Genomic DNA, 56928 nt, shown 5'->3' with positions numbered 1-56928 from the left:
CGACCACCCTGCTGCTGCGCCGCCGTCTTGCCGCCAAGGCCTATGCGCGCACCGCCGCCTATGATGCTGCGATCTCCAACTGGTTCGCCGCCACCATCCAGAACGACGCGCCCGACTACCGCGCCTTCGGCGGCAAGCTGATCCAGTCGCTGCGCTATGGCGAGAACCCGCACCAGCATGCGGCGTTCTACGCGCTGCCCGGCCGCCGTCCCGGCGTCGCCACCGCGCGCCAACTGCAGGGTAAGGAGCTGTCCTACAACAACATCAACGACACCGATGCGGCCTATGAGTGCATCGCCGAGTTCGACCCGGCGCGCACCGCGGCCTGCGTCATCGTCAAGCACGCCAATCCCTGCGGCGTCGCCGAAGGCCCCGATCTCGTCACCGCCTATCAGAAGGCGCTGGCCTGCGACTCGACCTCGGCGTTCGGCGGCATCATCGCGATGAACCGCAAGCTCGACGCCGCCACCGCGCGCGCCATCACCGGCATCTTCACCGAGGTGATCATCGCGCCCGACGCCACCGACGAGGCGATCTCGATCATCGCAGCGCGCAAGAACCTGCGGCTGCTGCTCGCCGGCGCCCTGCCCGATCCGCGCGAAGCCGGCCTCACCGCCAAGACCGTGGCCGGCGGCCTGCTGGTGCAGAGCCGCGACAATGCCGTCGTCGATGACATGGAGCTGAAGGTGGTGACCAAGCGCGCCCCCACCGACGCCGAGCTGCGCGACCTGCGCTTCGCCTTCCGCGTCGCCAAGCATGTCAAGTCGAACACGATCGTCTACGCCAAGGATTCGGCGACCGTCGGCATCGGCGCCGGACAGATGAGCCGGGTGGATTCGGCGCGCATCGCCGCACGCAAGGCGCTGGATGCGGCCAGCGCGCTCAAGCTCGCCGAGCCGCTGACCAAGGGCTCGGTGGTCGCCTCCGACGCGTTCTTCCCGTTCGCCGACGGCATGCTCGCCTGCATCGAGGCCGGTGCCACCGCCGTGATCCAGCCGGGCGGATCGGTGCGCGACGACGAGGTCATCAAGGCCGCCGACGAGCACGGCATCGCCATGGTGCTCACCGGCGTCCGGCACTTCCGGCACTGAGCGCCTTCACCGTCGTTCCGGGGCGCGCGCAGCGCGACCCCGGAATCCGGAGCCGAGGCGCGAGATTCCGGGTTCGTTGCTGCGCGACGCCCCGGAATGCCCCCGGAGAGAGTTCAGGCAGCCCGCTCCGCAGGACGATCTGAACTCACGCGCGCCAGCAACAGCAATCCGGTCGCGAAGAACAGCACCAGCACCGCCATGCCGGCCTTCTGACTCGCAGTGACCGCGGTGATGGTGCCGATCAGCAATGGCCCGATGAACGACGTCACCTTGCCGGTGAGCGCGAACAGGCCGAAATACTGCGCGACGCGCTCCTTCGGCACCATGCGGATCAGCAGCGAGCGCGAGGCCGCCTGCAGCGGCGCGCCGCAGGCGCCGATGACGCAGCCGAGCAGGAGGTAGGCGCGCTCCGGCAGCGAGGCGAACAGCGGGCCGCCGGGCGCGGCCGGCACGACCGGAATGAACAGAACCGAATCACGGCTCACCATGAGAATCGCGATGATCGCGAGCAGCAGCAAGGTCATGCTGCCGGCGATCACGCGCTTCGGCCCGAGAAAGTCGTCCAGCTTGCCGCCGAGCCAACCGCCGAACGTGCCGGCGGCGGCGAGGATGATGCCGAAGGTGCCGATCTGGATCGTGTTCCAGCCGAACGTTCCGGCGGCATAAATGCCGCCGAACGCGAACAGCGACACCAGGCCATCGGTGTAGATCATGTTGGCAATCAGAAAGAGCGCGATGTCGCGCTGTTGCGGCAGGCTGCGCAGCGTCTGCTTCAGTTGACCGAGCCCCTCGCGCACGGCCGCGCCCAGCCGGTGCCGTGCCGGAAAGTCCGGTGTGAACAGGAACATCGGCAGCACGAACACGATGAACCAGAGCCCCGTGAGCGGACCGGAGATGCGGTCGCCTTCATGGCTCACGGGATCGAGCCCGAACAGCGGCTTGAATCCAAACAGCGTGCGGCCGCTGTCGGGATTGGCGGCGAGAAAGCCGAGCACGATGATGAGCGAGAGGATGCCGCCGACATAACCGGTGGCCCATCCGGTGCCGGATAGCCGGCCGATGCGTTCCGGCGGCACCAGGGTCGGCATCATCGCGTTGTTGAACACGGTGGCGAACTCGACGCCGATGGTGGCGATCACATAGGCCGCGAGCAGCGGCGGGATCAGCTCGGGCGCGCCGGGACGCCCGATCCACATCAGCGAGGCGCCGATCACGAGCAGCGCGCCGAACGCCGCGATCCACGGCTTGCGGCGCCCGGTGGCATCGGCGATGGCGCCGAACACCGGTGACAGCAGCGCGATGACGATGCCGGCCGCGGCGGTCGCAAAGCCCCACAGCGCCTGGCCGCTCGCCGCGTCCGGCGCGACATGCGCCGCGAAATAGGGCGCGAAGACGAAGGTCGTGATCAGCGTGAAATAGGGCTGCGCCGCCCAATCGAACAAGATCCAGCTGACGATGGCCGCGCGCCCGGGATAGATTCGACCGTCGGCAGTGCCAGAGGTCTCGATCGTGATGACGGCCATTCGAAAATCCTCTGCAATCCCAGCGTCGCGTCTCGCGACGATCCCAGCGTCGCATCTTGCGACGATCACGGCGTTGCGTTTTACGCCGGCAACGCGGCCCTATAACATCTGACGATCCCAGGCGGATGTCAGCAACGGCAGAATTGCGATGACCACGTTCACGATTGATCGACGACGACTCCTTGCGGGTTTCATGCTGTTGCTGGCCGGCTGCCTGCCCGCGCGGGCGCTGGATTCGCAAACCTTCGATATCCCGCAGCCACCCGGTATCACCGCGCCGGCGCAGCCGCCCGCCCATGGCATGGTGGTGGCACAGGAGAGGATCGCAGCCGAAGTCGGCCAGCGCATTCTCGCGCTCGGCGGCAACGCGGTCGATGCCGCCGTTGCCACCGGCTTTGCGATGGCCGTCACCTATCCGGTTGCCGGCAACATCGGCGGCGGCGGCTTCATGGTCATCCACATCGCCAAGTCCAACGAGGATATCGCGATCGACTATCGCGAGACCGGTCCCGCCGCGATCACGCGCGACATCTTCCTCGGCGCCGACGGCAAGCCCGACAACGCCAAGTCGCGCGATTCGGCGCTGTCGATCGGCGTCCCCGGATCGGTGGCGGGTCTCGCGCTGGCGCTGGAGAAATACGGCTCGGGCAAATTCACGCTGGCGCAGCTGCTGCAGCCGGCGATCGTGCTGGCACGCGACGGCATCCCCGTCGCCGACGACGTCGCCGTGACGCTGCCGATGATGGCGCCGCGGCTGGCGAAATGGAAATCATCGGCCGCGATCTTCATGCGGCCCGATGGCACCGTGCTGAAGGATGGAGACCGGCTGATCCAGCGCGATCTGGCGGCGACGCTCACCGCCATCGCCGAGCAGGGACCGCGCGGATTTTATGAAGGGCCGGTCGCCAACCAGCTCGCCAAGGCGATCCAGGATGCCGGCGGCATCATGACGGCGGACGATCTCAAATCCTACCAGCCGGTGCTGCGCACGCCGGTGCGCGGCACCTATCGCGGCTATGACATCGTGTCGATGCCGCTGCCGTCGTCGGGCGGCACCGTGCTGGTCGAGATGCTGAACATCCTCGAGGGCTTTCCGCTCGCTGAGCTGAAGCAGGGCTCGCCCGAGTCGCTGCATCTGCTGATCGAGGCGATGAAGCGCGCCTATGCCGACCGCGCGCGCTATCTCGGCGACCCCGCCTTCGTCGACGCGCCGGTGCGCGCGATGCTGTCGAAGGACTATGCCGCGCGCCAGCGCGCCGGCATCGATCCCGCGCACGCCACCAGCGCAGGCGACGTTCTCAACACCAAGCCGCTGCGCGAGGGCAACAACACCACGCATTTTTCGGTGGTCGACAATGACGGAAATGCCGTCAGCAACACCTACACGCTGAACTTCCCCTATGGCGTCGGCCTCGTCGCCGACGGCACCGGCGTGCTGCTCAACAACGAGCTCGACGATTTCACCGCCGCGCCCGGCGCCTCCAACGCCTTCGGACTGGTCGGCTTCGAGGCCAATCTGCCCGGCCCCGGCAAGCGGCCGCTGTCCTCGATGTCGCCGACCATCGTGCTGAAGGACGGCAAGCCCGTGCTGGTCACGGGCTCGCCGGGCGGCAGCCGCATTATCTCGACCGTGCTGCAGGTGATCGTCAACGTGCTGGACTATCGGATGGACGTCCGCCAAGCCGTCGCCGCGCCTCGCCTGCATCACCAATGGATGCCCGACGAGGTTCGGATCGAGAAGGGTTTTGCCGATGACGTGCTCGCCGGTCTGCGCGCCCGAGGCCACAAGCTCGAGGAGCCGATGGGACGGACCTCCGCCAACTCCATCCTCGTGACATCGGATGGATTTGTCGGCGCGCCGGATCCGCGCAGCAAGGGCGCCACCGCAGCCGGGCGCTGAGGCGCCCGGTTCCCGGCCGATAGGAAGTATCGTGGCCCGGATGACGATTTGCCGCCGCCCGGCGGGGCCCTGCACCAGCTTCCCTCCGTTGGCGTGGTGACCGAGGCGCGTTAGAAGCATACCAGGGCGCAGCGAGGCTCGCCCGCGAGACGGCGTCGGACGTTCTGGTGCATTTGCGAAGATTCGTGGTCGGTCTGCTGGTGTTTGCGGCCCTGCTGGTGGCGGGGTGGCTCACCTATCGGCCTGACCGGGCGCTGCGCGTCGCGACCACCGCGGTCGCCGAGATGATCTGCGCCAAGACCTACGTCTCCGGCCTCGATCCGCAGACGGTGTTTGCGGAGACCATGGAACGGCCCGGTCTGCGCCGGTTGCGGGCCGTGATGCGCTACCGGGTGGAGCCGGACATGCGCATGGTGGAGGTGTCGCTGCTCGGCCTGCACGCCACCCGGGCCTCGTATCACGACGGGCTCGGTTGCGTGACGCTTCAGGGCCAGAAGCCGCCTTACGTGCCCCACACCGACGTCGCTGCGCTGCGTGCCGCCGCGTCTGCGCCCGCCTTGCCCGACTTCGCCGAAGACGCTGCGGTGGAGCCCCACGATCCCGCGCTGAGAGCGGCGCTCGATCACGCCTTCGAGGAGCCGGCCACCCCGCCATTCCGCCGCACCAAGGCGATCGTCGTCGTCAAGGACGGTCGCCTGATCGCGGAGCGCTATGCGCCGAACATCGGCGTCGATACGCCGCTCGTCGGCTTCTCGATGACCAAGACGGTCACCAATGCGCTGCTGGGCATCCTCACCCGGCAGGGCAGACTGAGCCCGTCGATCCCGGCGCCGGTCGCGGAATGGCGCGAGCCGAGGGATCCGCGCCACGACATCACCATCGAGCAGTTGATGCGCATGACGTCAGGCCTGGCGCTGGACGAAACCAATTCCGGCTTCGATCCGTCGAGCCAGATGGACATCCACCGCGACATGGCGGCGTTCGCGGTGCATGCGCCGCTGATTGCGCCGCCGGGACAGCGCTGGGCCTATTCGAGCGCGAGCACCCAGATCCTGGCGCGCATCATCCGCGACGCCGCCGGCGGTCCCGAGCAGGCGATCGAATTCGCGTGGCGCGAGCTGTTCCATCCGCTCGGCATGCGCAGCGCGACGCTGCAGTTCGACGGCACCGGCACGCTGCAAGGTTACGGCAACATGCTGGCGAGCGCGCGGGACTGGGCGAAGCTGGGGCTGCTCTATCTCGGCGACGGCGTCGCCGGGGACAAGCGCATCCTGCCCGAGGGCTGGGTGGCGATGTCGGCGACCGCGACGCCGGACACCGACTATGGCGCGGGATTGTGGACCAACCGCAGCCAGCACGTTCACGCGCAGGGACGGGCGCGCGCCGGCATTCCGGCGGATGCATTCTTCGCCTTTGGCCTGCTCGGCCAGCGGCTCGTGATCATGCCGAGCCAGCGCATGGTGGTGGCCAGGCTCGGTGATTCCATCGACCCCGACGGCGACATCAAGGGCGTCGCGCGGCTGGTGCGCGAGGTGATCGCGGCGACGGAAGCCACCGCCGCGCAATCGAAATAGACGCCGGCTTCAGCGGCCGACCTCGTAGGGCCCGCCCTTCTCCAGCGCGATCTTGTAGGCCGGCCGTGCCTCGATGCGGGCGAGGAAATCCATCGCCCGCGGATGGCCCTGCTCCAGACCGCCGCGCGATGCCGCCGCCTGCAGCGGGAAGCTCATCTGGATGTCGGCGGCGGTGAAGGCCTCGCCGGCAAACCACTCGCTCTTCTGCAGCTCGCTTTCCCAGAACGCCATGTGCTGCTTGAGCTGCGGATTGACCAGCGTGGTCAGCGCCTGGTTCGACACCTTGCGCACGATCGGACGCAGCAGCGCCGGCGCGCGCTTCGGCATGATGTTGAACAGCAGCTTCAGCAGCAGCAGCGGCATCGCCGAGCCCTCTGCATAGTGCAGCCAGTACGAATAGCGCAGCCGCTCCGGCGTTTTCGGCGGCGGGATCAGGCGGCCATTGCCATAGGTCTCGATCAGATATTCGACGATCGCGCCGGACTCCGCGACCGTGTTGCCGTTGTCGGTGATCACGGGCGACTTGCCGAGCGGATGAATGGCGCGCAGCTCCTTGGGCGCGCGCATGTCGGGCTGGCGCTCGTAGCGGATGATCTCGTAGGGGACGCCAAGCTCCTCGAGCAGCCAGAGCACGCGTTGCGAGCGGGAATTGTTGAGGTGGTGAACGGTGAGCATGGGGTTCCCAGGGACGGATCGGGTGGCGGGCGCCGTTCCGTAGCAGGACGGCACGGGTTCGGCGAGGCGTCCTCGGCACTGGAGGAGAGCCACAATAATTATCCGGGTAATATTGACTTTAATTTCGCCCGGGTCTTATTAAACGCATCAAAGGGACCAAGCCATGGACACTTTCACCGCATTTGCCGGCCAGACCCGGATCGCCGCCGGGCCCCTGCCCAAGGTGGCGCTGGTGCTGAAACACGCCGCGCCGAACTCCGAGCCGATCGTGATCTTCAACGACCGCACCGGGCAACCGATCGACATCGATCTGCGCGGCAGCGACCGGGATATCCTGGCCCGCCTGCCGGTCGACGCCGGCGTGGTCGCAGACCAGCCGCCGAGCGGGCCGCGCGGCCGCGGCCGGCCAAAGCTCGGGGTCGTGGCCCGCGAGGTCACGTTGCTGCCGCAGCACTGGGAATGGCTCAATGCGCAGCCGGGCGGCGCCTCGGTCGCCCTGCGCAAGCTGGTCCACGAAGCCCGCCGCGCCAACGGCGACAGCGACCGCGCCCGCGAGGCGCGCGACGCGGCCTATCATTTCATGTCGGGGATCGGCAGCAACCTGCCGCAGTTCGAGGAGGCGTCCCGGGCGCTGTTCGCTGGCGATCTCGGCCGCTTCGCCGCGCTGATTGCGGACTGGCCGGCCGACATCCGCGACCATGCAGTGGCGCTCGCACATCGCCACAGGGCCGAGTGAGATCGGCTGATTTCGACAGTCAACGAGAGCGGCCGCTCGCGACGGCTCTCGCTTCCATTCCTCGCAACACGGCCGTGCCTCGAACGAAGGGCGGTCGACGGAGAACCATGCCGTGTCGCCGCCAACCGCCTCGCTGCGCAAGCCGTTCCTGATGTTCGTCGTTCCGATGATGCTGAGCAATATCCTGCAATCGCTGTTCGGCACCATCAACAATGTCTATCTCGGCCAGATGATCGGCGTCGATGCGCTCGCCGCGGTCTCGGTGTTCTTCCCGGCGATGTTCTTCTTCGTCTCCTTCGTCATGGGCCTCGGCTCGGGCGCCGGCGTCCTGATCGGACAGGCCTGGGGCGCCGGCGAGCCGGCCAAGGTGAAGCAGATCGCCGGCACGACCCTGAGCATCGCGCTGCTGCTCGGCGGCCTGATCGCGGTGCTGGGCGGCGTGTTCAGCCGCGAATTGCTGACCGCGCTCGCCACGCCCGCCAACATCCTCGATGCCGCCGCGGGCTATGCCCGCATCATGATGATCACGATGCCGCTGACCTTCGCCTACATCCTGCTGTCCTCGCAGATGCGCGGCGTCGGCGACACCGTGACGCCGCTGGCCTCGCTCGCCGCATCGACCACGCTCGGCCTGGTGCTGACGCCGGTGTTCATCCGCGGATGGCTCGGCGCGCCCGTGCTCGGCGTCGCCAGCGCGGCCTGGGCCTCGGCGATCTCGACCCTGACGACGCTGGCCTGGCTCCATGTCCATCTGCGCCGGCGCAAGCACCCGCTGGCGATCGACGCGGCTTTCCTGCGCGGCATGCTGCCGGATGCGAAGCTGCTGCGGGCGGTGCTGCGGCTCGGCATTCCCGCCGCGATCGGCATGATCGTGATGTCGCTGGCGGAGATGGTGTTGATCGGACTCGTCAACGGCTTCGGCTCGGACGCGACGGCGGCCTATGGCGCGGTCAACCAGGTGCTCGGCTATGTGCAGTTTCCGGCGCTGTCCATCGCGATCTCGGTCTCGATCTTCGGCGCTCAGGCGATCGGCCGCGGCCAGGCCAAGCAGATCGGCGACATCGTGCGGACCGGCATCGAGATGAATGTCGTGCTGACCGGCGGCCTCGTCGCGATCGGCTATCTGTTCTCACGGGTGCTGATGGGCTTCTTCATCACCGACCCAGCCGTCATCGAGGTGGCGCAGCATTCGCTGCACATCGTGCTGTGGAGCTCGGTGCTGTTCGGCATATCCATCACGTTCTCGTCGGCGATGCGCGCGTCCGGAACGGTGTGGATGCCGCTGGCGATCTCGGCGTTTGCGATCGCCGCGATCGAGGTGCCGGCTGCCACCTGGCTCAGCCGCAGCATCGGACTCGACGGCGTCTGGCTCGCCTATCCCATTACATTCGCCGCGATGATGCTGCTGCAGATGAGCTATTATCTCGTGGTCTGGCGCAAGCGGACGGTGCACAGGATGATCTGATGCACTCCCGATGCCTCCCGGCCGCTGGAATATGATGACCGTCATAAAACCCTGGACGGAGCTGCTGCGCTGGACCACAATGTGAAAAACCGAGGAGACCGCCCATGAGCCGTCCAGCGCCAGAATTCATGTTCGACTTCGGCAGTCCCAACGCCTATCTGAGCCACGAGGCGATCCCGGCGATCGTGCAGCGGATCGGCGTCCAGTTCTACTATGTCCCGGTGCTGCTCGGCGGCATCTTCAAGGCGACCAACAACAAGTCGCCCGCCGAGTCGCTCGCCGGCGTCAGGAACAAGCGTGAGTTCCACGAGGTCGAGACGCAGCGTTTCCTCAAGCGCTACCACGTGCAGCCCTGGGTCTGGAATCCATACTTCCCGGTGAATACGCTGAACCTGATGCGCGCGGCCATCGCCGCCCAGCTCGAAGGCGTGTTCGAGGCCTATGTCGACGCGGCGTTCCACCACATGTGGCGCGAGCCGAAGAAGATGGACGATCCCGAGATCGCGATTGCTGCGATCACATCCTCCGGGCTTGACGGAGCCAAGCTGTTCGCGCGCGCCCAGGAGCCCGAGGTCAAGGCGAAGCTCGTGGAGAACACGCGAGCCGCCGTCGAGCGCGGCGCATTCGGTTCGCCCACCTTCTTCGTCGGCAACGAGATGTTCTTCGGCAAGGAGCAGTTGCGCGACGTCGAGGAATATATCCTGGGCAAGTGATCGCCATCATCGCGAGCGAAGCGAAGCGATCTAGGACTGGATCGCTTCGCTCCTCGCAATGAGGCCTCGGGAGAACGGAGAGCAAGCATGCAACAGCGCAACGCCACCGTCGCGGTCGTCGGGGCCGGCGACTACATCGGCGCCGAGATCGTCAAGAAGTTCGCGTCCGAAGGCTTCACGGTGTTCGCCGGCCGCCGCAATGGCGACAAGCTCGCGCCGCTGGTCGCGGAGGTCGAGGCCGCCGGCGGGCGGATCGTGGCGCGCTCGCTCGATGCCCGCAAGGAGGACGAGACCACCGCCTTCCTCAATGACGCCGACAGGCATGCGCCGCTCGAGGTCGTGATCTTCAACGTCGGCGCCAACGTGAACTTCCCGATCCTCGAGACGACGGACCGGGTGTTCCGCAAGGTCTGGGAGATGGCGTGCTGGGCCGGCTTCGTCAGCGGGCGCGAGGCCGCCCGGCTGATGCTGCCCCGCGGCGGCGGCAAGATCTTCTTCACCGGCGCGACGGCGTCGCTGCGCGGCGGCTCCGGCTTCGCGGCCTTCGCTTCGGCCAAGTTCGGACTGCGCGCCGTGGCGCAGGCGATGGCGCGCGAACTGATGCCGCAGAACATCCATGTCGCCCATCTCATCATCGATTCCGGCGTCGATACCGCCTGGGTCCGCGAGCGCCGCGCCCAGCTCTGGGGTCAGGAGGCGCTGGACAATCCGGACCTGCTGATGCCGCCGGCGTCGGTCGCCGGTGCCTATTGGCAGCTCTACCAGCAGCCGAAGAGCGCCTGGACCTTCGAAATGGAGATCCGGCCGTTCGGCGAGAAATGGTAGAGGCGAATGGCGAATAGGGAGTAGCGAATAGGGAATGGAGCCTATTCCCATTCGCTGCTCGCCATTCGTCACTCGCTTCTGCATGATGCGGCCCGCTCACAGAGGGATCCACCCATGCGTATTCTCGTCGTCGGCGCCGGTGCCATCGGCGGCTATTTCGGCGGCCGGCTGCTGCAGTCCGGTGCCGATGTCACCTTCCTGGTCCGCCCGCGCCGCGCGGCTGAGCTCGCCAGTGCCGGCCTCGTGATCCGCAGTCCGACCGGTGACGTCACCTTGCCCAATCCGAAGACGGTGCAGGCGGACGGTTTGAAGCAGCACTTCGACGTCGTACTGCTGAGCTGCAAGGCGTTTGATCTCGACGACGCGATCGACTCGTTTGCACCCGCGGTGGGACCTGACACCGCGATCATTCCGATGCTGAACGGCATGAGGCACCTCGACGTGCTCGACGCCAGGTTCGGTCGCGCGCGCGTGCTCGGCGGGCTCTGCGCCATCGCCGCGACCTTGAACGAGAGCCGCGAGGTGGTGCAGCTGCAGCCGATGCAGTCGCTGAGCTTCGGCGAACGCGACGGCGGATCGTCGGAGCGCGTCCGCGCGATCTTCGAGATTTTCCAGCGCGGCAATTTCAATGCGTCGGCCAGCGAGAACATCATGCAGGACATGTGGGAGAAGTGGGTTTTCCTGTCCTCGCTCGCGGCGTCGACCACCTTGATGCGCGGGCCGGTCGGCGTGATCCTGACCGCGCCGGGCGGCAAGGATTTCCTGCTCGGCATGCTCGATGAATGCAGCGCCACCGCTGCGGCTGCAGGCTACCCTCCGGCCGGCGCCTTCTTCCAGCGCGTTTCCGGCATGCTCACGGCGGAGGGTTCCCCCATGACCGCCTCGATGTTCCGCGATCTGCGCGCCGGCCTGCCGGTCGAGGCCGATCACGTCATCGGCGATCTCGTCGCCCGCGCCGATGCCGCCAAGGTCCCGGTGCCGCGGCTGCGGATTTCATATACTCAGCTGAAGGTGTACGAGGCGCAGCGGGGCAAGTAGTCCCTGACGTTGCGTGGCCTCAAGGGCGGACGCGTAAGTCAGCTCCGGCGCCACCACACACTCCGCCGTCGTCCCGGCCTTGAGCCGGGACCCATACGCCGCGGCCGTGGTGAGGCAGGCGACTGCCAGCGAACTTCCTCGATAGACTCCGCGGTATGGGTCCCGGATCGGCACCCACCGACGCTTCGCGTCGGCGGGCTTGTCCGGGACGACGGCTGTGGGTGGCGCGAGGCCTCCAGTCGATCACCCGTCACTGCACATGCGCGAGATAATGCGCGAGCGCCGTGATCTCCTCCGCGCTCAGCGGATAGGCCACATCCGTCATGGCGGCCTGGCTGCCGCCGACGCGCTGTCCGCTCTTGTAGTCGTGCAGCGCCTTGACGAGATATTCCTGGCGCTGGCCGACGAGCCGCGCCACGCCCTTGGTGCCGGCATAGCTGTCGAGATGGCATGAGGCACAGCGGCGACCGGCGGCGGCTTCGGCGCCCTTCTTCGACAGCTCCGGATTATCGTCGGGCGGTGACTTCGCCGGCTGCAGCGAAGCGAAATAGGCGCCGAGGTTGCGGATGTCCTCGTTGTTCAGCTGATCGATGATCGGCTTCATCGCCTCGTTCTTGCGGGTGCCGGCCCGGAAGAACACCAGCTGCCACTGGATGAACTGGTCCTGCTGGCCGGCCAGCGAAGGAATGTTCTCGGTCTGCGAGATGCCGTTCTCGCCATGGCAGCCGACGCAGAGCTCGGCCTTTGCCTTGCCGGCTTCGACATCAGCCGCCTGCGCGGAGGGGCTCATCAACACCAGCGCCAGCACGCATGCCGCAGCGGCAACTCCATGACGCATGTCAAATCCTCCGAATGCCCGGCTTCGCCTGCGCGGCCGGGATCGCCACGCTCAGATCAACGCGCAGCCCCGAAAATAGTTGGGGCTGCGGCCGCCATAAGGCAGCGCGCAGCCCCGCTTTCACGACGAGATCACTTCTTCTCGTAGCTGATGCGATAGATCGCGCCGGCCCAGTCGTCCGCCACCAGGATCGAACCGTCCTTGGCGAGGATGATGTCGTCGGGACGGCCGAGGTAGCCCTGGTCGCCCTCGATGAAGCCGGAAGCGAACACCTCTTGCTTGGCGTCCTTGCCGTCGGGACCGACGATGACGCGCATGATCCGGGCGCCCTGGTACTTGTGCCGGTTCCAGGAGCCGTGCTCGGCGATCAGGATGTTGTTCTTGTACTCCGCCGGGAACTGGTCGCCGGTATAGAACTTCATGCCCAGGGGCGCGACGTGAGCCCCGAGGTTCAGCACCGGAGGCGTGAACTCCGAGCATTTGTGGCCCATCGCGAACTTCGGATCCGGCAGGTCGCCCTGGTGGCAATAGGGATAGCCGAAATGCTCGCCGAGCTTCGAGATCATGTTGAGTTTGTCGCTCGGCAGATCGTCGCTGACCCAGTCGCGCGCATTCTCCGTGAACCAGTATTTGCCGGTGCGCGGATCGACGTCGCCGCCGACGCTGTTGCGCACGCCGAGCGCATAGATCTCGGCATTGCCGGTGCGCGGATCGACGCGGCGGATCTGCGACACCGATGTCGGCGGAATGCCGATGTTGAAGGGCGGTCCGAAGGGAATATAGAACCAGCCGTCCTTGTCGACCGCGATGTATTTCCAGCCATGCGCCGCATAGGACGGCATGTCGTCATAGACGACCTTGCCCTGGCCGAGATTGTCGAGATTGGCCTCGGCATTCTCATATTTGATCAGCTTGTCGACGGCGATGACGTACAGATTGCCGTCCTGGAAGGCGAGGCCGGTCGGCATGTTCAGGCCCTTGAGGACCGTCTTGACCTCGCGCTTGCCGCCCTTGTCGCTGATCGCATAGACGTTGCCGAGCCCGAACGAGCCGACGAACAGCGTGCCCTTGTCGCCCCAGGCCATCTGCCGCGCGGCAAGCACGCCCGAGGCCCAGACTTCCATCTTGAAGCCGTCGGGCAGCTTCACCTGCTTGACGATCTTGGCGAGCTCGGCATCGGAGGCGCCGGTCGGCGGGCCCGATGGCGGCGCCAACCCCTTCTGCGCCTCGGTCTCGTCGCCGAGGAACCAGTCGTCCGGCGGATGCGTCCAGAATTCCTTGGTGCCCGATTCGTACTTCTTGAGCGGCTTACCCGCGTCGGATTTCTGCTGCGCGCCGGCAATGCTGGTGCCGGCGAGAAGACCGATTGTTGCAAGCGCAAGAATGCTTCGGTGGAAAGCCGATGTCATCGCTTCACTCCCATGAGGCAGCTCGTCTGGCTGCGTCTACTTTTCGGAACGTATCTGAGGACGTCCTTTGGCCGGCCACGTCGAGTGGTCCTGCGCGAAAATGGTAGCACATCCTGAGCGGGTGAGAAGCGGATTGCGGCGAAGTTTGCGTGGCACTCACGAGCCGCCTCTGCACTCAAAGCATGCCAAATGCGCGCTTGATGTGCGCGCTCTTGCAACCCGTCGATCGCTTTTGCGCTGACGGCAAGAACGGCCATGCGCTGTATTCATACGCACTGATCGCAGGCGCGACTGGCGGGCGCATCGCCAGTCGCTACTCTGCGGCAGCACGAGCGGGCGCGGGCCGTGCGAGAACCTCCAAGACTCGTGCCGAACAAAACTCGTGCCAAACAGGATGCCCGATGTCGCGACAGTCCGAACTTCAGACGCCGAAGGCCGGTGCAGGTGTTCTCGAGCTGCTGCGCCGGTTCGCCGCCGACCCGGCCGCGGCGGCGGGCTATGGTGAAGAATGTCTGACGAGGACACGGGCGATCGAGCCGCAGTTGAAGGCGTTCGAATATCTGCCGCGCGACGTCACGGCGAAGGCCGGACCGCTGCGCGGAATTCCCGTCGCCATCAAGGACATCATCGCCACCTCGGACATGCCGACCACCAACGGCTCGCAGATCTATCGCGATCACGTGCCGGAGGCGGACGCCTGGGTGGTCGAGCGGCTGCGCAATCTCGGCGCGACGATCTTCGGCAAGACGGTCTCGACCGAATTCGCCTGGCGTCATCCAGGCCCGACCGTCAACCCATGGAACCCCGAGCACACGCCGGGCGGCTCATCGTCCGGATCAGCCGCGGCGGTTGCGGCAGGCCTGGTGCCGCTGGCGCTGGGCACGCAGACGCTCGGCTCGGTGATCCGGCCGGCGGCGTTCAACGGCGTCGTCGGCTTCAAGCCGAGCTTCGGCGCGATTCCCCGCGTCGGCGTGCATCCGCTCAGCCCGTCGCTCGACCATGTCGGCTTTTTCGCCCGCCGCGTCGACGACGTCGCCTTCGCCCTCTCGCTGCTGGCCGGCAGCAGCGCCGACGATCGCCACGGCCGGCCGCTGCCGGGCTTCACGGTGGATGTTGCGCAGGGCGTCGCGCCGCTCTCCAGGCCGCGGCTCGCGGTGGTACGCTTCGCCAAATGGGAGCGCGCGGAGGCGGACCAGAAGGCGGTGTTCGAGTCGGTCGTCGACACGTTGCGCAGCGCCGGCGCAGCGATCACCGAGATCGAACTGAGAGAGCTCGATACGGTGAACGGGAAGGCGGTCACCACCATCATGCTCAGCGAGGCGACCACGATCTTCTCCGATCTGATCGCGCGCTATCCGGATCGCGTCAGCGCGGTCATGAAGGACCATGTCGAGAGCGGCCGCAGCAAGACCGCCATGGAATATCTCGCCGCCAAGGCGGCCCAGGCCCACCGGCAGAGGGCGCTCGCAACCGAGCTCGACGGGTTCGATGCGGTGCTCACCTTGCCGGCCTTCGGCGAAGCGCCGCGCGGCCTGGATTGGACCGGCGATGCCGAATATTGCGCGCCCTGGACCTTCGTCGGAGCGCCTGCAATCTCCCTGCCGGCGGGGTTCGGCCATGACGGCCTTCCACTCGGCGTGCAGATCACCGGCCCCTATCGCAACGACCTCCACGTGCTCCGCGTCGCGAAATGGGCCGAAGCTGTGCTGGCGTTCGATCCCGGCGTACCGCTGCTGGCGCGCGAATAGCCCTCAAAAAGTGCGAGCGAGGATGCCGCCGCGCCACAAGGTTCACCTGCGACAAGCCCAGTGGCGGGTTTGCGGCCGGCGCTGTAGAACGATCACATGACAGTCACAGACATCGCGAGCAGAACCTATAATCACGGTTGGCGCCTCGATCCGATCGTGCGCAGCCTGCTCGATACCGATTTTTACAAGCTGTTGATGCTGCAGATGATTCGGGAATTCTACCCGAATCAGCAGGTGACGTTCTCGGTCATCAACCGGACGAAGCGTGTACGCCTGGCAGACGTCATCGACGAAGGCGAGTTGCGCGCCCAGCTCGATCACGCCCGCACCATCCGCTTCTCCAAGAAGGAGCTGATCTGGCTGGCCGGCAACACGTTCTACGGCAAGACCCACATGTTCTCGCCGGAGTTCATCGCCTGGCTCGCCAATTTCCGCCTGCCCGAATACGAGCTGCGCAAGTCCGAGGGCCAGTACGAGCTGCATTTCCATGGGCCATGGACGCACACCACGATGTGGGAGATCCCGGCGCTCGCCATCGTCAACGAGCTGCGCTCGCGCCAGGCGATGAAGGGCCAGGGCCGGTTCGCGCTCGACGTACTGTTCGCTCGCGCCAAGGCCAAGCTGTGGGCCAAGGTGGAGCGGCTGCGCAAGCTGGACGGCCTGCGGCTGTCGGATTTCGGCACCCGCCGCCGTCACGGCTTCCTGTGGCAGCGCTGGTGCGTCGAGGCCGTGAAGGAAGGTCTCGGCTCGTCGTTCACCGGCACTTCCAACGTGCTGCTGGCGATGGACAATGATCTCGAAGCCATCGGCACCAACGCGCATGAGCTGCCGATGGTCGCGGCGGCGCTTGCCAAGGACGATGACGAGCTTCGCTTCGCGCCCTATCGCATTCTCGACCAGTGGCGGCAGACCTATGCCGGCAACCTCCTGATCGCGCTGCCCGACGCATTCGGCACCAAGGCCTTCCTGCGCGACGCACCCGATTGGGTCGCCGACTGGACCGGCTTCCGGCCCGACAGCGCGCCGCCGATCCAGGCCGGCGAGGAGATCATCGCCTGGTGGAAATCGAAGGGACGCGATCCCAAGCAGAAGCTCCTGGTGTTCTCCGACGCGATGGACGTCGAATCCATCGAGCAGATCCATCATCGCTTCTCCGACCAGGTGCGGCTGTCGTTCGGCTGGGGCACCAACCTGACCAACGATTTCGTCGGCTGCTCGCCGGACGGCTCGGTCGACCTCGATCCGATCTCGCTGGTCTGCAAGGTGACGTCGGCGGACGGCCATCCCGCCGTGAAGCTGTCCGACAACCCGGAGAAGGCGACCGGCGACCCCACCGAGATCGCGCGTTACCTGCGGGTGTTCGGCGACGCCGGGCGGGTGCGCACGCCGGTGGTCGTCTAGGCGGCCAACACCCGGCGGCAATTTTCTCTTTTCTGCCACGATTCTTGTTCCGGTTTTGTTCGACTTGCGGTATTACCACCGCGAGCGTTCGGATCGGATGGCAGGAGATCGTTGGCATGCGTCGGGTGATCGGCCGAGTTGGGCAGCTGCTGTCTGCAATCATCCTTTGGGTCGGCGCGATCCTGATCACCACGGGGCCCGCTGCCGCTGACAAGCGGGTGGCGTTGGTGATCGGCAACTCCATCCACGAGCGCGCGCCGCTGCTGGACGAGCCGGCGGCGGACGCCCGGCTGATCGCCGACAGCCTGTCGCGGCTGGGCTTCACCCTGAGCGGTGGTGCTGCGCAGATCGACCTCGACCGACGCGGCTTCGATCGCGCGCTGGCCGAGTTCAAGGGCCGGATCGCCGACGCCGACGTCGCGCTGGTCTATTACGCCGGCTACGGACTCAACCTGGGCGGCGCCGATTATCTCGTCCCGGTCGACGCGGCGCCGGCGACGCCCGCGGACCTGACCACCGAGCTGCGCGACCTGACTGGCATTCTGCGCGAGCTGAGCGGATCGAGCTCCCGGCAAAACGTGATCATTCTCGACGCCTTCCGCTCCAATCCGTTCTCCGGGCGCGGCATCGCCGGTCTTGCCGCCGGCCTCGTCCCGGTCGACGTTTCCGCACAGACCGTGATCTCCTTTGCCGCACAGGCCGGGACGGCGGGACAGCGCGGTCCGGACGGTCACGGCGTGTTCGCCGCCGCCCTTGCAGAAGTGCTCCAGCAGCCTGGCCAACGCCTGATCGAGACCTTCAACCAGACCAACGCGGCGGTGGAGCGCGCCACCGGCGGAGCGCAGCGCCCGCTCGTGATGTTCACGTCGATCGACGGCAGCGCCCAACTGAGCGCCGCTGCGGCGAAGCCGGCGCAGCCCGCTGGCCTGGGCGCCGGACGTAGCAGCGCTCCCCTGCCCAGCCCGACCGCATCCTCCGACGCGCCGGACGCGCGGACGCCCGGACTCGCGGTGCTGTATGACGAGGATCTCTCCAACCCCAACGGCAAGCGGTATTCCGGCTCGGTGACCTGGCGGACCGAGACGGTCAAGAATGCACAATCAGGGCGGCCCACGCCGGTGATCCGTGGCGAGATCGACATTCCCGAGCGCAAGCTGAAGGTCAGCCTGCAGCTGCGCCGCAACGACGATCCCAGCCTGCCGGCCAGCCATGTCGCCGAGCTCACCTTCAGGCCCGCCGCCGATTTCGTCGGTGGCGGCGTCAGCAACGTGCCGGGAATGCTGATGAAGACGGATGAGAAGTCGCGCGGGACGCCGCTCGCCGGGCTCTCCGTCAAGATCACCGAAGGCTCGTTCCTGGTCGGCTTGTCCAACGTCGAGGCCGATCGCGCACGCAATGAGGAGCTTCTCGCGCGGCGCGAATGGTTCGACATCCCGGTCGTCTATGCGAACCAGCGCCGGGGCATCCTCGCAATCGGCAAAGGTCCAAGTGGGGATCGGATATTTGCCGACGCACTCGCGGCCTGGGACAAATCCCCGGCGACGAAACGATGAGGCATAAAGCGAGAGAGCAACGGAGCGGAATTTTTGGAGCGGGCGAAGGGGTTCGAACCCTCGACCCCGACCTTGGCAAGGTCGTGCTCTACCACTGAGCTACACCCGCATCCGTGACGCCTTGGCGGCGTGGCCGCCAGCGACGGGCAGACCTATGCCAAATGCCGCGGACGAATGCAACAGGTCTGCGACAGGTTTCGTACGCCGGCGACGTTCAAATTTTAGCGGTCGGGACCGGCCGAACCGGGCCAAAACCTGCCCATCACCGGACCCCGAAGGGCGCTGATTGAAATTTCCGGCTGGACCGCCACTTAAAGTGAAAGAAAACGTGTATTGAGGCGCGGCGGCGGTCGGTTACCGGTCGCCGTCCATCGGAATTTTTTCGGACGAGGGACCCCGTGACCATTGTTGAACAGGGCGGCGGAGCGGCGCCGCAGGTGCCGGATCTGATCAAGGACACCACGACGCAGAGCTTCGTGAAGGACGTCATCGAGGAATCGAAGCGGCAGCCGGTCCTCATCGACTTCTGGGCGCCGTGGTGCGGACCGTGCAAGCAGCTGACGCCCATCCTGGAAAAGGCCGTCAAGGCCGCCAAGGGCAAGGTCAAGCTGGTCAAGATGAACATCGACGAGCATCCGGCCATCCCGGGCCAGATGGGCATCCAGTCGATTCCGGCCGTGATCGCGTTCGTCGGCGGACGGCCCGCCGATGGCTTCATGGGTGCCGTGCCCGAGAGCCAGGTCGCCACCTTCATCGAAAAGATCACCAAGGGCGTTCCCGGCGCCGGCGAGCCCGACATCGCCGAGATCCTCAAGGAAGCCGAAGCCGTGCTGGCCGAGGGCGATGCGGCCGGCGCGGCCGAGATCTATGCCGAGGTGCTCGCGGTCGACGCCGCCAACATCCCGGCGATCGCCGGGCTTGCAAAGTGCCAGGTCGAGCTCGGCGCGATCGACGAGGCCAAGCAGACGCTGGCGATGGTCCCGGACTCCAAGCGCAGCGATTCGGCGGTCTCCGCCGTGCAGGCCGCGATCGATCTGGCCGAGCAGGCCCAGTCGCTCGGGCCGGTCGGCGAGCTCGAACAGAAGGTCGCCGCCAATCCGCTCGACCACCAGGCGCGTTTCGACCTGGCGACCGCGCTGAACGCCGCGGGCAAGCGGAAGGAAGCCACCGACCAGTTGCTCGAGATCGTGAAGCGTGACCGCAAATGGAACGAGGACGGCGCGCGCAAGCAGCTCGTGCAGTTCTTCGAAGCCTGGGGCGGCGCCGACGAGGCCACCATCGAGGGCCGCAAGCGGCTGTCGACGATCCTGTTTTCGTAACCCGGCTGGGCGGGACGCGCGCTCGTTCCAGCGGACACGAGGTATCGCATGCCGATCAATGCCGAATATCGCGGTCCCGCCGAGCTGCCGGAGATCGTTCCGGTGTTTCCGTTGGCGGGAGCCTTGCTGCTGCCGCGCGGCCAAATGCCGCTCAACATCTTCGAGCCGCGTTATCTCGCGATGGTCGACGATGCGCTTCGCGACGGCCATCGGCTCATCGGCATGATCCAGCCCGACGTCACCCATTCCTCCAGCGAGGAGCGCCCGGTGCTGTTCAAGGTCGGCTGCGTCGGCCGGATCACGCAGCTCGCCGAGTCCGGCGATGGCCGCTACATCCTTGAGCTCACCGGCGTGTCCCGCTTCAAGGTGGTCGAGGAAATGACGGTGCTGACGCCCTATCGGCAGTGCAAGGTCGATTATTTCCCGTTCGTCGATGATTTCACGGCGCGCAAGGGTGAGGACGCGGTCGACCGCGAGGCGCTGCTCGCGGTGCTCACCGACTTCCTCAAGGCCAATAATCTGAAGGTCGATTGGGCCGGCATCGAAGCGGCGCCGAACGAGGCGCTCGTGAACGCGCTGGCGATGATGTCGCCCTACGGACCGGCGGAGAAGCAGGCGATGCTCGAGGCGCCGGACCTGAAGACCCGCGCCGAAATCCTCATCGCCGTGACCGAGATGGATCTCGCCAAGAAGCGGACCTCGGGCGATCCGCCGCTGCAATGATCATTCGGCGGGAGCCGCACGCGGCGCTGGCGGAGCCGCCGTCAGACGCATCAGCGCGATGGTGGCGACGATCACCCCGATGTAGACTGCAAGCTGCATCGCGGTAGGCTGATCAGTATAGCCGATCAGAGCCTTGAGCGTCCGCCCGGCGACGCCACGCTCGGGCAGAACCGCGCTCGAATCCCACACCACTTGGTCGAATGACGTCAGCCAGTTGGCGCGGGCGAGAAAGAACACCGCCTGCGCGGCCATTCCCGCCGACAACAGGGTGATCAGCACGGTGGTGGTCTTGAACAGCGCGCTCGGCGGGATGCGCATCAGACCGAGATAGGTCGCGAGACAGACGGCGACGCCGAGCAGCAGGCCAAGAACGCCGCCACCGAGCAGCGCCCGCCCGCCGCCGTCGCCGGAGGCCGCCACGCCATACAGAAACAGCGCGACCTCACTGCCCTCGCGCAACACGGCGATGGCGATCACGGTCGCCAGCGCGACCAGCGGCTTGGCGCCTTCGGCCACCGCCTGGCCCATCGTCCGCAGCTCGTTGCTCATCTCGCGGCCGTGCCGGGCCATCCAGACATTGTGCCAGGTCAGCATGATCACGGCAGCCGACAGGATCCCCGCATTGAACAATTCCTGTCCCATGCCTTCAAAGAGCTGAGTCAGCGTTCCCGCGAACGCCGCGACGATGCATGCGCCGACCAGGCCGGCAAACAGCCCCGCGCCGATCCAGCGCAGGCGATGCGGGACCGCGCTGGTGACGGCAAGCACGATGCCGACGATCAGGCCGGCTTCGAACACTTCGCGGAAGACGATGATCAGGGCGGCGAGCATGGGATCTGGACCTATTGGACGTTGACGAAGCCGCGGGCCTTTTCGTTGAAGTCGTTATAGAACTCGTAGCGCCCGGACTTCATCGCGCGGACGTTGAGAACCGCCTCGCTGTTGGCCGCGATCACCTTCTCGACCTTCAGGGTCTCGCTCTCGAACTCGATGGCCTTGCCCTCCATGTTCCTGACGCGGATGGTCAGCGGCGCGTCCGCAGGAACGGTCGGCTCCTTGGGCTCGAATTGACCATTGGCATAGGTGAGGCAGATCTCGTTCGATCCGCCGGCGTGCGCCTGCGCTGCCATCACGAGCATGCCGACGCTTCCACCTACGACGACCAACTTCCGCACCACGTCGACCAACATCGATCCGTCCCCTCTCCTATCCAGACAAGCAAATCGGAGAACGGTTGCGCGCCCCGGATCGATGTCGACACCGGGCACCCGTTCGCGACGACGAACAACTAAGCGGCTCGTCGCCGTGTCTGCAAAGAGACTCCTTCTAAGTTGGAACCATTCTTGGCGAATGTGTCGCGGCAGTGGCCTCGCGGTGAACGGAGTGCGGCCGAACGGCAGTTGAGGCAACGCGGCGGTGACGGAGCGTCACGGTGCCTTCCTCTGGCCGGGTACGTGGCGGCGCTGCGTTCGACCGGAATTCCCCGCATCAGTAGCCGGCGATGGCGAGACCGACCACGCCGGCGAGCATGACCCAGCCGAAATGCCGCCCGCGCGTCGCCACTGCATTGGCGCCTGCAGCGAAAACGAACACGACGATGACCGTGGCCACCGTCCAATGCCGCGCCGGCTCCGACGCCATTTGCGGGGCGACGGCGAGCAGCACGCCACAGCCGATCCACGCCACCGTGCCAGTCTGCCAGACCAGCCGCAGCAGGGTTCGCAGCCGCTCCGGCGAGATGGCGGCACGCGCGAAGATCATCGTCTCGCCGAGCACGCCATGGATCACGGCGACGGTGATCGCCAGCAGCCCCGCGCATACCAGCAGCACATCACGCATGGCGCATCCTCCATACAGTTCTGTATGGAGGATGCACGACGTCCTGGCGGCCGTCAATACAGTTGTGTATGGTCGTCTCATGGAGACGACATGACCGATCAGCTCTCGGCCGACGATTGGCTGGACCAGGGATTGAAGGTGCTGGCCAGCCAAGGCTTCACCGCGCTGAAGGCGGAACCGCTGGCGAAAGCCCTGGGCGTGTCACGCGGCAGCTTCTACTGGCATTTCGCCGACGTGGCTGCGTTTCACGCCGCCCTCCTCAAGACGTGGCGGGAGATTGCGGCCGAGCAGATCATCACCGGGGTGGAGGCGAGCGCCGGCGACCAGCCGGCGATTGCCGTGCTCCTCCGGCGCACGTTCACGGTCAAGCTCGTCCTGGAGCGCGCCGTGCGCAACTGGGCCGGATCCGACCCCGCCGCGCGCCAGGCGGTGCAGGCCATCGATAGGCGCCGGCTGGGCTATGTCGAGAGCCTGCTTGCAGCCGAGGGACTGACGCCGACGATCGCACACGCACGCGCCCAGGTGCTGTACTGGGCTTTTCTCGGCCATGCGCTGTCGGATCGGCCGTTGCCGGCCCAGCAACTGGACACGGTCATCGACGAACTGATCCGGATCGCCCTGCACAGGCCTTGATGGACGACAAGCAGGCGCGCGATATGCTACAGAGGCGCCCGCCGGAGACCCTTGCCATGAACGCCCCGCTCGAACGCCCCGCCAATTCCGTCGATCCCAAGCTGCTCGAGATCCTGGTCTGTCCGATGACCAAGGGCCCGCTGGAATACGACGCAGCGAAGCAGGAGCTGGTCTCCCGGTCGGCGAAGCTCGCCTACCCGATCCGCGACGGCATCCCGATCATGCTGCCCGAGGAAGCGCGGAAGATCGACTGACCGATGCGGTCCGTCGTGATCCGCTGCGCGCTCGCTTTGGCGCTGATGGCCCTCGCTTCGGCGGTCTCGGCCGAGGAAAGCGCCGTCCGCATTGGCCCACTCGACGCCGTCTTGACGACGCCAGCGGGTGTCGCGCGCCCGCCGGTGGCGCTGTTGATCGCCGGCTCGGGGTCGACGGACCGGGACGGCAACGGGCCGCAGCTCAAGCCGGCGACCTTGAAGAAGCTCGCCGAGCAGCTCGCCCTCCAGGGCATTGCCAGCCTGCGCTACGACAAGCGCGGCGCGCGCGGCTGGAAGGCGGAATTCGGCAAGCCGGAGGACTTCCGCTTCAAGGACTATGTCGACGACGCCGCTTCGCTGGTCGACTTCCTGCGCGGCAAGTTCGCCCGCATCGTTCTCGTCGGCCATAGCGAGGGCGGCCTGGTCGCCATCCTCACCGCCCGCCGCACCCCGGTCGACCGCCTCGTGCTGCTCACCACCTCGGCGCGGCGGCAGGGCGATCTGCTCAAGGCGCAGCTCGAGAAGAAGCTGCCGGCGGCGAAGATGGAGCCGGTCGCCAAGGCGATCGATGCCATCATGGCCGGGCAGATCGTGGACCCGCCGCCGCCCGAGCTGCCGATCGCGCCGAGCATGCAGCCAAGCATCGGCTCCGCCTTCGCCGAGGACCCGATCGATCCGCTGAAGCAGCTCACGATCCCGATCCTGATCGTCGGCGGCGCCCGCGATCACCAGATCGCACGCCTCGACATGGTGGCGCTCGCCGCCGCCGCACCGGCCGCCAAGTCGCTGTGGCTGCCGGACATGAACCACGTCCTAGTCGACGTCGCCAACGAGGACGAGAACCTCGCCTCCTACAACGACCCGGACCGTCCGCTCGACCCCGACATGGTCGAAGCCGTCGCCGGTTTCATCACGGCCGCAGGCCCGCGCTAGCTCTTTGTTTGAGCATGATCTTTTCGGAAAACCGGTCCCCACTTTTCCGGATCATGCTTTATAACGCTTCCCCCTTCAACAGCCGCGGCATCTCCCCGGTGAGGCCCGCGGCCTGCTTGATGAACAGCTCCTTCAGCGGCGGCGCGCGATCGACGATCCCAAGGCCGATGTCGCGCACGGCGCGCAGCAAGGTCGACTTGTTCGAGAACAGGAAGTTCAGCGAGTTGGTGGCGACGCCCATCGCCATCGTGTCGAAGCGGCGCCAGCGCTGGTAGCGCTCGAGGACATCGACCTGCCCCGGATCGATCCCCATGCGCGCAGCATCGACCACGACCTCGGCCAGCGCGGCGACGTCCTTCAGCCCCATGTTGAGGCCCTGCCCCGCGATCGGATGGATCACATGGGCGGCGTCGCCGACCAGCGCCAGCCGCGACGCGATGAAGGAGCGGGCAACGAAATAGGACAGCGGAAACGCCCGGGGCTGGTCGAGCACCTTGATCTCGCCGAGATGCAGGCCGGCGCGCTTCTCCAGCTCGGCGTGGAATTCGTCCGCGCTCAGCTCCACGAGGCGCTTCGCTTCCTTGCGCCGCTCGGTCCACACCAGCGAGGAGCGCTTGCCGGTCAGCGGCAGGATCGCGAATGGGCCGGGCGGCAGGAAATGCTCTTCGGCGCGGCCGCCATGGTCGCGCTCATGACCGATGGTGACGACGATGCCGGACTGATCATAGTCCCAGCCATGGGTCTGGATGCCCGCGCGCTCGCGCAGCTTCGAACGCGCGCCGTCGGCGGCAACCAGCAGGCTGGCTTCGCAGCGGCTGCCATCGCCCAGGGTCACTGCAACGCTGTCGCCGCGCGTCTCAAAACCGGTCACAGGCATCGCCTTGAGCTCGACGCCCGCCGCCTCCGCATGCTTGACCAGCGCGTCGATCAGGTGCCGGTTCTCGACCATGTGCGCGAACGGCTCGCCGGCCTCGACCTGGCCCGCAAAGGTCAGGAACGACGGCCGCGTCGCATCCTCGAGCTTGGAATCGGTGATGACCATGTCGAGGATCGGCTGCGCCTGCGGCGCCACGTCCGCCCAGACGCCGATCGCGTCGAACAGCTTGCGGCAGGCCGCGACGATGGCGCTGGCGCGTGGATCGCGGCTTGGCCGGTTGGCGAGCGCCGGATCGGCCACGATGACGGGCACCTCGGGGCCGAGCCCCTGCCGGAGCGCCAGCGCAAGCGCCAGGCCGGCAAAGGCGCCGCCACAAATGACAATGCTTCGCTGTGTCGTCATGGCACCCTGCTCACGGTTACTCTTGCGGGGCGATTATAGCTGGGCGAAACAGGGGCGTGAACCAAGGGCTGCCACCCCAGGCCGTCATTTCCGGATGCCTGATCCCGCCCGAACGGGGCCGGAGCGGACGGCCGAGCCAGCGAAAGCAACACGCCATGTCCAAGGGACTGATCGACCTGATCTCGATCCTCGATCTCGAGCCGATCGAGGTGAACCTGTTCCGCGGCAACAGCCCGAAGACCAGCTGGCAGCGCGTGTTCGGCGGCCAGGTGATCGGCCAGGCGATGATGGCGGCGTGCCGCACCGTCGAGGGCCGGCTGCCGCATTCGCTGCACTGCTATTTCATCCTGCCGGGCGACCCGCAGGTGCCGATCATCTACCAGGTGGAGCGCCTCCGCGACGGCAAGAGCTACGCGACGCGCCGCGTCACCGCGATCCAGCACGGCAACGCGATCTTCTCCATCATGGTCTCGTTCCACAGCGACGAGGAGAGCGCGTTCAACCATCAGGACAGGATGCCGGACGTGCCGCCGCCGGAGAAGCTGACGGCCGAGGAGATCTCCAAGCAGCCGATGTTCCAGGAGGTCTTCCAGCGGATGCCGGACTTCATCCGCCGCTATTATGAATCCGATCGTCCGATCGAATTGCGCCCGGTCGAGCTCAGCCGCTATTTCGGCCAGAAGATCGACGACGGGCGCATCCATGTCTGGATCAGGACGGCCGCGAAGCTGCCCGATGATCCGGCGCTGCACATGTGCGCGCTGGCCTATGCGTCGGACTTCTCGCTGCTTGACGCCGTGATGGCGCGCTATGGCCGCACCTTGTTCGACAAGCGCATGATGCCGGCCTCGCTGGATCACGCGATGTGGTTTCACCGCCCGTTCCGCGCCGACGAATGGTTGCTCTATGCGCAGGATTCGCCGAGCGCGCAGGGCGGCCGCGGGCTCACCCGCGGCTCGATCTTCAAGCCCGACGGCACGCTGGTCGCCTCCGTCGCGCAGGAGGGATCGATCCGCGAGCGCCGGGCCTAGCCGCATCACATCGGCTGCGCGGTGCGCGGCACGACCGCGAATTGCGACACGTACCAGGCGCTGTACCAGCGCAGCAGCCACGGGATCGGAATGATCACCGAGCTGCCGAGCACGAACGCGAAGGTGCGCCACAGCACCTGCAGGCCCGAGCCGGTGAACACGACCTCGCGCCGCGTCCCCTGGATGTTGCGGCACACCCAGCGCATCCAGGCGGTCAGCACCCAGGCCCAGCCGATGACGGTGATGCCCGACACGATCATCAGCAGGTACCAGCCGGCATAGACGACGGGGCTGCCTTCGAAATGGATCGGCAACCGCTCGCCATTCGAGGCGAGGTTGCTCAGCAGCCAGCGCAGCACCATCCAGCCCAGGAACGCCGGGGCAACCAGCGAGATGAGGTTGAGGATCGGCCGGTCGCTGAGGCTGACATAGGCCAGCACGCCCATCGCGATGAAGACGTACCAGATGTCGAGCGGCTGGCCGGTGAAGGTGAGGTTCGGCCGGCCAGGCACCCTCATCCGCTCGATCACGTAGCGGTAGAGATAGACAGCGGTCCAGGGCGTGATGACGATCAGGAACTGGCCGACGACATACAGCAGCGTCCAGCCGAGATAGGACCAGATGTCGAGCTTGACCGAGAGCGCGCCGCCCGACGCGGCGGTGCCGGCGTCGAACGCGGGCGGCGTGGCCGGCGACATGCTCGGCACGCCCGACATCAGGCCGGGAATGCGCCCGGCCTTCTCCCAGCCGGCCATGCCGTCGCTCCACAGCAGCGTCTCGGCGGTCACGACGCCCCGGGCGATCAGGTCGCGCAGTTCGTCTTCCGAAGTGGGACCCTGTTGCTGGCCTTGCGCCGCGTAATACCAGGAACGATTCGACATGGGATGTCCTTGAATAGAGGATGGCAGGAACACGTCTTCAGTCTGTCGGGCGATGTCGCGTTCCGTTCAGTGATATCCGTCACTCCTTGACGTTTTCGCTTAACGCTGCGCTGATTTTGTGCCATTTGCCTAGGAACAGGCCAAAACGGCCGTCCCAAGCCTGCCTCCGAAACAGGCTGCTTCGCTCCGAGGAAACCAAGGCCCGCCCATGAAGCTCGTCGTCGCGATCATCAAACCCTTCAAGCTCGACGAGGTGCGCCAGGCCCTCACCGCGATCGGCGTCCACGGCATGACCGTGACCGAGGTCAAGGGCTACGGCCGCCAGAAGGGCCACACGGAGATCTACCGGGGCGCCGAATACATCGTGAACTTCCTGCCCAAGCTGCGCATCGAGATCGCGGTCAACTCCGAGATGGCCGACAAGGCAGTCGAGGTGATCACCACGCATGCGCGCACCGGCCAGATCGGCGACGGCAAGATCTTCGTGACGCCGATCGATCATGCCCGCCGCATCCGCACCGGCGAGACCGACACCGACGCTCTGTAAACCGTTCAAGCAGCCGCGACGGCTGCACGCCCGCCGCAACGGCGCGGCGGAGCGAACATTCTCAACCTGATCCGACATGCCGGGGGGACTGTCATGGGGACCTGCGCGTCTCGTTGCCTGCGCGCGCCTGCTGCTTTGGCTGCGGCGGCCGCGATCATCTTCGTTACACCCGCACGGGCGGCAGCGCCGTCCACGATCGATCCGGCCGACACCGCCTGGATGATCGTCGCCACCGCGCTGGTGCTGATGATGACCATTCCCGGTCTGGCGCTGTTCTACTCGGGCATGGTGCGCAAGAAGAACGTGCTGGCGACCATGGCGCAGAGCCTCGCGGCGGTGATGCTGATCTCGATCCTGTGGGTCGCGTTCGGCTATTCGCTGGCGTTCGTCGGCGACGGCACCTGGATCGGCTCGCTCGACCGCGCGTTCCTCGCCGGCATGGGCATGGACAGCGTCCATCCTGGCGCCAAGACCATCCCCGAGTCGCTGTTCATGCTGTACCAGATGACGTTTGCGATCATCACGGTGGCGCTGGTGGCGGGCTCGGTCGCCGACCGCATGCGATTCTCGGCCTATCTGCTGTTCAGCATCGCCTGGTTCATCTTCGTCTATGTCCCGCTGGCGCATTGGATCTGGGGCGGCGGCTTCCTTGCGCAGGCCGGCGTGGTCGATTTCGCCGGCGGCCTCGTCGTGCATCTCTCCGCCGGCACTGCCGGGCTGGTCGCCGCGCTGGTGATGGGACGGCGCCAGGGCTATGGCAGCGAGAACCTCTCGCCGTTCGACCTGTCGCTCGCGGTGGTCGGCACCGGCCTGCTCTGGGTCGGCTGGTTCGGCTTCAATGGCGGCTCGGCGCTTGGGGCCAATGCACATGCGGTGATGGCGATCCTGACCACGCATCTCGCCGCCTGCGCCGGCGCCGTCACCTGGGGCGCGCTGGAATGGTCGACCCGGCGCAAGCCCTCGGTACTCGGCATGATCTCCGGCGCGGTCGCCGGCCTCGGCACCATCACGCCAGCGTCCGGCTTCGTCGCGCCGTGGCACGGCCTGGTGATCGGCGCGCTCGCCGGTATCATCTGCTACTGGGCCTGCACCTCGCTGAAGCACCGCTTCAACTATGACGATTCGCTCGACGTGTTCGGCGTCCACGGCATCGGCGGCCTGACCGGGACCCTGCTGGCCGGCGTGTTCGCGACGGCCGCGATCGGCGGCACCACCGGGCTGATCGAGGGCAACCCAAAGCAGCTTGCGGCCCAGCTCTACGGCGTCGCCGTCACACTGGTGTGGTCGGGCGGCGTGACCTGGGGTCTCCTGAAGCTGGTCAGCGCCTTCGTGCCGCTGCGGGTGTCGCGCGAGCACGAGCTGGAAGGGCTCGACATCTCCCAGCATGGCGAGGCGCTGCAATAGCTGCAGCAAACGGCGCCAATTGACCTGTTCGGCGTCGCGGGATTCTGCCCGCGCCGTGGGCAGCATTGTGTCTTGAGCCTGACATGCGCAACTTTTGCGCATGCCTGCCCATTCCTTGAGCGCGGCGGAATGGCGCAGCCCCTGATGCCCCCCCTGAGGGCTGAAAAGGTCAGGATTCACCGCTCGTTAGCCCTGACCAGCCGTCTGGCACGGCATTTGATTCTATCGCCCCCGGCTGTGCCCGCGTCGTGAAGATTTTCTCCGCGTGGTGAACCTCAGTCGACAGGAAGCGCTCGGTAATGTCCGTACCGGGCCCAAGCGGGGATTGGACCCATGAAAATTGTTATGGCGATCATTAAGCCATTCAAGCTCGAAGAAGTCCGGGACGCCCTGACCGCCATCGGCGTTCATGGTCTCACGGTGACGGAAGTGAAGGGGTACGGCCGTCAGAAAGGTCATACGGAAATCTACCGCGGCGCTGAATATGCGGTGAGCTTCCTGCCCAAGATCAAGATCGAGGTCGCGATCCCCTCCGACCAGGTCGACAAGACCATCGATGCCATCTCCTCGGCCGCCAAGACCGGCCAGATCGGCGACGGCAAGATCTTCGTCATCAGCCTCGACCACGCCGTGCGCATCCGCACCGGCGAAGCGGACGCTGCGGCCCTTTGATTTCGCGCTCAAACCAGAACACTTACGGAGTAGAATAAAATGACGTTCAAACGTCCAACCAGCGCGGGATGGATCACGCTCGCCATCGCCGGGCTCTGCGTCGCAGGCCTCGCCGACGTGGCGTTCGCCGAGGACGCGCCGGCCGCCGCTGCCGCAGCCGCCCCCGTTCCCAACAAGGGCGACGTCGCCTGGATGCTCGTGTCCAGCGCCCTCGTGCTGATGATGTCCATCCCCGGCCTCGCGCTGTTCTATGGCGGTCTCGTCCGCACCAAGAACATGGCCTCGGTCCTCACCCAGGTGTTCGCGATCGTCGCCATGGTCGGCGTGATCTGGACGCTCTACGGCTACTCGATGGCCTTCACCGACGGCGGCAGCATGACCTCGTGGGTCGGCGGCTTCTCCAAGGCCTTCCTGCACGGCGTCGACGCCAACTCGACCGTTCCGACCTTCTCGAACGGCGTGGTGATCCCGGAGCTGGCCTACTTCGTGTTCCAGATGACCTTCGCGATGATCACCCCGGCCCTGATCGTCGGCGCCTTCGCCGAACGCATCAAGTTCTCGGCGGTGATGCTGTTCATCCTGCTCTGGGTGACCTTCATCTACTTCCCGATCGCGCACTGGGTCTGGTACATCGCGGCTCCCGATGACGTGGCCGCCGCTGCCAAGGCTCTCGCCGCCGCCGGCGACGCCGCTGCCAAGACCGCCGCCCAGGCCAAGCTCGACGAAGTCACCGGCGCGGTCGGCTGGCTCGCCGGCGCTGGCGCTCTCGACTTCGCGGGCGGCACCGTCGTTCACATCAATGCCGGCATCGCCGGTCTGGTGGGCGCGGTTCTGATCGGCAAGCGCACCGGCTACGGCAAGGAGCTGATGGCTCCGCACTCGCTGACCATGACCATGATCGGCGCCGCGCTGCTGTGGGTCGGCTGGTTCGGCTTCAATGCCGGCTCCAACCTGGAGTCGAACGGCGTCACCGCGCTGGCCTTCGTCAACACCATGGTTGCCACCGCTGGTGCGGCGCTGTCCTGGCTGCTGTGCGAATGGGCCGTCAAGGGCAAGCCCTCGCTGCTCGGCATCTGCTCGGGTGCGGTCGCCGGCCTCGTCGCCGTCACGCCGGCCTCCGGCTTCGCCGGCCCGATCGGCGCGCTGGTGCTCGGCCTGATCGTCTCCCCGATCTGCCTGTTCTTCGTCTCCACCGTGAAGAACGCGCTGGGTTATGACGACGCCCTCGACGTGTTCGGCGTGCACTGCATCGGCGGCATCGTCGGCGCTCTCGCCACCGGCATCCTGGTCAACCCGGCGCTGGGCGGCGTCGGCATCACCGACTACACCAACATCACCGGCAACAACGCCGGCACCTACGACTTCGCCACGCAGATGCTGGCGCAGATCAAGGCTGTCGTCGCCACGCTGGTGTGGTCGGGTGTCGGCTCGGCGATCCTCTACAAGGTCGTCGACGTGATCATCGGCCTGCGCCCGACCGTCGAGCAGGAGCGCGAGGGTCTGGACATCACCGACCACGGCGAGCGCGCCTACAACTACTGAGTTCTCCCGGGACTTGGTCGTAAGCGACCAGGTCCGCAACTTCGGTTCGGGCAAATACCCGGCAATGCCCTGACCGTTGAGGGGCTCCAGCGCAAGCTGGGGCCCCTTTCTTTTTTGGCCTTTCGACTGGGCTTGTCTTTTGTCCGAGATGGGCAGCTGCAGCGCTGCGGACAGGTCGTAGAGGCCGATCGCGTGCCACACCGCCGGTGTCGTCCCCGCGAACGCGGACCCATACCGCGTGATCTTTGTAAGGGGCAGGCGGCAGGTACCACAGGTCTGGCCGAACACACCCGGCCCTCCCTGCGCAACGATTTTAACGTCTGCTTCGCGTTCTCCCTGGTGCGCCGGGCTGTCTGGCCACCATCACGAGCGCGACACGCCAGGGCATCGCCACCCGCTTGATATCAGCGTCGGGCTATCAGGACCGCGCGACTTGACCGTGCGTGCATCGATCGTTCGTCCGCGCAACTAAGTCACGCTGCGTTGACACACGCCCGTCGCATCCCACTGCCAACGATCCGTAACGGTCGCGAAACGACCCTCATGCGGCAGCAGGGACGCGCGGAAATGTTATTTGCCCGACGTTGCAAGGGGAAATGCTGCGGCAAACTAAAACGACGGGCAGTTTGCCCATGGCAGGCTTGCGGTCACGTCCATCCCGCTCGGCTTTACGGTGAGCCCGGCCATCCCCGTCCTTGTTTGCTTAAAAGGAAGACGTGGATGCCCGGGACAAGCCCGGGCATGACGGAGTAGTTAGTTCGCGATCACCGCGCCCTGATGACGGGCGTGACGCCGAATAGCACGTCCGCCGTTGCTCTGGCCGATGGGCGCTGCGAGCAATGCAAGCCGATGGACGGCTCATGCACCTTCGAACTTGAACGACACGTTGAGCTTGGCCCGATAGGCTTCCACTTCCCCCTTCGCGTCGAGCTGCATGTCCAGCTTGACGACTTCCGCGACGCGGAGGTCTCGGAGTGTTTTCGCCGCCTGTTCGACCGCATTCGCGGCCGCCTTTTCCCAGGATTCACCGCTGGTACCGATCAGCTCGATGACTTTGTAGACGCTGTCAGACATGTCGTTCTCCTGTTCGGTATGAAGCAGGAAGCAGGAGCTTCCTGCCACAACCGAGCGTAGCATCACGACATCAACACGGGAAGCGCTCGGCAGAGTATTGATCCCGATGTTCACCCAGCCTTTCAGGGCAGGATTTCCTATTCTCAGATGCGATCGCGGCCCTCTACGCCGGGAACTTCTCGACTGACGACCTGAGGGCCATGGGCAGGCGCTCGGCGAAGAGATCGCAACCAGATGGTCGACGAGCCGCGCAAGAAAGGTCTGGATCTCTGAGCTGCGCCAGAGCCGGGCGCTGCTGAGCCGGCATCTTACGCCGTTCGATCGGTTATACTCCGCCCAACTTGCAGATGTGCTTCCATTCCTCCGGCGTCACCGGCTGCACCGACAGGCGCGACTGCTTGACCAGGGCCATCTCACTGAGCGTCTTGTCGGTCTTGATCGCGGCGAGCGTCACCGGGGTCTTGAACGCCTTGTGCGCCTTGATGTCGACGCAGACGAATTTGCCGGTCTTGTCGGTCGGGTCGGGATAGGCTTCCTTGATGATCTCGGCGATGCCGACGATCTCCTTCCCCTCGTTGGAATGATAGTAGAAGGCGAGGTCGCCCTTCTTCATCGCCACCAGGTTCTGCCGCGCCGTGTAGTTGCGCACGCCGGTCCAGGCCTCCCCCTTCGCGCCCTTCTCCACCTGCTGGTCCCACGACCATACCGAGGGTTCGGATTTCACCAGCCAGTAGTTCATGATGCAGTTCTCTTTCCATTCATCGTGGCCGGGCAAAAGTGCGAAGCACGTCTGTCAAAGGCCCCGGCCATCCACGTCTCACCGCCAGCTCTATTATCTTAGACGTGGATGCCCGCGACAAGCGCGGGCATGACGGCGGAGGTGGCTGCGCGACCGGTAGCGCCGCGCCTACACCGCTCACTCCTCCGCCTTGAACGGGCGCAGCATCAGCGCCTCGATCGCAGCGTCGATCGTGACGCTGCCGGCGAGAATGGCGGCCACGGCCAGCGCGACCGGCATCTCGACGCCGCGCGAGGTGGCGAGCTCGACCAGCACGGGCGCGGTGTATTGTCCCTCGGCGAGCTTGCCCGCCGGCAGCGGCTCGCCGCGGCCGAGCGCGAGGCCGGCGGCGAAGTTGCGCGACTGCGGGCCGGCGCAGGTGAGGATGAGGTCGCCGAGGCCGGACAGGCCGGTCAAGGTCTCGCTGCGCGCGCCATAGGCGCGGCCGAGCCGGACCAGCTCGGCGAAACCGCGCGTGGTCAGCGCCGCCAGGGCCGAGGCGCCGAGCTGCCGTCCGGCGACGATGCCGGCGGCGATCGCCAGCACGTTCTTGGCGGCGCCGCCGATCTCGACGCCGCGCACGTCGGTCGCGTGATAGGGCCGGAAGGTCGGCGAGCCCAGCGCCTGCACCAGCGCCGCCGCAAGCGGCTCGTCGCGGGCGGCGAGCGTCACCGCCGTGGGCAGGCCGCGCGCGACATCGTCGGCGAAGCTCGGGCCGGACAGGATGGCGGGGATCGCGTTCGGCGCCGCCTCGGCGATGACCTCGGTCATGAATTTGTGGGTGCCGTACTCGATGCCCTTGGCGCAGGCGATGAGCGGTGTGCCAGGCCGAAGCAGCGGCGCGAGGTGCATGACCGCGCCGCGCAGGTGCTGCGCGGGAACGACGATGAGAACGGCGTCGGCGCGGGCGGCCCGGGCGAGATCGGCGGTGACGGCGATGCTGTCGGCGAGCGGAATGCCGGGCAGGCGCGGATTCTCGCGCGCGCTGGCGATGCGCGCGGCGTGGTCGGCATCGCGGGCGTACAGCGTGACGTCACGGCCGGCGCGTGCCGCGACGGCGGCGAGCGCGGTGCCCCACGCCCCGGCGCCGATGATGCTGATGGTTTGGAAACTGATCATGCGCGGCAACCGTCGCTGCGCTCCCTCTCCCCTTGTGGGGGAGGGCTGGGGAGGGGGGTGCCACGGGCGAGAGCGTTCGTGGGGCTACGCCCACCCCCGACCCCTCCCCGCCTAGCGAAGCTCCGCTTCGCGCGGGGGGAGGGGGGCGCACCGAGTTTGCCGCGCCAGCTTGCGCTATGGCGTACAAGAGAACGAGCCAATGGATGGCGCGTGCTCGGCGCAGCCAGCAACTCTGCCACGGTCAAAACCCCGCGCGCGTATTCGCGAACTTGCCCGGCACGCTGGCATTGGCATCCAGCAGCCAGCGGGCGCGCGGGGCGGCGTCCATGCCGTCGACCATGCCGAGCGCGAGCCGCTCCAGTCCGGCCCAGGCAATCATCGCACCGTTGTCGGTACACAGCGCCGGCGGCGGCATGATCAGGCGGGTGCCGCCGGCTTGCGCGACATCGTCGAGCGCGCCACGGATCGCCTGGTTGGCGGCGACGCCGCCGGCGGCGACCAGCGCGGTTGGCGCACCGAAGCGCTGCTTGAACAGATCGAGGCCGACGCGCAGACGGTCGGCGGTCGACTCCAGCACCGCCGCCTGGAAGCTGGCGCAGAGGTCGGCGACATCCTGGTCGGCGATGCTCTCCAGGCGGCCGATCTCGTTGCGCACCGCGGTCTTCAATCCCGACAGCGAGAAATTCGCATCGCTGCGGCCTAGCATCGGACGCGGAAACGCGAAGCGCTTGGCGTCGCCGGTGCGCGCGGCCTGCTCGACTTCAGGTCCGCCGGGATAGGGCAGGCCCAGCATCTTGGCGACCTTGTCGAACGCCTCGCCCATGGCGTCGTCGACGGTGGTGCCGAGCCTGATGTAGTCGCCGACGCCGGCGACCGCGACGATCTGGGTGTGGCCGCCGGAGGCCAGGAACAGGCAATAGGGGAAGTCGATTGCATCGGTGAGGCGCGGCGTCAGCGCATGCGCCTCGAGATGGTTGACCGCGATCAGCGGGGTATTGTGGACGAGAGCAATCGCCTTGGCGGTGGTGAGGCCGACGATGACGCCGCCGATCAGTCCTGGGCCGGCCGCCGCGGCGACGCCACCGAGCGCGGCATAGTCGATGCCGGCTTCGCGCATCGCTGCGTCGATGAGATGGTCGAGCATGTCGACATGGGCGCGCGCCGCGATCTCGGGAACCACGCCGCCATAGATGGCGTGCTCGTCGGTCTGCGAGCGCACGACGTTGGACAGGATCTGCCCCTTGCCGTCCGAATCACGCGCCACCACGGCGGCGGCGGTCTCGTCGCAGGTGGTTTCGATGCCCAGCACGAGCGTTTGCGATTCGTTACCCAATCTCAACCCTTTTGGTCATTATGAGTGCGCAGAACCGCCTAACACCACGAGGTCGCCAGGTGCAATCACCCGTCCGTTGCAGCCCGGCCGATCCGTATTCGACGGGAGCATAGCACATGGCCGTGCTGGTGACCCGTCCCGCCCCCGACAATGAACGCACCGCCGCGGCTTTGCGCGCGCGCGGCTTCGACGTGCTGCTGGCGCCGATGCTGCGCTTCGAGCCGGTCGCGCTGCCGCCTGACGCCGGCCGCGACGCCGCCGGACTGATCGTGACGTCATCGAACGCGCTGCGCGCGGCCGCGCCGCAGCTCGGAGCGTCCGCCTTGCTGCGCCTGCCGCTGTTCGCGGTCGGCGACCAGACCGCGGCGGCCGCACGCGACGCCGGCTTCACGCAGGTGATCTCGGCCGCGGGCGATGCGACGGCGTTGCGCGACCTGATCGCCAATGGCGGCGTCGTCGACGCCGGGGCCACCCTGCTCTATCTTGCGGGCGCCGACATCTCGCGCGATCTCGCCTCCGAGCTCGCCGCGCGCGGCTACGACGTGGTCACGCAGACCGTCTACCGGATGGCACAGGTGACCAGCCTGCCACGCGAGGTCTGCGACGCGTTCGCGGCAAACGCGATTCGCGCGGTGCTGCATTATTCGCGGCGGAGCGCGGCGGCGTTCGTGGCGGCCATCCGGGCCGACGGCGTCGAAATCTCGGCGCTGGCGGTGCCGCATGCCTGCCTGTCGGCCAATGTCGCCGAGGTTCTTCGAGAGGCTGGCGCGACCCAGGTCACAATCGCGGCGCATCCGGATGAAAACGACATGCTGGAGGGCCTGACCCGTGCGCTACGGTCGTGAATGGCGTAAGAGGGCCTGCTCAATCTTGCCTCAGCCAGGGAACTTCCACCATGGTCGATGAACCCGACACCGCTGCACCGGCCTCCGACACCGGGCGGCCGAAACGGCCACCGCCGACCATCGACCTGGAGCCGACCTCGCGCGAGGAGCGCCCGTCGGCCAGCGAGAGCGCGGCCGAGCGGCCGACTGCCTCGCCATGGTCCGCGCCGGCCGAAGCCTTGGCCGAGGGGTCGTCGGGCGCGGCGAGCCAGTCGCATCCGCATGCCGCCGGTGACACCGAACCGGAATCTGCTGCCAGCGAGACGCCCGAGGAGACCGTCGCCGCGGCCGAGCCGCCGCGCGCCGACCTTCCTCCGCCCCCGCCCCCCCGCCCGGTCTCGCCCTGGATCATCGCGCCATTCTCCGGCGCGGCCGCGGCCGCGCTGGTGATCGGCGTCGGCTGGATGCTGGGCTGGCCGCAGGTCGTATCGCCGTCGGCCGTCTCACCGCAGGCGTCCGCCGTCGACGCGCTCGCCACCCGCGTCGCCGGGCTGGAGCAGCGCATCGGCAAGCCGGATGGCGCCGTGACCGGGCGGCTCGATGCCGCCGACAAGGCGATTGCAGCGCTGCGCAACGATATCGCCGGCCTGCGCGCGCAGTCCGACAAGACGGTGGCCGCGCTCAACGACGTCAGGGCGCAGCCGCGCGACGGCTCCGCGCCGGCCCCCGCACCCGAGCCGGTCGATCTCTCCGGCCTGACCGCCCGCATCGATGCGCTGGAGCAGGCGAGCAAGAGCCAGAGCGCGGCGCTGGCGCAGGAGAGCCGCAAGATCACCGAGGCCGCGGCTGCCAAGCCCACCGACGACGCGCCGCTGCGCCGTGTGGTCGCCGCGACCCTGCTCGACGTCGCCGTGCGTCACGGCGATCCCTATGGAGCGGCGCTGACCACCGCCAGATCGCTGGCGCCCGACGCGGCCGCGCTGAGGCCGCTGGAGGCGTTTGCCACCACCGGCGTGCCCAGCCCCGCGGCGCTGAGCCGCGAGCTGCTCACCATCGTGCCGAAGCTCTCGCCGCCGGCACCGGAGAGCACCACGGGAACCTCGATCCTCAGCAAGCTCTCGGCCGGCGCCTCGAGCCTGGTCAAGGTCGAGCGCACCGACGGCGCCGGCACCGATCGCGGCGCGGTGGTGGCACGGATCACCGCGGCGGCGCTGCGCAACGATTTCGCCGAGGCGCGCCGCGAGCTGAAGGGTCTCTCGCCGGAGGATCGCGCTCCCGCCAATGACTGGCTCGCACGTGCCGACGCCCGCGACGCCGCGCTGTCGACCGCCCGCAAATTCGCCGACGACGCGATGACCGCGCTCGCCAAACCCGCGCAATAGGACGCCCAAGGACGCACATGTTCCGGATCGTCATCTTCCTCATCCTGGTCGGGCTCGCCGCGGCGGGCTCGGCCTGGGTCGCCGAGCAGACCGGCGACGTCGTCTTGAATTGGGGTCCGTGGCGGATCGCCATGACCTTGCCGGTGTTCGTGCTTGCGCTCGGCCTGACCATCGCCGCCTGCGTGCTGGTCTGGAACCTGTTCAGCGCGCTGCTGCGGGCGCCCGGCCGCATCCGCAAGGCGCATCGCGCCCGCCGGCATCAGCGCGGCCGGCACGCCATCACCCACGGCCTGCTGGCGATCGGCCATGGCGATTCGACCGCGGCGCGCCAGCACGCCGACACCGCCAGGCGGCTGGCCGGCGACGATCCGCTGACGCTTCTCCTGCACGCCCAGGCGGCGCAGCTCGAAGGCGACCGCGACGGCGCCCGGCGCGCCTTCCGCGCCATGGCCGAGCGTCACGATACCCGCCTGCTCGGCCTGCGCGGCCTGTTCATCGAGGCGCAGCGCGCCGACGACGCCTATGCCGCCGTCATGATCGCCGACGAGGCGCTCAAGCTGGCGCCCAACGCCACCTGGGCCTCGCATGCCGTGCTCGGCTTCCGTTGCGCCGAGGCCGACTGGGACGGTGCGCTGGCGATCCTCGACAGCAACTACACCGCGGGGATGATCGACAAGCCGACCTACCGCCGCCAGCGCGGCGTGCTGCTGACGGCGCGCGCGCTGGCGCTGGAGACCGCGGATCGCGACCTGTCGCGCACGAGCGCGATGGAGGCGGTGAAGCTGGCGCCGACACTGGTGCCGGCCGCGGTGCTGGCGGCGAAGTTCGAGAGCGAGGCGCATCAGGTGCGGCGCGCGATGAAGATCATCGAGGCGGCCTGGGCGGCCGGCCCGCATCCGGATCTCGCCGACGCCTACGCCCATGTGCGGCTCGGCGATTCCGCAACCCAGCGGCTGGCGCGGGTGGAGAACCTGGCCGCGCGCACGCCCGACCATGTCGAGGGCGCGCTCGCGGTGGCGCGCGCGGCGATCGACGCCGCCGAGTACGGCCGCGCCCGCGCGGCGCTGGCGCCGTTCACCGACGATCCGACCCAGCGCGTGGCGATGCTGATGGCCGAGCTTGAGCGCGCCGAGCATGGCGATGCCGGCAAGGCGCGCGAATGGGCGCTGCGCGCGGTGCGCGCCCGCCACGACCCGGCCTGGACCGCGGACGGCTATGTCAGCGATCGCTGGCAGCCGATCTCGCCGGTCACCGGCCGGCTCGACGCCTTCCAGTGGCAGACGCCGGTGGCGAGCCTGCCCTCGGAGCGCAGCAGCGTGATCGAAAGCTCGGCCTTCGCCGAGGCCGTGCTGGCCCCGCCGGCCCGTCCGGCCGCCGCCGAAGCCGTGATCGAGCCGCCGCGCGAACCCGCGAGCGAGCCGGTGGTGATCACGCCGGCCGTGCAGGACAACGAGCCGCCGCGGCCGGTGGTCGCCACCGAGCCCGAGCAGGCCGAACAACCGGTCGAGGAGGCCGTGGACAAGCCTGTCGACAAGGCGGTGGATATCCCTGTGGACACGGCTGAGGACGGCAAGCTGATCGAAGCCACCGCCGTCGCGGTTGAGCCGGCGCCGCCGTTGCAGGCCGCGGGACCCGCCGAGACCGAAGCCGAGCCGGAAACGGAGGCCGAGCCGGACGCGGTGGCCGCCAAGCCGGCCGAGACCGCGGCGACCGCGCCGACGCCGCTGTTCCGCACCCGCAACGATCTCGCCCGGCCGGCGGAGACGCCGATCCAGGCGATCGTCCCGATCATGCGGCCGCCGGACGATCCCGGCGTCGACGACGACGATCAGCCCCGCGACGAGTTCGCCGAGCAGATCGCCCCCAAGGCGCAGGCCGGCGGCTGGCGCGGGTTCTGGTCGCGGTTCGGCGGCTGAGGGCCGTCAGGCCGTCCGGCTGTTCCCGGCCACACCGGTTCGATTCCGGGCCGCGGCGGCGCGCGTTGTCCTTGCCAACGGGCCGTCCGCCCGATATCAGGAGCGCGTCCGCGTCGTCCGGCCCGTGCCGGGCGCTCGCCGCTATGGTTCGCCGCAATAGCTCAGCTGGTAGAGCACGTCATTCGTAATGACGGGGTCGGGGGTTCGAGTCCCTCTTGCGGCACCACGCTTCGCCCTTCGGGCTACGCGTGGCGCAGCCAGGCCGTAGCCCGTAGGGCGAAGCGTGCCCGGCGTAGCCCCTTGGCGAAGCCGGGCGTTTGAGCCCCCCGGTGCTGCCGCTAAGCCCGCTTTCTGATCCCAATCCACTCTGTCAAACAGCCTGCCGCTCGTCGCAGCCTTGCTCGCGCCCATGCCACCGCAGCCTCGCGGCCGGTTCGGCCCGAGTTCTGCTGCAATCTGGCGTCCTCTTGAATGAGAGGGCGCGGGGAAGGCCGGGTGCTGGTCGCACCCGCGGTCCGCGTGCAGCAAAAAAGCACGCGGCAGAACCACAGGTACGGCCGAACATCCGGCCTTCCCCGCGCGATGGCTTTACGGCTTATACGCGATCTCCCCGGGGACCGGCTGTCTTGCCCCCGTCGCCCGCTGCGCTCGTCATGAACGCTGCGACCTTGACGCCAGCATCGGGGCGCCAGGACCACGCGACTTCGCCGTCCGCACCTCGTCAGTCGTCGCGCAAAAGCGCCTGACAAAGCCGCGGCCACCGCATCCCCGCCTCACGTGCCGTGACGATCGCGATACGCCCCTCTCGGCGAAGCAGGATGACGGGATAAGACCACTGATTTGGGGCCGGCGTCAAACACATTTTTCTGGTATTCGGAATTTTGGAGGGCACGATTGCGATACGAACCGTAGATGCATCGCCTTCAGTAGGTTGTCCAAGAATTCATGGCCTATGCGACCTGCCCCAAAGGGTCGAGAAATCTCACTGTTGAACGAGCGAACAGCAGACAGAAAGTAGGGAAAACAGGGGGGGGGGGGCTCGTGACCAAGCCGACGAACAACCTATAGCTGCCGACGAGGACCTTTGATAGGCTCGTCAACCGTTATGGATTTTGTCGATCTCAAGAGATATTTCGTTCTCCTTAGAGAAGATCAGGAGGCAGATCTCGACATAGGCCGTCTCTGGGGACCACACGTAAGCGGGTGGCTGTCCTGGGGCGACTTACGGCGCCGCCGACGGGTGATCTTGCTTGCGGAAGCCTATAGCGGCAAGACCGAAGAGTTTCGCCACCAATGTGAAACTCTGAACGCCGATGGTAAGCCCGCCTTCTTTTTGAGGATCGAGGACCTCGACCAAGGTACAGAACAAGCGCTGGACCGGGAGAGCACTGAGCGCTTCCGCGCTTGGTTGACGGCGCCGGGTGAGGCTTGGTTTTTCCTGGATTCTGTTGATGAAGCGCGTCTTAACCGCAAGAATTTCGAGACGGCCTTACGGCGTTTTGCCAAAGATATCGGAGACGCGAGCGAGCGCGCTCACATATACGTATCATGCCGCGTCACAGACTGGCGAGGAGCCGACGACCGCGCATTGTTTCTACGCTACTTGCCCGCATGGAAGAGCCCAGAGTCTGATCATTCGACGCCCGCGGGCAACCTGAGTGGACTCCTGGGCCCAATTTTCGATCAAGAAGAAAGTGCGCAAAGACGCGCTCCCAATCAAAATGAAGAGAACCTGGAAAGCTTGGCGGTTGTTCAGCTTGTTCCACTCTCGGAGGAGCAGTGCGCCGAACTCGCCAAGGCTGCCGCAGTCAAGGATATCGCCGCCTTCACTGCAACGATCAATAGGCAAGGCTTGTCTACCCTCACCGAGAGACCCGGCGATCTACTCGACTTGGCGGACTATTGGAATGCGAACGGCAATTTTGGTCCCTTCGCCAAAATGGTTGAACATAGTGTGCGGCGTAAGCTTGCTGAGCCGAATCCGTTTCGACCGGACAACGAAGCCCTTTCGCAGGAAGACGCATTTTGGGGAGCCGAACGGCTCGCAGCCGCGCTCACGCTGGGCAAGTCGTTCACTCTCCGCGCGCCCGGCAACGAAGCCGATCCGTCGCTCGCAGCTGGCGCGCTGGATCCGGCCCAGATATTGCCAGAATGGACCCCCGCAAAAAGAAACGCGCTTCTCCGACGGGGGCTCTTCGCTCCCGCTACCTATGGCCGCATACGTTTCCACCACCGATCCAGCCAAGAATATCTCACAGCCAAATGGCTGCACAGACTCGTACGGGCCGGTTGCTCTCATGCCGAGATATTCAACCTTATTTTTGCGGAACGGTATGGGGTCGATACCGTCGTCCCCTCCCTGAGGGTTGTCGCCGCTTGGCTGGCACTTTGGCACACGGAAATCCGGCAAGAGCTGACCAACCGCGAGCCCCTCATTCTTCTTGGCTACGGTGATCCGGGTTCTCTGCCCTCAGAAGCCCGCGAGCAAATCCTGTTAGCCTACGCCTCTAAGCAAGCCTCGGGTGAAACGGCCGATGACCGCCTTGAAAATCGCGACCTATGGATGTTCGCCACCGAACAGCTTGCGCCTGCGATTCTAAAAGCGGCGTCCATCAACAAGCGGGACGACTTTCGTTTTGACTTACTTCGTCTCATTCGTGAAGGCGCAATCAAAGGCGCGGTCAGCCTCGCGCGCTCTATTGCGCTTGATCAGAAGGCGAACGACCATCATCGTATCGTTGCCGTGGACGCGCTCGAAGCTTGCGGCGATGAAGCTACAATGGCCAAAATCGCTAGGCGCTTTCTTAAGAGCCCAGCAGCTGCCAGCGCGCGCCTCGCCTCTTCCTTGAGTGCAACATTTTATCCAAAGCATCTCGGCACGCATGATCTACTTAAGATCATCAGGAGCGCCAAATCCGCTGGACCATATTCGAGCGATGGGTTCGGTTACTACCTCAAAGATTTCTATGCCAAAGCGCCGAACAACGCCGCGCGCGCGGCGCTCCTTCGCGGGTTGAGTGACCTGTGCTTGTCAAAACCCTTCATCGATCAATTCCGTCGCACAAGCGCTCGGTACGTCGATCTTACTCGGCACATGGTGGGACTCGCCGATCTTGAGCTTCAGCGGATCCAAGGTGCGGTCCATCCCGACTATGTTATCCGAATGCTGATGGTTGTCGAACGATCCGGCCGCGACGGATCACGAGACGAACCTAAGCAGCGCCTCGCCGAACGGATTCGAGCAAATGCAAGCCTAAACCGCGGCCTCATGTGGGCTGATGTCGCCGAGCAAAGGGCCAACAGCAGCAGGTACGGCGCGGTTACTCGCCATTGGCAAGTTCTTGTCGGGGCAAATTCGCGGCTTTGGGGATTGGCCGAGCGCGATCTGCCATGGCTGTTCGATGATCTCAGAACGAAGCCCGACCTTGAGGACCGGCAGGTTGCTCTGAGTTGCCTTTTTGAGGTTCTCGGTCAATCAGGACAGCTCATCGCGCAAGCGCCTCAGCTACGCGCCGCCACCGGGGCCGAGACCGTACTGCTCGCCGAGCTCGCGGACGCGCTCGCACCCCAGCCCGCCCCGGCGCTCAACCGAACCCACGCCCTTCAGATGGCCTTCTACGATCTTCAGGGCCGGTACCAGCGGGTGAAGGACAAGGAAAGCTGGATTGCCTTTCGTCAGGAGGTTCTCGCCAATCCCAAGCTGCTGCGAGACCCGAAACTTTTATCATCCTGGAGGAAGGGAATCTTCAGGCTCCGAACCCTTCAACGTTGGCTTCAGTACCGTACTGGATCGGACGAAGGCAATGTCGCTCTTCAGTGGCGGCTTCTTGAAGAAGGCTTTAGCCGCGAGGTGGCGGAGGCTTTCCGCGATGGCATGAAGATCCTTTGGCGGCTCGTCAGACCGGTACGCCCCATCAAGAAGCCTGGCGGTACCATAAACATCAAGTGGCCTTCCCTTCTCGCGTTTGCAGCCGTCGGCCTGGAGGCAGCGAACGATGCCGATTGGCCCGCAAATCTCAGCGAAAAAGAAATGGCCCTGGCGGCTCGCCACGGTTGCCGTGCCGAGCAGAGTTATCCGGACTGGATCGACCTTCTAACGATCGCGAGTCCCAAAGCGGTCCTACCCGTGATAAGGGAGCAAATCGAATTCGAATGGTCGGCACCCGGCAATCTTTCGACCACCTTCTTGCATCGCTATGGCGGTGCGGCGACATCCATTCAGAAGCCGGTCCAGCGATTGATTTTCGATGTCATAGTCGCAGCGGAAGCCAGTGCCGCGCATACGATCAACATCGCACAGGGCATAGTCCAGCGACTGGAACTAGATGCGAAGCAAAAAGCTAGGCTTTTCTCCATCGCGCGCAAGCGGTTCGACGGATATGCGAAGGCGGGCAAGAATGACTGGACGCTTTGCTATCTTGGCCTTCTTTTGATCGTGGATCCCGATCAAGGCGTTTCCATCTTGGAAACTTGGCTCAATGCAACACCTGCCGCGGATCGCAAGGCGAGGGCCGAGCAGACCTTTGGCACCCTGTTCGACCGGTACGATGTGCTTGTTGCCGGATCATTCGCAGCAGCATCGACCGAAACGCTCGAACGCCTGCTCCGCGTTGCTTACACCAGCATTCGCCCGAAAGACGACGTCATGCGCGAAGGCACTTACACTCCTGACACGCGCGACCACGCGCAAAATGCACGCGACGCCACTCTCGGCATACTTCTCGCGCGTCCCGGGCCCGACGCCTACTATGCCATGCAAAGGCTTGCCGAAAATTCCGCATTAGCGCTGCGTGCACATCGCTTTCGTGAACTCGCGCGCGGTAAAGCCACACGAGACGCCGAGCTTCCAGCCTGGACTGCCGAGGAAGTCCGCAGTTTCGAAACTACGTTCCTCGCGCCAGCCAAGACGGGAGCCGACCTGCTCCGTATCGTGCTCGGCGTTCTGGCGGACATTCAATGGAGCCTGAGCACGGACGATTTCTCATCGCGCGCCCTGCTAGAACGCGCAAAGGACGAGGAGGAGGTCCAACAATGGCTCGCCGAGCAATTGCATTTCCGCGCAAAAGGCCGCTTCCAAATCACGCGCGAGAGCGAGATCGCCCTTGGCGACAAGCCCGACATTACGGTCTCCTCGACGTCAGCCCCTTATCAGGTCGCGGTAGAGGTTAAGCACGGCGGCAAAGGCTGGACCGGCGCCGAGCTCGAAAACGCCTTACGCGTGCAGCTTGCAGAAGATTACCTCAAGCCCGACTATCGGCGTCATGGCGTTCTCGTCATCACCCACCATTATAGCCGCCACTGGCAGCGACCCAATCAAAGCAAGAAGATCACGTTTGCGGAACTAATTGCATGGCTGTCCAGCATAGCCGTATCAATCAAGCAGAATGCCGTCGGCCCAATAGTCGTCGCCTGTGTCGGGCTAAACGCCTGGAAGGGTGAACCAGCCGCGGCCCCGAAACGGCCGACGGCTGCAGCTCGAACCGGGGCGAAGCGGCGCACGGGGGCTAAGACACCGAAAACTAAAACAAAGAAAGCGTTGAAACGAAAGGCTTCGCGCGGCTCCAAGACCGGCCGAAGTGCAGCGCGTCGGAGAGTCGCTGGCGCTTCGCGCTTGAACCGCCGGCAACGATAGACCACCGCCTAAGCGCGCGCCTAAGCCCGCTATCGAAAATCCCCTTTCCTCCTGAATTGCCTGTCACAAGAATCGCAGATTAGTCGGGTGTTATCCACCGTGTAGCCTTTTGCGACCTCAAATCGGTCAGTGCACTGTCACCGTCATTCCCGTATTTCCCTCGGTGTTCCGTCCGGTCCGTGACCGGTTAAGAATTGCTTAACCCAAATCGCGCCATCGTCCGGCGCGAGCGGCGGGATGAATGCCCGCACTGGCGGCTGGCGGCGATCCGGACGAGCGCGTCCGTCGCGTTCGAATCCCGCAGGTGCCGGTTGCGCTCGGGCGTACGCCAGCGGCAGGGCCGGTGGCGATCAGTATCCAGCGGTCATGGTGGGACGTCTCTCGCGAGGGCACGGCGCCTGTGCGCGTGACGATTCGACCGGCACTGGCGATGCACCGGCTGCCGGCTACGGCGCCGGACCAACGGCCGACGACGCAACGCGAGACAAAGGCGAACCCGCGACATGAGCACCACTGCCCTCGACAGCCACACGCAGTTTCAATCGATCGTCGGCCAGATCCGGACGCTCGCCTACAAATACATCGAGGACAAGGACTTCGTCAGCGCGCAGCTCGCGTTCCAGAAGCTGCTCGAGCTCGACCCCAAGGACATCAACGCGCGCTTCATCTATGCGCAGCTGATCGATGACGGCTCGCACAAGAAGCGCGCCGAGGCGCGCGACATGATGCTGGCGATCCTCGACGAGAACCCCGAGATCTTCGAGCAGGCCACCGAAGGCAATCTGCACCTGATCCGCAGCGCGGCCGTGCGCTGCAGCCATGTCGGCCCGTTCACGCGCTCGATGGAGCTGTTCCGCAAGCTCGCGGCAGCCTCCAACGAGGCCGCCGACTATTTCTCGCTCAGCGAGATCCTGACTCAGAACAACGAGTTCGAGGAGGCGGTGGCGGCGCTTGAAAAGGCGATCAAGCTGAACCCGGCCTACGACAATCCGCTCAACCGCGAGACGCTGGAGCTTTCGCGCACCAACGCCAAGAAGGGCAAGGTCAAGGACGCCAAGGCAGGCCGCGCCAAGGTCGGCCGCTATCCGGAGACCAAGGACTTCCTCGGCGACCTGCAGACGCTGATCACCGGCCACATCGCCGTGAACCTCGCCGCCGCGCCAAAGTTTCTCGACAAGAGCACGCGCTTCTTCACCATGGGCTCGTGCTTCGCGCGCAACCTCTCCAAGAGCCTCAACGACAGCGGCTACAACAGCCACCACATGGAGATCTCGGAGTACATCAACACGACCTTCGCCAACCGCGTGTTCGTCGACTGGCTGCGCGGCGCCAAGATCGATCCGGAGATCCGCGAGCGCATCGTCGAGCTGCTGCCGCCGGGATCGAGCCCGGAGAATACGCTGGGGGTCATCAAGCAGGCCGACGTGTTCATCCTGACGCTCGGCGTCGCCGCGGCCTTCTTCGACCGCGAGACCGGCGCCTTCGTGCTGCCGCGGCCGACCGCGCTGAACTCGCGGGCGCTGGCGGAGAAGTACAAGTTCCGCACCGCCAGCGTGCAGGAGAACGTCGACAACGTCCTCTACCTGATCGAGTTCATCCGCAGCATCCGGCCGGACATCAAGGTGATCGTCACCGTTTCGCCGGTGCCGCTGTTGACCTCGTTCGAATATGAATCGGTGGTGCAGGCCGACTGCCTGTCGAAGAGCACGATGCGGCTGGTCGCGCACGAGGTCGTCAACAATTCCAACCTCGCGGACATCTGGTACTGGCCGTCGTTCGAGGTGTTCCGCTGGGCCGGCTCGAACGCGTCGAGCTTCTTCGCCGCCGACGACGGCGCCGCCTGGCACGTCTCGGAGGACAAGGTGTCCGCGACCGTCCGCGCCTTCGTGCAGACCTTCTCGCCGGCCTGAGCGCTGGTCGGGACGGCGATCGAAGGCGGCTGCCTCAGGGCAGCCGCTTCTTCCACAGGCGGATGATCAGGATGCCGGCCTGGGCGTAGCCCGGGGGCGAGCTTTCCGTGCCGAACGGCGTCTTCGAATACAGCGAGCTGGAGACCAGGAAGCCGCCGACATACGGCTCCGGCAAGCCCGACAGCGCCAGGAAGCAGCGGTGGGTGAGCAGGCCGTCCTCCGGCAGATTGCCGCGCACCAGCCGGCAGTCGCCGATGCCGGTGAATGCGATGCCGTTGAGCTGGCCTTCGGTGTAGGTGCCGAGCAGGGTCGGATCCATCGCCTGACCGATGCAGACCCGCATCTCGCCGATGCTCTTGTCGCCGGTCTCGGTCATGCGGCCGTCAGCCGGCCGGACCCCGACGGAGCGGATCGAAAGCTGATCCTCCAGCGCCGGCGCGAAGCCGGTCTTGGTCGGCGCGCAGAAATCCGACGGCACGACACGGCCCTGGCGCACGCTCCGCGCGATGTAGATCTCCTCGACGTCGTCGCCGGACTGCGCCCGGCCCTGCCCGCTGGCGGCCAGCAGGGTCACGGCCGCCAAGAATACTGCAACGATCACCCGGCGCATGCGCGCATCCTTCCCGCGAATCGATCGCTCTCCCTATCGGATTCGGCGAATCTTCTGAACAGCACCAACGAACAGTACATGGGCATACAATCATACCTCAAGTCCAGCATCTCACCGGCATCATGGGAGCACCTCGTCATGACGGTAATTTGGTAGCCACAGCCGGGTGTGCCGGATCGCCGCGGTGCCCACCGCCCAAGGGCTGCGGCCGGTGGATTTCCGGATGGGCTCGTCCCGAGCTCCCCTCGTCCTGAACGGACGTCGCCGCGACGCCGGAAAGGTTTCGAGAAAGATGCGGCGCCGATCCGCACTGTGCCGGCATGCGCTCCATTCGCGCTTGCAACGCGGAGCGTGACCTCGGTCACATCGGGCGGCCACGCCGGCGCCTAAACTTCCCGCAGCCAACAAAGGGGAGCTTACTCGATGCGCAAGATGATCCTGATCGGAGCCATGGTGCTCGCCTCCGCCGCGGTCGCGCGGGCCGAGGGGACACGCAGCCTGTCGCTGTCGTCGAACGACGCCGCCGCGCGGGCGCCGCGTCCGACCTACGTCCAGCAAGCCGGCGAGGTCACCGTCACCCCGGCGCCAGTGCCGGCCGTTGCGGCCCAAATCCAGCCCATCGTCCCGCCCGCCGTCCCACCGGTTGCGCCAGCGGCCCCGGCCGCCGCACCCTCGCCGCCGCAGCCCGCCGCCGCTGCGGCGCCGGCGCCGCAGCCGGGCTCGGTGCAGCGATCATCGCGGCGGTCGAAATCGGCGCGCTCGGACCGGACGCGCCGCAAGAGCTGGACCGAAGCCCGCATCGTCCGCGAGCTGCATCGCCACGGCATCTATTGGTGAGCGGCCGGCAACAGAGGACAAACGAAAAAGGCCGGGCGAACGCCCGGCCTTTCGCGCGCAGAGGTCATGCAGCCATCACTGCGAGATGGTCTGGATCACGCTCGAGATCGGCCGCGCATTGGTCATCGTGGTCGGCAGCTTCGGATCCTGGCCGATCATCGCGTCATATTCCGGCAGCGTGTCGAGCGTGCCCTTCGGCTTCATCGCGACCACCTTGTAGCCGCCAGCCTTGAGTCGCCGCAGCAGCGTCGGCAGCGCCAGCGCGGTGTTCTTCTGGAAGTCGTGCATCAGGATGATGCCCTTGCCCTTCTTGTCGAGCCCGGTCATCACGGTGTTGACGACCTGGTCGGCGTCCTTGGAGCGGAAGTCGAAGCTGTCGACGTCGCAGGAGAACATCGCGATGTTGCGGCTGCCGAGATAGGCCACCGCCGACGGCCGGTGCTGCAACTGCGGGAAGCGGAAGAACGGCGCGGGGTTGGTGCCCAGCGCAAATTTCACCGCGCTGAAGCCCTTCTCGAGCTCCTCCTTCGCCATCTCGTCGGTCATCTTCTTGCCGTTGAGATTGGCGTGCGACCAGGTGTGCACGCCGACCACGTGACCAGCGGCCAGCACCTGGCGCAGGATCTCCGGATGATAGGTCGCGTGCTTGCCGATCGAGAAGAAGATGCCGGTGGTGCATTCGTCGGCCAGCGCCTTCAGCACCGCCGGCGTGTTGACCGGCCACGGGCCGTCATCGAAGGTCAGCACCACCTCGCGGTCGGCGAGGAAGTCGAACTGCTTGAAATGGTCGAGGCCGAAGCCGGGGCCACCTGACGTGTCGACCATGACGGTGCGGGAGATGCCGAGCGCGTCCGGATTGGCGCAGGTCGATCTGGGCTGCACCGGCGCCGGCACGCTCGCGGCCGTACGCGTGGGAATGGTGCCGGTGGTCTCGACATCATCCTTCGCGCTGGCCTTGGCGGCAACGCGCGCCGGAGGCGGCGCCGGCTCGGACGGCTTCGCCGCTGCGCTCTGCGCGGCGGCCTTGGCGGCGCTGGGCTTCGATACGTAGTACCAGACACCGGTGATCGCCAACGCCGCGACGACGGTGGCCAGCAGCAAGCCTAACGCATGACGCATGGTTACTCTTCCCGAAAACGCGAGACACTCGATGGCGGACGCAACGCTGTCCGCCTGCTTCGATTAGCTTCCATTAGTGCCAACGAATCCTTAACGCGGTGCCAACACGGGCGGGATCAGCCAAGATTTCCAGGATGATGCCGGCGCGAGACCGGCAGTTGACCGGAGCGACATGTCGCCGCGGCCATCGGCCTGCCGAACCTGCCGGGCAGGGTTGAGCCGCCGGATCTGGCGTGACCGGCATCACGGTTGCTCGGGCGGGATCGGACCATGATGGGCGCATTGAAAACGCGGCCCGCGAAATGCGGCGCCAATGGGAGCCAGCCATGACGAATTCGACCAATCTGCTGCGCAAGGCCGTTCTGACGGTCGTCAGCCTTGCCGCCGTCTCGACCTTGTCCTCGACCGCGAGCTTCGCCTTCAGCGCCGAGGCGCAGCAGATGTGCACCGGCGACGCCTTCCGGCTGTGCAGCAGCGAGATCCCCAACATCCCGGCGATCACCGCCTGCATGATCAAGAACCGCTCGTCGCTGAGCTCCGGCTGCCGCGTCGTGCTCGACCGCGAGCTGTCCAGGCGCAACGGCAAGGTCGCCGAGGCGGGCGACGCCAATTGAGAACGCTTCCGGCTCCCGCCTGCGCGCCCCGGCTGCGACCGGGGCGCTTGCGAGGCCCGGTTGTGAGCACTAAAAGCGCCGCCAAACCTTCAATGCCGGGAGCGAGGCGCCAGTCATGAACAAACTCACACTGATCATCCCCCTGGTGCTGATCGCGTCGACCGCCTCGGCCCAGCAGCAGCCCGGTCAGGACGCGTGCGCGCGCGACGTGTCACGGCATTGCCGCGCCGTGATGAACAACGGCGACCAGGCGGTGCTGGCCTGTCTCAAGGAACACCGCGCCAAGCTGTCCAAGGCCTGCGACAAGGTGCTGACCGAGCACGGGCAGTAAGCGCCCAACTAAGGCCCGCTGCGAGCCCCGGTCGCCACGGCTGGCGCCTGCTCGGCGGTGCGATCGATATCCTCCCTGGCGCGGACCGAGCCGAATGGGCGCTCCAGCATGCGGCGGATGCGCACCGGGTCGGTGCCGATGTGGAAATCGATCGCGCGCTTGTGCAGCTCGCGCTCGGCGCGGGTCGAGCGGTTGCGCTGGCGCAGATAGTCGATCCAGGTCGGGCAGTGATAACGCTCGGTCCATAGTTCGGGATCGGCGATGTCGCGCGCGATCGACCAGCCATAGGCGCCGTTGCGCTGGCGGCTGAGCTGCACGTCCTGCATCAGGTCGTGGAAGGCGCGGGCATTGTCCTCGGCAACGCGGTACTCGATCTCGACCACCAGCGGACCGGAGCGCGGCGTCAGCTCGAGCTGCACCTCCGGATCGGCCAGGGTCTCGCCGTCCTCGTTGCGGGCGCCGATCGGCGGCATCCGCAGCCACAGGCCGAGCAGCGGCGACACCATCATCAGCGCTCCCGACGCCAGCAGCGCGACCTCGACGCCGGCGGCGTCGGTGAGACGTCCCCAGCCCCAACTGCCGATCGCGATGCCGCCGGAGATCGCCGCCTGGAATGCCGCGAGCGCGCGGCCCGCGACCCAGCGTGGCGCCGACAACTGCACGCCGATGTTGAACAGCGCCACCGCGAGCATCCACACCGCGCCGGCGATGACGAGCGCCGCCGCCGTCAGCACCGGCGCGGTGCTGAGCGCGACGGCCGCGGTGGCCGCGCCCAAGGTGAGCGCGCAGGTGCGGATCGCGGCCTCGCCCGACAGCCGCTTCCTGATCTCGCCGATGTTGAGCGCGCCGACCACCGCGCCCATGCCGAAGGCGCCGAGCATGATGCCGTAGGTCTGCGCGCCGCCATGCAGCAGGTCGCGCGCGACCAGCGGCATCAGCGCCGAGATCGAGCCGCCGATGATGCCGGTGACCAGCGTGCGGATCAGCACGATCCGGATCGACGGCGAATGGACGATGTAGCGGACGCCGGAGACAATGGCGCGGTTGAGCGGCTCGCGCGGCAGCCGGCTCGGCTCGACCACGCGCCGCCACAGGAACAGCGCCGCGAGCAGCGGCAGATACAGCAGCGCATTGGCCGCGAACGCCGCGACCGCGCCGGCAGCCGCGACCACGACGCCGCCGATCGCAGGTCCGAAGCTGCGCGCGATGTTGTAGCTGATGCCGTTCAGCGCGACCGCGGCCGGCAGCGTCTCCGGCGGCACCTGTTCGCTGACCGAGGATTGCCAGGCCGGCCCCATCAGCGCCATGCCGCTGCCGATGACGAAGCACAGCGCCAGCAGGCGCTCGGGCGTCACCAGCCCGTACCATGCCAGCACCGTCAGGGTGGTGGCGCCGCCGAGCGCCACCGCGAGCGCGACCAGCGCGACGATGCGCCGGTCATACATGTCGGCGATCGCGCCGGCGGGCATCGAGATGAACATCACCGGCAGCATCAAGGCGGTCTGCACCAGCGCCACCTTGTCGGCCGACGACGTCATCTGCGTCATCGCCCAGGCGGCGCCCACCGCCTGGATCAGCAGGCCCAGGTTCGACAGCAGGCTCGCCAGCCAGATGCGGCGGAACACCGCGTGCCGGAGCGGCGCGGCGATGCTCTCGGCCGCGAACAGCTCACGTTTCTGCGGCGCATTCATGCGGGTCCGTCCACGTCGCCAGGTCGCCTCCGATAAGATCGCATCGAACTATCGCTTGATTCCGGCCGGACCTATGTGATGCCTGCGAATGTCTGCCGCTGTCCAGTGCCCAGAGCGCTCGCATCAGGGACCGCGGCCAACGAACACGACATGAACAAGACCAAAGGGAGACCGCCGATGAATCTGACGCGCCGCACCATTTTGAAGAGCATGGGAACCTTGCCCCTGCTCACGAGCGGCCTGACCTTACCAGCGCGCGCGCAAACGGCGGCAGCCGCGGCCGGCGAGATGCCGCCTGTGCTGTTCGTCCACGGCAATGGCGATCACGCGGCGCTATGGATGACCACGCTGTGGCGGATGGAATCCGACGGCGTGCCGCGCACGCGCCTCGCTGCGCTGGACTTCACCGACCCGCTGGCGCGCAACGACGATTCCGTGGCGCAGCCGAGCCGCTCGTCGACCGAGGATCAGCGCCGCGAGCTGACCGAAGCGATCAAGGCGCTCAAGGAGCGCACGGGCGCGGCGCGCATCGCATTGGTCGGCAGCTCGCGCGGCGGCAACGCGATCCGCAACGTGGTGAAGAACGGCGGCGGCGCCGATGTCAGTCATGCCGTGCTGTGCGGCACGCCCAATCATGGCGTGTTCGACTGGGAGGATAGCCCCGGCAGCGAGTTCAACGGCCGCGGCCCGTTCCTGCGCGGATTGAATGCCGGCGACAGCGAGGTGACGGAGGGCACCGCCTTCCTGACGCTGCGCAGCGATGGCCTCGACAAATATGCCCAGGCTGACGGCCGCCTCGTCGGCAAGCCCGGTGTCCCCACCGGCATCACCGCCGAGGGGCCGGCGCTGAAAGGCGCGACCAATCTGGTGATCGGCGCGCTCGACCATCGCGAGGTGGCGTTCCATCCGCGCGCGTTCCGGGAGATCTATAAGTTCATCGCCGGCCGAGAGCCGACGCAGATCGCGATCCAGCCGGAGCCGCAGGTGCGGATCAGCGGCCTCGTGACGGCAACGCCGGGCGGCGCGCCGACCAATCGCCCGGTGGCGGGCGCAAGCGTGGAGGTCTATCGCGTCTCGAGCGAGACCGGCGCACGCAATGGCGAGCCGGTGTATCGCGGCCAGACCGGCGCCGACGGACGCTGGGGTCCCGCGGAGGTCGATCCGACGTCCTATCTCGAGATCGTGCTGACTTCGCCGGGCGCGCCGATCACGCATTTCTACCGCTCGCCATTCCCGCGTTCGTCCGACGTCGTGCATCTGCGCGCGGCGCGGCCGCTCGGCAAGGCCGATGCCGGCGCTGGAGCGATCCTCATCATGATCAGGCCGCGCGGCTATTTCGGCCTGCCCCGCGACATCGTGCTGCTCGACGGCAAGGAACCTGCCGACATACAGAAGGGAATACCGACCGATGCCGCAACGACATTGCGGCTGCCGGCGGGCGACGTCGGACGCAGCGTCACTGGACTGTTCAACGAGGAACGCATCGCCGCCCGTCTTTGGCCAGCATCGGAGAGCAGGATTGCGATGATCGAGCTGACTAATTAGTTGCCGGAGTATGATGGTACATCACAGCCTCGAAGAGCGCGGAATCGCGCTCTCCCTCTCGCATTGCGAGCGAGATGACAGCGTTACCTCTGGCAGAAGACCGTCCCTGCGCGGCGGCCCGGCGCGGCCTGCAGCCGGGGGCTCGGTTGGTCGCAATGCAGCCGATCGATGGTTCCAGGCTCGTGACAGCGTCAAGAGGCCGTGAATGAGTACCGCCGACGTCCATTATCTGCCGCAGGCACGATTGCCGCTGATACCGCCAACACCGCCGCGGGCGCCGGACAGCATGGGCGCGCTGCGCCGCGTGCTGATGATGGGCGACAACGCGATCGCGACCTGGAGCCAGCGCGCCTATGAGGACGACATCATTCGCGGCCGCTTCTTCGGCAGCTCCAGCTACATTCTCAATACGCCCGATACGATCAAGCATGTGCTGGTCGACAATTGGGAGAACTACGGCCGCACCGTCGGCGCCATCCGCGTGCTGCGTCCGGTGCTCGGCGAGGGGCTGCTGATCGCCGAAGGCAAGGCGTGGAAGCACCAGCGCCGGACGCTCGCGCCGGCTTTCACGCCACGCGCCGTTTCCGGCCTCATCCCGCACATGGTCGCGGTGAGCGACGAGACCGTCACCAGGCTGAGGCAGCAGTGCGGGCAGCCGCTCGACCTGCGCGAGATCATGCAGCGCATGACGCTCGACATCGCCGGCCGCACGATGTTCTCGTTCGAGATGGGCCGCCACGGCGCCACCCTGCGCGATTTCGTCTACGAATATGGCGCGCGGCTGGCCAGCCCGCATCTGCTCGACATCGTGCTGCCGCTGTCCTGGCCGACACCGCGCGATGTCGCGCGCCGGCGGTTCCGCAAGCGCTGGACCGCCTTCGTCGCCATGCTGATGGCGGAGCGCCGCGCCGCCGGCAAGCTGGAGGACGCACCGCCGCGCGACCTGTTCGACCTGATGGGCGCGGCACGCGATCCCGAGACCGGCGCGGCGTTCACCGACGCACAACTCGCCGACGAGGTCGCGACCATGATCCTCGCCGGCCATGAGACCACGGCAACGGCACTGTTCTGGGCGCTGTATCTGATCGCGCTCGATCCAGCCAATCAGGACAGGCTGGCGCAGGAGGCGCGCGCCGCGACCGATCTCAGCGACCCCGATCAACTGCCGTTCACGCGCGCCGTGCTGGACGAGACATTGCGGCTCTATCCGCCCGCGTTCCTGATCGCGCGCGCGGCCGGCGGCCCGGACCGGATCGCCGCGTTCCCCGTGAAGCGCGGCGACGTCGTGCTGATCTCGCCGTGGCTGCTGCACCGGCACGAGAAGCTGTGGGATGCCCCCAACGCCTTCAAGCCCGAGCGATTCGTGCCGGGCGCGCCGCCGCCGGAGCGCTTCGCCTATCTGCCGTTCGGGGCCGGCGCGCGGGTCTGCATCGGGGCGCATTTCGCGCTCGTCGAAGCCGTGCTGGCGCTGGCGCGGCTGGTCGGCGCCTTCAGGATCGAGCTCGTCGACCGCGCGCCGGTGCTGCCGGTGGGCGTGGTGACGACGCAGCCGGACCGGTCGCCGCTGTTCAAGATCACGCCCAGGATGGAGGTCTGACCGCCACGCGGCAGCCACGCTCGGCACTTGCTTGCGGGTTTGCCAAGTCCCATCTTAGCCGGGCATGAGCGACATCCAGGCCCAGCTTTCGGTTCTGAAGCAGACCGCCCATCCGGCCGTCGCCGACGCGATCATACGGCTGATCGAGTCGGGCGAAGATCACGAGCTCAACCGTATCAACGCCCTCGAGTTCTCCGCGCGCGCAGGTCTCGACGAGGAGCAGGTCATCTCCGGCTTCCTCCATGCGGCACGGATCGGCTTGTTCGATCTCACCTGGAACGTCCTGTGTCCCGGCTGCAGCGGCGTGCTCGATGCGCACGCCACGCTGAAATCCCTCCGCCATGACGATTACCATTGCGGATTATGCGCGTGCGGCTACGAGCCCTCCGTCGACGAGCAGGTCGAGGTTGCCTTCACCGTGACCTCCAAGGTCAGGCGCATCGCAGCCCACGATCCCAACACGCTGACGCTCTGGGAGTATTACAAGCAGATCTTCTGGAGCTCCGGCATCGACCTCGATCGGGAGTCCTTTGCTTCGCTGAGCGAGCAAGTGACCCTCGATGCCCTCGAGCTGCCGGCCGGCGAGAAGGCGGTGCTATCGCTGCAGCTCCCGTCGGATTTCATCATCATCTTCGAGCCGGTGACGCATTCTGCGCATTTCATCGACGTTCAGGGCGAGCCGACCAGGGAGCGCCAGCAACTCGGGCTGCTGTTCAACAAGACGCATCCTCCGACCGGTTCGGTCACCTTGCGTCCAGGCCCGCTGCGGCTGGCGCTCGACAATCAGGCCGGCGTCCGGACGCTGCCGACGGTGTTCATCGCCGGCGATGCGCTCCACCATCTCCTCGGCAAGCGCCGGCCGTTCCTGACCGCCAAGCGCATCCTGTCCAACCAGACCTTCCGCGACGTGTTCAAGGCCGACAATCTCAACATCGACCAGCGGCTGAAGATCACCTCGCTGACCTTCCTGTTCACCGACCTCAAGAGCTCGACCGCGCTGTATGAGCGCGTCGGCGACCTCGCGGCGTTCGACCTGGTGCGCGCCCATTTCCGCGCGCTGCTGGAGATCA

Annotated in this window: 47 protein-coding genes, 2 tRNA genes and 1 pseudogene (2 of these 50 cut by a window edge); 33 read left to right on the top strand and 17 right to left on the bottom strand. The window is 66.5% G+C overall.

The window, feature by feature from the left end; all coding sequences use genetic code 11:
* Positions 1-1091, top strand: partial view of a bifunctional phosphoribosylaminoimidazolecarboxamide formyltransferase/IMP cyclohydrolase gene (gene purH / locus ACQR1F_RS14585; RefSeq protein ID WP_315800759.1) — the 3' portion only. It extends 502 nt beyond the left edge of the window; 1091 of the gene's 1593 nt are visible here — the last part of the coding sequence; the start codon falls outside the window, past its left edge; its stop codon occupies positions 1089-1091.
* A gap of 113 nt (positions 1092-1204) precedes the next feature.
* On the opposite strand, the gene ACQR1F_RS14580 is transcribed toward purH, so the two are convergent.
* Entirely contained in the window at positions 1205-2614 is a 1410-nt protein-coding gene (locus ACQR1F_RS14580; RefSeq protein ID WP_434913341.1) for an MFS transporter, read from the bottom strand.
* Positions 2615-2807: 193 nt separating this feature from the next.
* Here ACQR1F_RS14580 and ggt point away from each other — a divergent pair, with 193 nt between their 5' ends.
* Together ggt and ACQR1F_RS14570 are read left to right on the top strand one after the other, a co-directional pair.
* Positions 2808-4514: a gamma-glutamyltransferase gene (gene ggt, locus ACQR1F_RS14575; protein ID WP_434913340.1), complete on the top strand. Its 1707-nt coding sequence runs from the start codon at positions 2808-2810 to the stop codon at positions 4512-4514.
* Positions 4515-4681: 167 nt separating this feature from the next.
* On the top strand, positions 4682-6088 hold the full coding sequence (locus ACQR1F_RS14570; RefSeq protein WP_434913339.1) for a serine hydrolase domain-containing protein: 1407 nt from the start codon (positions 4682-4684) through the stop codon (positions 6086-6088).
* A 9-nt stretch (positions 6089-6097) separates the two neighbouring features.
* Here the strand turns inward: ACQR1F_RS14570 and ACQR1F_RS14565 are convergent, their stop codons facing one another.
* A complete protein-coding gene (locus ACQR1F_RS14565) occupies positions 6098-6763 on the bottom strand; it encodes a glutathione S-transferase family protein (RefSeq protein ID WP_316180255.1) in 666 nt (221 codons plus the stop codon).
* A 163-nt stretch (positions 6764-6926) separates the two neighbouring features.
* On the opposite strand from ACQR1F_RS14565, the gene ACQR1F_RS14560 reads away from it, so the two are divergent.
* From ACQR1F_RS14560 to panE, 5 genes are all read left to right on the top strand, one after another.
* On the top strand, positions 6927-7499 hold the full coding sequence (locus tag ACQR1F_RS14560) for a DUF2239 family protein (protein WP_434913338.1): 573 nt from the start codon (positions 6927-6929) through the stop codon (positions 7497-7499).
* Between the two features lie 151 nt (positions 7500-7650).
* Positions 7651-8964 (top strand): MATE family efflux transporter, encoded by a 1314-nt coding sequence (locus tag ACQR1F_RS14555; RefSeq protein ID WP_434881691.1) that lies wholly within the window; start codon positions 7651-7653, stop codon positions 8962-8964.
* A gap of 104 nt (positions 8965-9068) precedes the next feature.
* Complete coding sequence (locus tag ACQR1F_RS14550; RefSeq protein ID WP_434913337.1) at positions 9069-9677, top strand: 2-hydroxychromene-2-carboxylate isomerase; 609 nt, start codon at positions 9069-9071, stop codon at positions 9675-9677.
* A gap of 87 nt (positions 9678-9764) precedes the next feature.
* Complete coding sequence (locus ACQR1F_RS14545; protein WP_434913336.1) at positions 9765-10502, top strand: SDR family oxidoreductase; 738 nt, start codon at positions 9765-9767, stop codon at positions 10500-10502.
* Between the two features lie 114 nt (positions 10503-10616).
* A complete protein-coding gene (gene panE / locus ACQR1F_RS14540; protein ID WP_315800767.1) occupies positions 10617-11540 on the top strand; it encodes a 2-dehydropantoate 2-reductase in 924 nt (307 codons plus the stop codon).
* Positions 11541-11790: 250 nt separating this feature from the next.
* On the opposite strand, the gene ACQR1F_RS14535 is transcribed toward panE, so the two are convergent.
* The gene (locus ACQR1F_RS14535) at positions 11791-12378 is read right to left on the bottom strand and encodes a c-type cytochrome (protein WP_434913335.1); all 588 of its coding nucleotides are present in this window, start codon (positions 12376-12378) and stop codon (positions 11791-11793) included.
* 131 nt (positions 12379-12509) lie between these two features.
* Positions 12510-13787, bottom strand: coding sequence for a PQQ-dependent sugar dehydrogenase (locus ACQR1F_RS14530; RefSeq protein ID WP_315800769.1), 1278 nt, complete (start codon positions 13785-13787; stop codon positions 12510-12512).
* A 401-nt stretch (positions 13788-14188) separates the two neighbouring features.
* On the opposite strand from ACQR1F_RS14530, the gene ACQR1F_RS14525 reads away from it, so the two are divergent.
* The 3 genes from ACQR1F_RS14525 (at position 14189) to ACQR1F_RS14515 (ending at position 18489) form a co-directional block, all read left to right on the top strand.
* Positions 14189-15535 carry an amidase gene (locus ACQR1F_RS14525; RefSeq protein WP_316180245.1) on the top strand — a complete coding sequence of 449 codons (1347 nt, stop codon included), beginning with the start codon at positions 14189-14191 and terminating at the stop codon, positions 15533-15535.
* 96 nt (positions 15536-15631) lie between these two features.
* The gene (gene pncB, locus ACQR1F_RS14520) at positions 15632-16936 is read left to right on the top strand and encodes a nicotinate phosphoribosyltransferase (RefSeq protein ID WP_316238558.1); all 1305 of its coding nucleotides are present in this window, start codon (positions 15632-15634) and stop codon (positions 16934-16936) included.
* 116 nt (positions 16937-17052) lie between these two features.
* Positions 17053-18489, top strand: coding sequence for a caspase family protein (locus tag ACQR1F_RS14515; protein WP_434913334.1), 1437 nt, complete (start codon positions 17053-17055; stop codon positions 18487-18489).
* A 34-nt stretch (positions 18490-18523) separates the two neighbouring features.
* On the opposite strand, the gene ACQR1F_RS14510 is transcribed toward ACQR1F_RS14515, so the two are convergent.
* Positions 18524-18598, bottom strand: a tRNA-Gly gene (locus ACQR1F_RS14510).
* Positions 18599-18887: 289 nt separating this feature from the next.
* Between ACQR1F_RS14510 and trxA the strand changes: the two genes are divergently transcribed.
* Positions 18888-19808 carry a thioredoxin gene (gene trxA / locus ACQR1F_RS14505; RefSeq protein WP_434846061.1) on the top strand — a complete coding sequence of 307 codons (921 nt, stop codon included), beginning with the start codon at positions 18888-18890 and terminating at the stop codon, positions 19806-19808.
* A 48-nt stretch (positions 19809-19856) separates the two neighbouring features.
* A complete protein-coding gene (locus ACQR1F_RS14500; protein ID WP_315715855.1) occupies positions 19857-20531 on the top strand; it encodes an LON peptidase substrate-binding domain-containing protein in 675 nt (224 codons plus the stop codon).
* On the opposite strand, the gene ACQR1F_RS14495 is transcribed toward ACQR1F_RS14500, so the two are convergent.
* The 3 genes from ACQR1F_RS14495 to ACQR1F_RS14485 form a co-directional block, all read right to left on the bottom strand.
* Positions 20532-21362, bottom strand: coding sequence for an FTR1 family iron permease (locus ACQR1F_RS14495; RefSeq protein ID WP_434913333.1), 831 nt, complete (start codon positions 21360-21362; stop codon positions 20532-20534).
* A gap of 11 nt (positions 21363-21373) precedes the next feature.
* Positions 21374-21670: a cupredoxin domain-containing protein gene (locus ACQR1F_RS14490; protein WP_315800775.1), complete on the bottom strand. Its 297-nt coding sequence runs from the start codon at positions 21668-21670 to the stop codon at positions 21374-21376.
* Between the two features lie 349 nt (positions 21671-22019).
* Complete coding sequence (locus ACQR1F_RS14485; protein WP_434913332.1) at positions 22020-22370, bottom strand: hypothetical protein; 351 nt, start codon at positions 22368-22370, stop codon at positions 22020-22022.
* 90 nt (positions 22371-22460) lie between these two features.
* Between ACQR1F_RS14485 and ACQR1F_RS14480 the strand changes: the two genes are divergently transcribed.
* Genes ACQR1F_RS14480 through ACQR1F_RS14470 form a run of 3 tightly spaced genes read left to right on the top strand, consistent with a single transcriptional unit; the run spans position 22461 to position 24190 of the window.
* A complete protein-coding gene (locus tag ACQR1F_RS14480; protein ID WP_434838809.1) occupies positions 22461-23003 on the top strand; it encodes a TetR/AcrR family transcriptional regulator in 543 nt (180 codons plus the stop codon).
* Between the two features lie 56 nt (positions 23004-23059).
* The gene (locus tag ACQR1F_RS14475) at positions 23060-23257 is read left to right on the top strand and encodes a Trm112 family protein (protein WP_006613415.1); all 198 of its coding nucleotides are present in this window, start codon (positions 23060-23062) and stop codon (positions 23255-23257) included.
* A gap of 3 nt (positions 23258-23260) precedes the next feature.
* Positions 23261-24190, top strand: a complete 930-nt coding sequence (locus ACQR1F_RS14470) for an alpha/beta hydrolase (protein ID WP_316180236.1) — start codon at positions 23261-23263, stop codon at positions 24188-24190.
* Positions 24191-24248: 58 nt separating this feature from the next.
* On the opposite strand, the pseudogene ACQR1F_RS14465 reads toward ACQR1F_RS14470, so the two are convergent.
* A pseudogene (locus ACQR1F_RS14465) lies at positions 24249-25472 on the bottom strand (ubiquinone biosynthesis hydroxylase); the annotation flags it as partial.
* A gap of 152 nt (positions 25473-25624) precedes the next feature.
* Here ACQR1F_RS14465 and tesB point away from each other — a divergent pair.
* A complete protein-coding gene (gene tesB / locus ACQR1F_RS14460; protein ID WP_315800779.1) occupies positions 25625-26500 on the top strand; it encodes an acyl-CoA thioesterase II in 876 nt (291 codons plus the stop codon).
* A 5-nt stretch (positions 26501-26505) separates the two neighbouring features.
* Here the strand turns inward: tesB and ACQR1F_RS14455 are convergent, their stop codons facing one another.
* On the bottom strand, positions 26506-27381 hold the full coding sequence (locus ACQR1F_RS14455) for a DUF4339 domain-containing protein (RefSeq protein ID WP_434913331.1): 876 nt from the start codon (positions 27379-27381) through the stop codon (positions 26506-26508).
* Positions 27382-27589: 208 nt separating this feature from the next.
* Between ACQR1F_RS14455 and ACQR1F_RS14450 the strand changes: the two genes are divergently transcribed.
* The 4 genes from ACQR1F_RS14450 to ACQR1F_RS14435 all read left to right on the top strand — a co-directional run bounded on the left by ACQR1F_RS14450 (position 27590) and on the right by ACQR1F_RS14435 (position 31546).
* Positions 27590-27928: a P-II family nitrogen regulator gene (locus ACQR1F_RS14450; protein ID WP_315800781.1), complete on the top strand. Its 339-nt coding sequence runs from the start codon at positions 27590-27592 to the stop codon at positions 27926-27928.
* Between the two features lie 93 nt (positions 27929-28021).
* Complete coding sequence (locus tag ACQR1F_RS14445) at positions 28022-29332, top strand: ammonium transporter (protein ID WP_315800782.1); 1311 nt, start codon at positions 28022-28024, stop codon at positions 29330-29332.
* A 333-nt stretch (positions 29333-29665) separates the two neighbouring features.
* The gene (locus tag ACQR1F_RS14440) at positions 29666-30004 is read left to right on the top strand and encodes a P-II family nitrogen regulator (protein WP_006611147.1); all 339 of its coding nucleotides are present in this window, start codon (positions 29666-29668) and stop codon (positions 30002-30004) included.
* 39 nt (positions 30005-30043) lie between these two features.
* Entirely contained in the window at positions 30044-31546 is a 1503-nt protein-coding gene (locus tag ACQR1F_RS14435) for an ammonium transporter (RefSeq protein ID WP_315800783.1), read from the top strand.
* Between the two features lie 858 nt (positions 31547-32404).
* Here the strand turns inward: ACQR1F_RS14435 and ACQR1F_RS14430 are convergent.
* The 4 genes from ACQR1F_RS14430 to tsaD form a co-directional block, all read right to left on the bottom strand.
* Complete coding sequence (locus ACQR1F_RS14430; RefSeq protein WP_434913330.1) at positions 32405-32620, bottom strand: dodecin family protein; 216 nt, start codon at positions 32618-32620, stop codon at positions 32405-32407.
* A 325-nt stretch (positions 32621-32945) separates the two neighbouring features.
* Complete coding sequence (locus tag ACQR1F_RS14425; RefSeq protein ID WP_315800785.1) at positions 32946-33359, bottom strand: EVE domain-containing protein; 414 nt, start codon at positions 33357-33359, stop codon at positions 32946-32948.
* Between the two features lie 177 nt (positions 33360-33536).
* Positions 33537-34517 carry an NAD(P)H-dependent glycerol-3-phosphate dehydrogenase gene (locus tag ACQR1F_RS14420; protein ID WP_434913329.1) on the bottom strand — a complete coding sequence of 327 codons (981 nt, stop codon included), beginning with the start codon at positions 34515-34517 and terminating at the stop codon, positions 33537-33539.
* Positions 34518-34758: 241 nt separating this feature from the next.
* Positions 34759-35826 carry a tRNA (adenosine(37)-N6)-threonylcarbamoyltransferase complex transferase subunit TsaD gene (gene tsaD, locus ACQR1F_RS14415; RefSeq protein ID WP_316215475.1) on the bottom strand — a complete coding sequence of 356 codons (1068 nt, stop codon included), beginning with the start codon at positions 35824-35826 and terminating at the stop codon, positions 34759-34761.
* A 140-nt stretch (positions 35827-35966) separates the two neighbouring features.
* On the opposite strand from tsaD, the gene ACQR1F_RS14410 reads away from it, so the two are divergent.
* The 6 genes from ACQR1F_RS14410 to ACQR1F_RS14385 all read left to right on the top strand — a co-directional run bounded on the left by ACQR1F_RS14410 (position 35967) and on the right by ACQR1F_RS14385 (position 47514).
* Entirely contained in the window at positions 35967-36695 is a 729-nt protein-coding gene (locus ACQR1F_RS14410; protein WP_315800788.1) for a uroporphyrinogen-III synthase, read from the top strand.
* A gap of 50 nt (positions 36696-36745) precedes the next feature.
* Positions 36746-38056 (top strand): COG4223 family protein, encoded by a 1311-nt coding sequence (locus ACQR1F_RS14405; protein WP_434913328.1) that lies wholly within the window; start codon positions 36746-36748, stop codon positions 38054-38056.
* Positions 38057-38073: 17 nt separating this feature from the next.
* Positions 38074-39972: a heme biosynthesis HemY N-terminal domain-containing protein gene (locus ACQR1F_RS14400; protein WP_434913327.1), complete on the top strand. Its 1899-nt coding sequence runs from the start codon at positions 38074-38076 to the stop codon at positions 39970-39972.
* Positions 39973-40122: 150 nt separating this feature from the next.
* Positions 40123-40198: transfer RNA gene (locus ACQR1F_RS14395), tRNA-Thr, on the top strand.
* Between the two features lie 1020 nt (positions 40199-41218).
* Positions 41219-45604 (top strand): hypothetical protein, encoded by a 4386-nt coding sequence (locus ACQR1F_RS14390; protein ID WP_434913326.1) that lies wholly within the window; start codon positions 41219-41221, stop codon positions 45602-45604.
* A 503-nt stretch (positions 45605-46107) separates the two neighbouring features.
* Entirely contained in the window at positions 46108-47514 is a 1407-nt protein-coding gene (locus ACQR1F_RS14385; protein WP_434913325.1) for a GSCFA domain-containing protein, read from the top strand.
* 34 nt (positions 47515-47548) lie between these two features.
* Here ACQR1F_RS14385 and ACQR1F_RS14380 read toward each other — a convergent pair whose 3' ends face one another.
* Positions 47549-48124 (bottom strand): hypothetical protein, encoded by a 576-nt coding sequence (locus ACQR1F_RS14380; protein WP_434893692.1) that lies wholly within the window; start codon positions 48122-48124, stop codon positions 47549-47551.
* Between the two features lie 423 nt (positions 48125-48547).
* Between ACQR1F_RS14380 and ACQR1F_RS14375 the strand changes: the two genes are divergently transcribed.
* Positions 48548-48961 (top strand): hypothetical protein, encoded by a 414-nt coding sequence (locus ACQR1F_RS14375; RefSeq protein WP_434913324.1) that lies wholly within the window; start codon positions 48548-48550, stop codon positions 48959-48961.
* Positions 48962-49036: 75 nt separating this feature from the next.
* Here ACQR1F_RS14375 and ACQR1F_RS14370 read toward each other — a convergent pair whose 3' ends face one another.
* The gene (locus ACQR1F_RS14370; RefSeq protein ID WP_434838775.1) at positions 49037-50080 is read right to left on the bottom strand and encodes a polysaccharide deacetylase family protein; all 1044 of its coding nucleotides are present in this window, start codon (positions 50078-50080) and stop codon (positions 49037-49039) included.
* Positions 50081-50406: 326 nt separating this feature from the next.
* Here ACQR1F_RS14370 and ACQR1F_RS14365 point away from each other — a divergent pair, with 326 nt between their 5' ends.
* Entirely contained in the window at positions 50407-50694 is a 288-nt protein-coding gene (locus tag ACQR1F_RS14365) for a hypothetical protein (RefSeq protein ID WP_434848413.1), read from the top strand.
* Positions 50695-50809: 115 nt separating this feature from the next.
* On the top strand, positions 50810-51025 hold the full coding sequence (locus ACQR1F_RS14360) for a cysteine rich repeat-containing protein (protein ID WP_315800812.1): 216 nt from the start codon (positions 50810-50812) through the stop codon (positions 51023-51025).
* Between the two features lie 8 nt (positions 51026-51033).
* Here the strand turns inward: ACQR1F_RS14360 and ACQR1F_RS14355 are convergent, their stop codons facing one another.
* A complete protein-coding gene (locus tag ACQR1F_RS14355; RefSeq protein ID WP_434913323.1) occupies positions 51034-52716 on the bottom strand; it encodes an MFS transporter in 1683 nt (560 codons plus the stop codon).
* Positions 52717-52893: 177 nt separating this feature from the next.
* Between ACQR1F_RS14355 and ACQR1F_RS14350 the strand changes: the two genes are divergently transcribed.
* The 3 genes from ACQR1F_RS14350 to ACQR1F_RS14340 form a co-directional block, all read left to right on the top strand.
* Positions 52894-54261 carry a hydrolase gene (locus ACQR1F_RS14350; RefSeq protein WP_316215463.1) on the top strand — a complete coding sequence of 456 codons (1368 nt, stop codon included), beginning with the start codon at positions 52894-52896 and terminating at the stop codon, positions 54259-54261.
* A gap of 205 nt (positions 54262-54466) precedes the next feature.
* Complete coding sequence (locus tag ACQR1F_RS14345) at positions 54467-55858, top strand: cytochrome P450 (protein WP_315800815.1); 1392 nt, start codon at positions 54467-54469, stop codon at positions 55856-55858.
* A gap of 64 nt (positions 55859-55922) precedes the next feature.
* Positions 55923-56928: the 5' portion of an adenylate/guanylate cyclase domain-containing protein gene (locus tag ACQR1F_RS14340; protein ID WP_315800816.1), read on the top strand. 404 nt of this gene lie beyond the right edge of the window; only the first 1006 of its 1410 coding nucleotides appear in the window; the start codon lies at positions 55923-55925; its stop codon lies beyond the right edge, outside the window.

This window comes from Bradyrhizobium sp. HKCCYLS3013, assembly GCF_051167615.1.
GTDB lineage: Bacteria > Pseudomonadota > Alphaproteobacteria > Rhizobiales > Xanthobacteraceae > Bradyrhizobium.
The sequence above is the reverse complement of the archived record's forward strand: the minus strand, read 5'-3'. Positions and strand labels throughout refer to the sequence as shown.

Excerpts from the sequence above, each read along its gene's own strand:
- ACQR1F_RS14580 (WP_434913341.1), bottom strand. The coding sequence starts at position 2,614 with ATGGCCGTCATCACGATCGAGACCTCTGGCACTGCCGACGGTCGAATC.
- ggt (WP_434913340.1), top strand. The coding sequence starts at position 2,808 with ATGCTGTTGCTGGCCGGCTGCCTGCCCGCGCGGGCGCTGGATTCGCAA.
- ACQR1F_RS14565 (WP_316180255.1), bottom strand. The coding sequence starts at position 6,763 with ATGCTCACCGTTCACCACCTCAACAATTCCCGCTCGCAACGCGTGCTC.
- ACQR1F_RS14560 (WP_434913338.1), top strand. The coding sequence starts at position 6,927 with ATGGACACTTTCACCGCATTTGCCGGCCAGACCCGGATCGCCGCCGGG.
- ACQR1F_RS14555 (WP_434881691.1), top strand. The coding sequence starts at position 7,651 with ATGTTCGTCGTTCCGATGATGCTGAGCAATATCCTGCAATCGCTGTTC.
- ACQR1F_RS14550 (WP_434913337.1), top strand. The coding sequence starts at position 9,069 with ATGAGCCGTCCAGCGCCAGAATTCATGTTCGACTTCGGCAGTCCCAAC.
- ACQR1F_RS14545 (WP_434913336.1), top strand. The coding sequence starts at position 9,765 with ATGCAACAGCGCAACGCCACCGTCGCGGTCGTCGGGGCCGGCGACTAC.
- panE (WP_315800767.1), top strand. The coding sequence starts at position 10,617 with ATGCGTATTCTCGTCGTCGGCGCCGGTGCCATCGGCGGCTATTTCGGC.
- ACQR1F_RS14535 (WP_434913335.1), bottom strand. The coding sequence starts at position 12,378 with ATGCGTCATGGAGTTGCCGCTGCGGCATGCGTGCTGGCGCTGGTGTTG.
- ACQR1F_RS14530 (WP_315800769.1), bottom strand. The coding sequence starts at position 13,787 with ATGACATCGGCTTTCCACCGAAGCATTCTTGCGCTTGCAACAATCGGT.
- ACQR1F_RS14525 (WP_316180245.1), top strand. The coding sequence starts at position 14,189 with ATGTCGCGACAGTCCGAACTTCAGACGCCGAAGGCCGGTGCAGGTGTT.
- pncB (WP_316238558.1), top strand. The coding sequence starts at position 15,632 with ATGACAGTCACAGACATCGCGAGCAGAACCTATAATCACGGTTGGCGC.
- ACQR1F_RS14515 (WP_434913334.1), top strand. The coding sequence starts at position 17,053 with ATGCGTCGGGTGATCGGCCGAGTTGGGCAGCTGCTGTCTGCAATCATC.
- ACQR1F_RS14500 (WP_315715855.1), top strand. The coding sequence starts at position 19,857 with ATGCCGATCAATGCCGAATATCGCGGTCCCGCCGAGCTGCCGGAGATC.
- ACQR1F_RS14495 (WP_434913333.1), bottom strand. The coding sequence starts at position 21,362 with ATGCTCGCCGCCCTGATCATCGTCTTCCGCGAAGTGTTCGAAGCCGGC.
- ACQR1F_RS14490 (WP_315800775.1), bottom strand. The coding sequence starts at position 21,670 with ATGCTCGTGATGGCAGCGCAGGCGCACGCCGGCGGATCGAACGAGATC.
- ACQR1F_RS14485 (WP_434913332.1), bottom strand. The coding sequence starts at position 22,370 with ATGCGTGATGTGCTGCTGGTATGCGCGGGGCTGCTGGCGATCACCGTC.
- ACQR1F_RS14480 (WP_434838809.1), top strand. The coding sequence starts at position 22,461 with ATGACCGATCAGCTCTCGGCCGACGATTGGCTGGACCAGGGATTGAAG.
- ACQR1F_RS14475 (WP_006613415.1), top strand. The coding sequence starts at position 23,060 with ATGAACGCCCCGCTCGAACGCCCCGCCAATTCCGTCGATCCCAAGCTG.
- ACQR1F_RS14470 (WP_316180236.1), top strand. The coding sequence starts at position 23,261 with ATGCGGTCCGTCGTGATCCGCTGCGCGCTCGCTTTGGCGCTGATGGCC.
- tesB (WP_315800779.1), top strand. The coding sequence starts at position 25,625 with ATGTCCAAGGGACTGATCGACCTGATCTCGATCCTCGATCTCGAGCCG.
- ACQR1F_RS14455 (WP_434913331.1), bottom strand. The coding sequence starts at position 27,381 with ATGTCGAATCGTTCCTGGTATTACGCGGCGCAAGGCCAGCAACAGGGT.
- ACQR1F_RS14450 (WP_315800781.1), top strand. The coding sequence starts at position 27,590 with ATGAAGCTCGTCGTCGCGATCATCAAACCCTTCAAGCTCGACGAGGTG.
- ACQR1F_RS14445 (WP_315800782.1), top strand. The coding sequence starts at position 28,022 with ATGGGGACCTGCGCGTCTCGTTGCCTGCGCGCGCCTGCTGCTTTGGCT.
- ACQR1F_RS14440 (WP_006611147.1), top strand. The coding sequence starts at position 29,666 with ATGAAAATTGTTATGGCGATCATTAAGCCATTCAAGCTCGAAGAAGTC.
- ACQR1F_RS14435 (WP_315800783.1), top strand. The coding sequence starts at position 30,044 with ATGACGTTCAAACGTCCAACCAGCGCGGGATGGATCACGCTCGCCATC.
- ACQR1F_RS14430 (WP_434913330.1), bottom strand. The coding sequence starts at position 32,620 with ATGTCTGACAGCGTCTACAAAGTCATCGAGCTGATCGGTACCAGCGGT.
- ACQR1F_RS14425 (WP_315800785.1), bottom strand. The coding sequence starts at position 33,359 with ATGAACTACTGGCTGGTGAAATCCGAACCCTCGGTATGGTCGTGGGAC.
- ACQR1F_RS14420 (WP_434913329.1), bottom strand. The coding sequence starts at position 34,517 with ATGATCAGTTTCCAAACCATCAGCATCATCGGCGCCGGGGCGTGGGGC.
- ACQR1F_RS14410 (WP_315800788.1), top strand. The coding sequence starts at position 35,967 with ATGGCCGTGCTGGTGACCCGTCCCGCCCCCGACAATGAACGCACCGCC.
- ACQR1F_RS14405 (WP_434913328.1), top strand. The coding sequence starts at position 36,746 with ATGGTCGATGAACCCGACACCGCTGCACCGGCCTCCGACACCGGGCGG.
- ACQR1F_RS14400 (WP_434913327.1), top strand. The coding sequence starts at position 38,074 with ATGTTCCGGATCGTCATCTTCCTCATCCTGGTCGGGCTCGCCGCGGCG.
- ACQR1F_RS14385 (WP_434913325.1), top strand. The coding sequence starts at position 46,108 with ATGAGCACCACTGCCCTCGACAGCCACACGCAGTTTCAATCGATCGTC.
- ACQR1F_RS14380 (WP_434893692.1), bottom strand. The coding sequence starts at position 48,124 with ATGCGCCGGGTGATCGTTGCAGTATTCTTGGCGGCCGTGACCCTGCTG.
- ACQR1F_RS14375 (WP_434913324.1), top strand. The coding sequence starts at position 48,548 with ATGCGCAAGATGATCCTGATCGGAGCCATGGTGCTCGCCTCCGCCGCG.
- ACQR1F_RS14370 (WP_434838775.1), bottom strand. The coding sequence starts at position 50,080 with ATGCGTCATGCGTTAGGCTTGCTGCTGGCCACCGTCGTCGCGGCGTTG.
- ACQR1F_RS14365 (WP_434848413.1), top strand. The coding sequence starts at position 50,407 with ATGACGAATTCGACCAATCTGCTGCGCAAGGCCGTTCTGACGGTCGTC.
- ACQR1F_RS14360 (WP_315800812.1), top strand. The coding sequence starts at position 50,810 with ATGAACAAACTCACACTGATCATCCCCCTGGTGCTGATCGCGTCGACC.
- ACQR1F_RS14355 (WP_434913323.1), bottom strand. The coding sequence starts at position 52,716 with ATGAATGCGCCGCAGAAACGTGAGCTGTTCGCGGCCGAGAGCATCGCC.
- ACQR1F_RS14350 (WP_316215463.1), top strand. The coding sequence starts at position 52,894 with ATGAATCTGACGCGCCGCACCATTTTGAAGAGCATGGGAACCTTGCCC.
- ACQR1F_RS14345 (WP_315800815.1), top strand. The coding sequence starts at position 54,467 with ATGAGTACCGCCGACGTCCATTATCTGCCGCAGGCACGATTGCCGCTG.